Origin of the sequence: Mesorhizobium sp. WSM4306, assembly GCF_007003975.1 — a bacterium.
In the GTDB taxonomy this organism is placed as follows: Bacteria; Pseudomonadota; Alphaproteobacteria; order Rhizobiales; family Rhizobiaceae; genus Mesorhizobium.
Genome location: NZ_VFTC01000026.1, coordinates 1 through 56,747 on the forward strand (window position 1 = coordinate 1; position 56,747 = coordinate 56,747).

At 63.5% G+C, this 56,747-nt stretch carries 49 protein-coding genes and 1 riboswitch (1 of these 50 running past the window's edge); of the genes, 26 read left to right on the forward strand and 23 right to left on the reverse strand.

Annotation, left to right across the window (positions count from 1 at the left end; all coding sequences use genetic code 11):
• Positions 1-72 precede the first annotated feature (72 nt).
• Positions 73-996, reverse strand: coding sequence for a DMT family transporter (locus FJV77_RS25005; RefSeq protein WP_142869265.1), 924 nt, complete (start codon positions 994-996; stop codon positions 73-75).
• Positions 997-1,207: 211 nt separating this feature from the next.
• Here FJV77_RS25005 and FJV77_RS25010 point away from each other — a divergent pair, with 211 nt between their 5' ends.
• The gene (locus tag FJV77_RS25010) at positions 1,208-2,506 is read left to right on the forward strand and encodes an adenylosuccinate synthase (RefSeq protein ID WP_142869266.1); all 1,299 of its coding nucleotides are present in this window, start codon (positions 1,208-1,210) and stop codon (positions 2,504-2,506) included.
• A gap of 76 nt (positions 2,507-2,582) precedes the next feature.
• On the forward strand, positions 2,583-4,247 hold the full coding sequence (locus tag FJV77_RS25015; protein ID WP_142869267.1) for a hypothetical protein: 1,665 nt from the start codon (positions 2,583-2,585) through the stop codon (positions 4,245-4,247).
• A gap of 29 nt (positions 4,248-4,276) precedes the next feature.
• On the opposite strand, the gene FJV77_RS25020 is transcribed toward FJV77_RS25015, so the two are convergent.
• The 4 genes from FJV77_RS25020 to FJV77_RS25035 all read right to left on the reverse strand — a co-directional run bounded on the left by FJV77_RS25020 (position 4,277) and on the right by FJV77_RS25035 (position 7,463).
• On the reverse strand, positions 4,277-4,576 hold the full coding sequence (locus FJV77_RS25020; RefSeq protein WP_142869268.1) for a CcdB family protein: 300 nt from the start codon (positions 4,574-4,576) through the stop codon (positions 4,277-4,279).
• On the reverse strand, positions 4,576-4,818 hold the full coding sequence (locus tag FJV77_RS25025) for a type II toxin-antitoxin system CcdA family antitoxin (protein ID WP_142869269.1): 243 nt from the start codon (positions 4,816-4,818) through the stop codon (positions 4,576-4,578). Before FJV77_RS25025 ends, FJV77_RS25020 begins: the two co-directional genes overlap by 1 nt.
• Positions 4,819-4,981: 163 nt before the next feature.
• Entirely contained in the window at positions 4,982-6,802 is a 1,821-nt protein-coding gene (locus FJV77_RS25030) for an ABC-F family ATP-binding cassette domain-containing protein (protein WP_142869270.1), read from the reverse strand.
• A gap of 1 nt (position 6,803) precedes the next feature.
• Positions 6,804-7,463, reverse strand: coding sequence for a thiamine diphosphokinase (locus FJV77_RS25035; protein WP_142869271.1), 660 nt, complete (start codon positions 7,461-7,463; stop codon positions 6,804-6,806).
• Positions 7,464-7,625: 162 nt separating this feature from the next.
• Positions 7,626-7,740, forward strand: a riboswitch (TPP riboswitch).
• A gap of 49 nt (positions 7,741-7,789) precedes the next feature.
• Here FJV77_RS25035 and thiB point away from each other — a divergent pair.
• The 4 genes from thiB to FJV77_RS25060 all read left to right on the forward strand — a co-directional run bounded on the left by thiB (position 7,790) and on the right by FJV77_RS25060 (position 13,119).
• Positions 7,790-8,791 (forward strand): thiamine ABC transporter substrate binding subunit, encoded by a 1,002-nt coding sequence (gene thiB, locus FJV77_RS25040; RefSeq protein WP_142869272.1) that lies wholly within the window; start codon positions 7,790-7,792, stop codon positions 8,789-8,791.
• Between the two features lie 230 nt (positions 8,792-9,021).
• Positions 9,022-10,620 (forward strand): thiamine/thiamine pyrophosphate ABC transporter permease, encoded by a 1,599-nt coding sequence (thiP, locus tag FJV77_RS25050; protein ID WP_142869273.1) that lies wholly within the window; start codon positions 9,022-9,024, stop codon positions 10,618-10,620.
• The gene (gene thiQ, locus FJV77_RS25055) at positions 10,617-11,378 is read left to right on the forward strand and encodes a thiamine ABC transporter ATP-binding protein (protein ID WP_246691380.1); all 762 of its coding nucleotides are present in this window, start codon (positions 10,617-10,619) and stop codon (positions 11,376-11,378) included. The genes thiP and thiQ overlap by 4 nt, the downstream gene beginning before the upstream one ends.
• A 334-nt stretch (positions 11,379-11,712) precedes the next feature.
• Positions 11,713-13,119 carry a M48 family metalloprotease gene (locus FJV77_RS25060; RefSeq protein WP_348643834.1) on the forward strand — a complete coding sequence of 469 codons (1,407 nt, stop codon included), beginning with the start codon at positions 11,713-11,715 and terminating at the stop codon, positions 13,117-13,119.
• A gap of 61 nt (positions 13,120-13,180) precedes the next feature.
• On the opposite strand, the gene FJV77_RS25065 is transcribed toward FJV77_RS25060, so the two are convergent.
• The gene (locus tag FJV77_RS25065; RefSeq protein WP_142869275.1) at positions 13,181-15,559 is read right to left on the reverse strand and encodes a caspase family protein; all 2,379 of its coding nucleotides are present in this window, start codon (positions 15,557-15,559) and stop codon (positions 13,181-13,183) included.
• Between the two features lie 166 nt (positions 15,560-15,725).
• Positions 15,726-16,589 (reverse strand): RNA polymerase factor sigma-32, encoded by an 864-nt coding sequence (locus FJV77_RS25070; RefSeq protein WP_142869276.1) that lies wholly within the window; start codon positions 16,587-16,589, stop codon positions 15,726-15,728.
• Positions 16,590-16,991: 402 nt separating this feature from the next.
• Between FJV77_RS25070 and FJV77_RS25075 the strand changes: the two genes are divergently transcribed.
• The 3 genes from FJV77_RS25075 to FJV77_RS25085 all read left to right on the forward strand — a co-directional run bounded on the left by FJV77_RS25075 (position 16,992) and on the right by FJV77_RS25085 (position 19,357).
• Positions 16,992-17,765 (forward strand): amino acid ABC transporter substrate-binding protein, encoded by a 774-nt coding sequence (locus FJV77_RS25075; protein ID WP_142869277.1) that lies wholly within the window; start codon positions 16,992-16,994, stop codon positions 17,763-17,765.
• A gap of 144 nt (positions 17,766-17,909) precedes the next feature.
• Entirely contained in the window at positions 17,910-18,590 is a 681-nt protein-coding gene (locus FJV77_RS25080) for an ABC transporter permease subunit (RefSeq protein WP_142869278.1), read from the forward strand.
• Positions 18,587-19,357: an amino acid ABC transporter ATP-binding protein gene (locus FJV77_RS25085; RefSeq protein WP_142869279.1), complete on the forward strand. Its 771-nt coding sequence runs from the start codon at positions 18,587-18,589 to the stop codon at positions 19,355-19,357. The genes FJV77_RS25080 and FJV77_RS25085 overlap by 4 nt, the downstream gene beginning before the upstream one ends.
• A gap of 66 nt (positions 19,358-19,423) precedes the next feature.
• Here the strand turns inward: FJV77_RS25085 and FJV77_RS25090 are convergent, their stop codons facing one another.
• From FJV77_RS25090 to FJV77_RS25115, 6 genes are all read right to left on the reverse strand, one after another.
• Positions 19,424-20,005 (reverse strand): CarD family transcriptional regulator, encoded by a 582-nt coding sequence (locus tag FJV77_RS25090; RefSeq protein ID WP_112559634.1) that lies wholly within the window; start codon positions 20,003-20,005, stop codon positions 19,424-19,426.
• Positions 20,006-20,376: 371 nt separating this feature from the next.
• On the reverse strand, positions 20,377-20,715 hold the full coding sequence (gene fdxA / locus FJV77_RS25095; protein ID WP_142869280.1) for a ferredoxin FdxA: 339 nt from the start codon (positions 20,713-20,715) through the stop codon (positions 20,377-20,379).
• Between the two features lie 148 nt (positions 20,716-20,863).
• Positions 20,864-21,250, reverse strand: coding sequence for an RNA-binding S4 domain-containing protein (locus FJV77_RS25100; protein ID WP_142869281.1), 387 nt, complete (start codon positions 21,248-21,250; stop codon positions 20,864-20,866).
• 16 nt (positions 21,251-21,266) lie between these two features.
• Positions 21,267-24,710 carry a helicase-related protein gene (locus tag FJV77_RS25105; protein ID WP_142869282.1) on the reverse strand — a complete coding sequence of 1,148 codons (3,444 nt, stop codon included), beginning with the start codon at positions 24,708-24,710 and terminating at the stop codon, positions 21,267-21,269.
• A 707-nt stretch (positions 24,711-25,417) separates the two neighbouring features.
• Positions 25,418-26,143, reverse strand: a complete 726-nt coding sequence (phbB, locus tag FJV77_RS25110; RefSeq protein ID WP_142869283.1) for an acetoacetyl-CoA reductase — start codon at positions 26,141-26,143, stop codon at positions 25,418-25,420.
• Between the two features lie 123 nt (positions 26,144-26,266).
• Complete coding sequence (locus FJV77_RS25115) at positions 26,267-27,451, reverse strand: acetyl-CoA C-acetyltransferase (protein ID WP_142869284.1); 1,185 nt, start codon at positions 27,449-27,451, stop codon at positions 26,267-26,269.
• Between the two features lie 302 nt (positions 27,452-27,753).
• Here FJV77_RS25115 and phaR point away from each other — a divergent pair, with 302 nt between their 5' ends.
• Positions 27,754-28,353 (forward strand): polyhydroxyalkanoate synthesis repressor PhaR, encoded by a 600-nt coding sequence (gene phaR, locus FJV77_RS25120; protein WP_142869285.1) that lies wholly within the window; start codon positions 27,754-27,756, stop codon positions 28,351-28,353.
• Between the two features lie 49 nt (positions 28,354-28,402).
• On the opposite strand, the gene FJV77_RS25125 is transcribed toward phaR, so the two are convergent.
• Positions 28,403-28,852, reverse strand: coding sequence for a GNAT family N-acetyltransferase (locus FJV77_RS25125; RefSeq protein ID WP_185973507.1), 450 nt, complete (start codon positions 28,850-28,852; stop codon positions 28,403-28,405).
• An 89-nt stretch (positions 28,853-28,941) separates the two neighbouring features.
• The gene (locus tag FJV77_RS25130) at positions 28,942-29,361 is read right to left on the reverse strand and encodes a rhodanese-like domain-containing protein (RefSeq protein WP_142869287.1); all 420 of its coding nucleotides are present in this window, start codon (positions 29,359-29,361) and stop codon (positions 28,942-28,944) included.
• 67 nt (positions 29,362-29,428) lie between these two features.
• Here FJV77_RS25130 and ftrA point away from each other — a divergent pair, with 67 nt between their 5' ends.
• Entirely contained in the window at positions 29,429-30,442 is a 1,014-nt protein-coding gene (gene ftrA, locus FJV77_RS25135) for a transcriptional regulator FtrA (protein ID WP_210246365.1), read from the forward strand.
• Positions 30,443-30,454: 12 nt separating this feature from the next.
• On the opposite strand, the gene FJV77_RS25140 is transcribed toward ftrA, so the two are convergent.
• Entirely contained in the window at positions 30,455-31,594 is a 1,140-nt protein-coding gene (locus FJV77_RS25140) for a citrate synthase (RefSeq protein WP_142869288.1), read from the reverse strand.
• Between the two features lie 91 nt (positions 31,595-31,685).
• Here FJV77_RS25140 and FJV77_RS25150 point away from each other — a divergent pair, with 91 nt between their 5' ends.
• The gene (locus FJV77_RS25150) at positions 31,686-32,774 is read left to right on the forward strand and encodes a citrate synthase/methylcitrate synthase (protein ID WP_142869289.1); all 1,089 of its coding nucleotides are present in this window, start codon (positions 31,686-31,688) and stop codon (positions 32,772-32,774) included.
• Between the two features lie 217 nt (positions 32,775-32,991).
• Positions 32,992-34,122, forward strand: a complete 1,131-nt coding sequence (locus FJV77_RS25155; protein WP_142869290.1) for a patatin-like phospholipase family protein — start codon at positions 32,992-32,994, stop codon at positions 34,120-34,122.
• On the opposite strand, the gene FJV77_RS25160 is transcribed toward FJV77_RS25155, so the two are convergent.
• Positions 34,113-34,709: a TetR/AcrR family transcriptional regulator gene (locus FJV77_RS25160; protein ID WP_142869291.1), complete on the reverse strand. Its 597-nt coding sequence runs from the start codon at positions 34,707-34,709 to the stop codon at positions 34,113-34,115. The genes FJV77_RS25155 and FJV77_RS25160 overlap by 10 nt on opposite strands.
• Positions 34,710-34,827: 118 nt before the next feature.
• Between FJV77_RS25160 and FJV77_RS25165 the strand changes: the two genes are divergently transcribed.
• From FJV77_RS25165 to FJV77_RS25195, 7 genes are all read left to right on the forward strand, one after another.
• Positions 34,828-35,289, forward strand: a complete 462-nt coding sequence (locus FJV77_RS25165; RefSeq protein WP_142869292.1) for a (2Fe-2S)-binding protein — start codon at positions 34,828-34,830, stop codon at positions 35,287-35,289.
• 2 nt (positions 35,290-35,291) lie between these two features.
• Entirely contained in the window at positions 35,292-37,565 is a 2,274-nt protein-coding gene (locus FJV77_RS25170) for a molybdopterin cofactor-binding domain-containing protein (RefSeq protein ID WP_142869293.1), read from the forward strand.
• Positions 37,562-38,170 carry a hypothetical protein gene (locus tag FJV77_RS25175; protein ID WP_142869294.1) on the forward strand — a complete coding sequence of 203 codons (609 nt, stop codon included), beginning with the start codon at positions 37,562-37,564 and terminating at the stop codon, positions 38,168-38,170. Before FJV77_RS25170 ends, FJV77_RS25175 begins: the two co-directional genes overlap by 4 nt.
• A 193-nt stretch (positions 38,171-38,363) precedes the next feature.
• On the forward strand, positions 38,364-39,566 hold the full coding sequence (locus FJV77_RS25180) for an efflux RND transporter periplasmic adaptor subunit (protein WP_142869352.1): 1,203 nt from the start codon (positions 38,364-38,366) through the stop codon (positions 39,564-39,566).
• Positions 39,567-39,639: 73 nt separating this feature from the next.
• Complete coding sequence (locus tag FJV77_RS25185; RefSeq protein ID WP_142869295.1) at positions 39,640-42,810, forward strand: efflux RND transporter permease subunit; 3,171 nt, start codon at positions 39,640-39,642, stop codon at positions 42,808-42,810.
• 97 nt (positions 42,811-42,907) lie between these two features.
• Complete coding sequence (locus FJV77_RS25190) at positions 42,908-43,066, forward strand: DUF3309 family protein (protein WP_142869296.1); 159 nt, start codon at positions 42,908-42,910, stop codon at positions 43,064-43,066.
• Positions 43,067-43,233: 167 nt separating this feature from the next.
• The gene (locus FJV77_RS25195) at positions 43,234-43,656 is read left to right on the forward strand and encodes a DOPA 4,5-dioxygenase family protein (protein WP_142869297.1); all 423 of its coding nucleotides are present in this window, start codon (positions 43,234-43,236) and stop codon (positions 43,654-43,656) included.
• A gap of 67 nt (positions 43,657-43,723) precedes the next feature.
• Here the strand turns inward: FJV77_RS25195 and FJV77_RS25200 are convergent, their stop codons facing one another.
• Positions 43,724-44,791 (reverse strand): cyclic nucleotide-gated potassium channel, encoded by a 1,068-nt coding sequence (locus FJV77_RS25200; protein ID WP_142869353.1) that lies wholly within the window; start codon positions 44,789-44,791, stop codon positions 43,724-43,726.
• A 179-nt stretch (positions 44,792-44,970) separates the two neighbouring features.
• Between FJV77_RS25200 and FJV77_RS25205 the strand changes: the two genes are divergently transcribed.
• From FJV77_RS25205 to FJV77_RS25230, 6 genes are all read left to right on the forward strand, one after another.
• Complete coding sequence (locus tag FJV77_RS25205) at positions 44,971-45,852, forward strand: metal-dependent phosphohydrolase (protein WP_142869298.1); 882 nt, start codon at positions 44,971-44,973, stop codon at positions 45,850-45,852.
• Positions 45,853-46,289: 437 nt separating this feature from the next.
• The gene (locus FJV77_RS25210) at positions 46,290-47,216 is read left to right on the forward strand and encodes a transcriptional regulator (protein WP_142869299.1); all 927 of its coding nucleotides are present in this window, start codon (positions 46,290-46,292) and stop codon (positions 47,214-47,216) included.
• Positions 47,217-47,320: 104 nt separating this feature from the next.
• Entirely contained in the window at positions 47,321-48,826 is a 1,506-nt protein-coding gene (locus tag FJV77_RS25215) for an alpha-N-arabinofuranosidase (RefSeq protein ID WP_142869300.1), read from the forward strand.
• Positions 48,827-48,940: 114 nt separating this feature from the next.
• Entirely contained in the window at positions 48,941-50,215 is a 1,275-nt protein-coding gene (locus tag FJV77_RS25220) for an extracellular solute-binding protein (RefSeq protein WP_142869301.1), read from the forward strand.
• A 59-nt stretch (positions 50,216-50,274) separates the two neighbouring features.
• On the forward strand, positions 50,275-51,159 hold the full coding sequence (locus FJV77_RS25225; RefSeq protein WP_142869302.1) for a sugar ABC transporter permease: 885 nt from the start codon (positions 50,275-50,277) through the stop codon (positions 51,157-51,159).
• Positions 51,156-51,998 carry a carbohydrate ABC transporter permease gene (locus tag FJV77_RS25230; protein WP_142869303.1) on the forward strand — a complete coding sequence of 281 codons (843 nt, stop codon included), beginning with the start codon at positions 51,156-51,158 and terminating at the stop codon, positions 51,996-51,998. The genes FJV77_RS25225 and FJV77_RS25230 overlap by 4 nt, the downstream gene beginning before the upstream one ends.
• A 168-nt stretch (positions 51,999-52,166) precedes the next feature.
• On the opposite strand, the gene FJV77_RS25235 is transcribed toward FJV77_RS25230, so the two are convergent.
• The 5 genes from FJV77_RS25235 to FJV77_RS25255 all read right to left on the reverse strand — a co-directional run.
• Positions 52,167-53,240, reverse strand: coding sequence for an ABC transporter ATP-binding protein (locus FJV77_RS25235; RefSeq protein WP_142869304.1), 1,074 nt, complete (start codon positions 53,238-53,240; stop codon positions 52,167-52,169).
• A 173-nt stretch (positions 53,241-53,413) separates the two neighbouring features.
• Complete coding sequence (locus tag FJV77_RS25240) at positions 53,414-53,659, reverse strand: MoaD/ThiS family protein (RefSeq protein WP_023712829.1); 246 nt, start codon at positions 53,657-53,659, stop codon at positions 53,414-53,416.
• 66 nt (positions 53,660-53,725) lie between these two features.
• Positions 53,726-55,996, reverse strand: a complete 2,271-nt coding sequence (locus FJV77_RS25245; protein WP_142869305.1) for a xanthine dehydrogenase family protein molybdopterin-binding subunit — start codon at positions 55,994-55,996, stop codon at positions 53,726-53,728.
• A 3-nt stretch (positions 55,997-55,999) separates the two neighbouring features.
• The gene (locus tag FJV77_RS25250; protein ID WP_142869306.1) at positions 56,000-56,476 is read right to left on the reverse strand and encodes a (2Fe-2S)-binding protein; all 477 of its coding nucleotides are present in this window, start codon (positions 56,474-56,476) and stop codon (positions 56,000-56,002) included.
• Positions 56,476-56,747: the 3' end of a xanthine dehydrogenase family protein subunit M gene (locus FJV77_RS25255; protein ID WP_142869307.1), read on the reverse strand. It continues 589 nt past the right edge of the window; 272 of the gene's 861 nt are visible here — the last part of the coding sequence; its start codon lies off the right edge, out of view — the gene reads right to left on this strand; its stop codon occupies positions 56,476-56,478. Before FJV77_RS25255 ends, FJV77_RS25250 begins: the two co-directional genes overlap by 1 nt.

The following is a 56,747-nucleotide window of genomic DNA, read 5'->3' on the forward strand; positions in this document are numbered from 1 at the left end:
CTGTTCGAGCCAGCCGAATGCAGAAACTTCTTCAAGGCTGCCGGATATGAGGCCAATTAATAGCGACACGCTTTAGTCCGCGCCTTCTTCGTTTAAGACCAGCGGCAGGTTCGCCATCTTTCGCCCGCTATGTTCGGCGAGCGAGATGCCGCCCAGCACCAGGACGAGCGCCAGCGCCTGGTAGATTTGGAATGTCTCACCGACGATCAGCACCGACAGCAGCGTGCCGAAGATCGGCACCAGGTTGATGAACAGCCCGGCCCGGTTGGCACCGATCAGTTCGTTGCCCCTGATGTAGAGGATCTGCGAAATGACCGAGGCGCCGACCGCGGTGTAGACGATGATCACCCAGCCGCTGATATCGGGGACGATGACCTTGCCGGCCGCGGCTTCCCACAGGACAAAAGGCAGCGAGGTGATGAGCGCTGCGATCGACAGCGCCAGCATCAGGCTTTGCCAGCGCATCTCCGGTTTCAGCCGCAGCCCGACCGAATAGCCGCTGTAGAGTATGACGGCGATCAGCATGATGGCGTCGCCGAAATTGAGTTCCAGCGTCAGCAGCCCGCGCGGGTCGCCGTGGCAGGCGGTCAGCACCACGCCCGCAATGGTCAGTACGACGCCGGCGATCTGCGCCCAGTTCACCCCCAAGCGGAAAAAGATGAAATTGGCGACGATGATCAGGATCGGCATCGCCGCCTGTTCGATCGAGACGTTGATCGCGGTTGTATAGTTGAGCGCGGTGTAGAAGATGGTGTTGAACAAAGTGAAGCCGCAGGCGCCAAGCACGCCGAGCAGCAGCCAGTGTTTTCGCACCACCGGCCAGTCTTCACGGATCGTGTGCCAGCCGATCGGCAACATGATCGCCACCGCCAGCACCCAGCGCAGGAAGACCAGCATCATCGGCGAGACATGGTCGACCGCCAGCTTGCCGGCGACGGAATTGCCGCCCCACAGCAAGGTGGTGACAGCCAAGAACAGGTAGGCGCGTCGATGCATTGGGGGATTCCGGCCGCCGCAGAAGCTGTGGTGTTGCCGGCCTATTGCCATCGCCGGCCCAAGTAAATGATGTCAAAGCCGAAAATTGTTGTGCCTCAGGGCATTTTCGGCGGCAAAGAAAGGTCGCGCTTGCGAGGTCTTGACGCTATAGAGGCCTGTCGTTTCGAACCATATCCAGGCCGCCAGGGCGGCATCTCAAGGGAAAAGAAACATGGCCAATGTGGTGGTCGTCGGCTCGCAATGGGGCGACGAAGGCAAGGGCAAGATCGTCGACTGGTTGTCGGAGCGCGCCGACGTGGTCGTGCGCTTCCAGGGTGGCCACAATGCCGGCCACACGCTGGTCGTCGACGGCAAGGTCTACAAACTGTCGCTGCTGCCGTCGGGCGTGGTGCGGCAAGGCAAGCTGTCGATCATCGGCAATGGCGTCGTCTTCGACCCGCACGCCTTTGTCGCTGAAGTGGCCAAACTCAAGGCGCAAGGCGTCGAGGTGACGCCGGACCGCCTGAAAATAGCCGAAAACACCGCGCTTATCCTGTCGCTGCACCGGGAACTGGACGGATTTCGCGAGGACGCCGCCTCAAATTCCGGAACGAAAATTGGCACGACCCGTCGTGGCATCGGCCCCGCCTATGAGGACAAGGTGGGCCGGCGAGCGGTTCGGGTGATGGATCTGGCGGATTTGGAAACGCTGCCCCTCAAGGTCGACAGGCTGCTGACGCATCACAATGCGCTGCGTCGCGGGCTTGGCCATGGCGAGGTTACCCACGAGGCGATCATGACCGAGCTGACTTCGGTCGCCGATGAGATCCTGCCCTATATGGACCGCGTCTGGAAAATCCTCGACGACAAGCGCCGCGCCGGCGAGCGCATCCTGTTCGAGGGCGCGCAAGGCACGCTGCTCGACATCGACCACGGCACTTATCCGTTCGTCACCTCGTCCAACACCGTCGCCGGTCAGGCCGCGGCCGGTTCGGGCGTCGGCCCGGGCGCCATCGGCTATGTGCTGGGCATCACCAAGGCCTATACGACGCGTGTCGGCGAGGGCCCGTTCCCGACCGAGCAGAAGAACGAAATCGGCGAGTTCCTCGGCACGCGCGGCCACGAATTCGGCGTCGTCACCGGGCGCAAGCGCCGCTGCGGCTGGTTCGACGCCGTGCTGGTGCGCCAGGCCGTCGCCGTCAACGGCATCAAGGGCATCGCGCTGACCAAGCTCGACGTGCTCGATGGTCTGGACGAGATCAAGGTCTGCACCGGCTACCGGCTCGACGGCGAGATGATCGACTATCTGCCGGCCAGTCAGGGCGCGCAGGCGCGCGTCGAACCGGTCTACGAGACGCTCGAGGGTTGGAAAGGCACCACCGCCGGCGCGCGCAGCTGGAACGACCTTCCGGCGCAGGCCGTCAAATATGTCCGTTACATCGAGGAGCTCATCGGCGCACCCGTCGCGCTCCTTTCCACCAGCCCGGAACGGGACGACACAATACTTGTGACCGATCCGTTTCAAGACTAGTTTTCTGAAGCCTTTCCGGGCATCGCGGCCGATTTGCGGGGGCCGGCGCGGAAATAAAATACAGGTCGACTGAAGCATGGCAGATTTCGTTGCTGTTCTGAAAAAGGCGCTCGACAAATATGGCGAGCCGGCGCTCGACGTGCGTACGAGGACCTACGACGGCGCCCGTGCCGCGCTGGTCAAGAAGCTTGCGGATTTTTCGCCGCCGCTGTCCGCCGAAGTCATTGCCAAGCAGAAACGCTCCCTGGAAGACGCAATTTCAAGTGTCGAGCGGGACTATGCCAAACCGGCGCCGGCATCCGATCCGCTGGCTGAGCTCGAGCACATCTTCTCCTCCATTGACCGCAACAAGAACCAGCCCAGTCATGTCAAGCCGCCAGTCACGCCCGCGCCCGCGCCGGCATGGCAGCCGGCGAAACCCGTGCAGCCGGCGCCGGTTGCCCGGACGGAGCCGAGCTGGCAGAGGCCCGCACCGACACCGCCGCCTGCCGCGCGTGCAGAAACCGTCAACGAGCAAGCCGCGGAGCTGGACGCCGACGACGATAGCGCCGATGTGTTTGCCAATGACAAGCAGCCGGCCGCGGACACGTTCCAGCGCCTGCGCCCGGCCGAGCGCAAGCGCAGCTATGGCGGGCTGATCGCCGCTGTCGTCGCGCTGCTGGTAGTCGCCGGCGGCGGCTATGGCATCTGGCTGAACAAGGATGCGTTTGGCTCGATGCTCGGCTTTGGCGACACCAAGACGGTCTCGACCGAACCGCTGGTCAAGCCGGCGCCGGCAAAGCCCGCGGTCGAGGCGCCCGCACCGGCTGCTGGCGGCGAGGGAACGAAATTCACGCAGCGCCTGACGCCCGAAGGCGGTGAGACCGACCCCGGTCCCGCGGCCGGTCAAAGCGGCATTGGCGAGGGCGAGTCCGTCGCCGCGCTGACCACGCCACCGCCTCCGGCTCCGGCCCCTGCGGCGGCGCAAGCGCCCGCGACCCCGGCGCCCGGCGACACCGCAGCCACGACGGCGCCCGCCACGCCGGCGCCTGACGCTTCCGCCACGCCGCCGGCAACGCCGCCCGCCGATGGCGCCGCTCCGCCGGCCACTGGGGCAGCACCGGCTGATGCCGCTGCCACGCCGCCGGCGCCCGCAACCGGCACGCCGCCCGCAGCACCGACGGCCGCAACTCCCGAGCCGACCGTTGCGGTCGGCCAGAAGGCGATCTTCTACGAGGAACGCACCTCGACCGCGCAGGGGTCGGCCGAACCCGGCAGCATCGTCTGGTCGCTGGTGCAGGAATCGCCCGGCGGCGACCTGCCGCCCGAGCCGGCGATCCGCGCCGAGGCGACCATTCCCGGCAAGGACATCCAGCTGCGCATGACCATCCGCCGCAACACCGACCAGACGCTGCCGGCCAGCCATATCATCGAGATGATCTTCCTGACGCCCCAGGGGTTCGACGGCGGCGGCGTCGACAACATCCTGCGCGTTGCCATGAAGAGCTCCGAGCAGGATGCCGGCAGTCCGCTGATCGGCATCCCGGCCAAGATCGCCGACGGCTTCTTCCTGGTGGCGCTCAACGACACCAAGGCCGACGAGGACGCCAATCTGACCTTGCTCAGAGGCCAGGACTGGATCGACGTGCCGGTGGTCTACAAGACCGGACGCCGCGCGCTGCTGACCATGGAAAAGGGCATTCCCGGCGAGAAGGTGTTCGACGAGGCGCTGAAGGCCTGGCAGGCGAAGACGGCCGGCTGAGGGACGGGGGCAGCACCGCCAGCCTTCGTTCAGAAGCCCTGGAACAGCATGTCCAGCGCGGCGACGATGTCGTCGTGATGCTTCGTCAGATTCAGCCGGCTTTCACCCAGTTCGCTCGCCGGAACGGTGGCGATCAGGTGCGTGGCCATAACCAGCTTGCGGCCGTTGATCTCGAAGATCGGATGAAGCTTGCGCATCGGCGGCGGGACTGATGCGACCGGCAGGAGCGGGACGACAATCCGCGTTTTGAAATTGTCGAGCAGGTCGGATTGAACGTCGAGCACATAGTTGCCTTCGGTACGGCCGGCGAAGACATCATAGCGGGGCATCAGAACTGCCGGTACTCTTCCAAGGGAATGCCATTCTTGTCGATGTAGCTGTTCCACGCATCCATCGTGGCGCGATTCTCAAGCTTCCAAAGGCGCGTCTTTTCGGCAGCCACAGCCTCCGCGATGCCTGCCTCCGCAGCACGCGAGACATTCACATCAAGCCCCTTGGCTTCTCTCATGAGGTTCGAGTCGATCGACAGATTTGCTGGCTGACGGATCGCATTCAAGGCAATCTTACGCATACTAGCCTCCGCAACATGCGCATAATGTATGCGCATTTTGGTACAGAGGCAATAATCAAGCACGTTGGTGCAGGTGCCCGGCCCTCCGCTACGGCTCCGGGCGTTTCGTCCCTTCAATCGACAAGTTTGTTGTCGATTGATCGGCCCTACGGCCGAACGCTCCTCACCCCTCCATCTCCTCGCGCAACATCTCCAGTTCCAGCCACTCTTCCTCCAGCGCGGCCAGCGTGACACGTTCCTTGTCGAGGGCGGCGATGGTCTTCTGGAACGAAGCCGGGTCACGTTCGTAATAAGCGGGGTCGGCGATGTTGCTTTCCAGCCGCGAGATCGAGGCCGTCACCGCCTCGATTTTCTTGGGCAGCGATTCCAGTGCGAATTTCTGCTTGAACGACAGTTTCTTCGCTGGTCCTTTCGGTATAGCCGTCTCGCTTTTGCCCGCTGCGGGCGTGTCGCCGACCTCAGTCTTGGTCCGCGCCTTGCGGTCGTCGAGCCGGGTGCCGCCGCGCTGCGCCAGCATGTCGGAATAGCCACCAGCATATTCGATCCACCGGCCGCCACCGTCCGGCGCGATGATGCTTGTGACCGTACGGTCGAGAAAATCGCGGTCGTGGCTGACCAGGATGACAGTGCCGGCAAAACCGGCGACGAGTTCCTGCAGCAGCTCCAGCGTTTCCATGTCGAGATCGTTGGTCGGCTCATCAAGCACCAGAAGGTTGGCCGGCCGGGCCAGGACGCGGGCCAAAAGCAGCCGCGCCCGCTCGCCGCCGGACAGCTCGCGCACCGGAGTACGCGCCTGTTCCGGCTTGAACAGGAAATCCTTCATGTAGGAAACGACATGGCGCTGCTCGCCATTGATGACGAGGTTTTCGCCGCGCCCGTCGGTGAGGTATTGCGCCAGCGTCTCGGCTGGGTCGACCGACTCGCGCTTCTGGTCGAGCGTGGCGATTTCCAGATTGGTGCCGAGCCGCACCGAGCCGGCATCCGGCTTCATCTCGCCGGTCAGCATCTTCAACAGCGTCGTCTTGCCGGCGCCGTTGGGTCCGACGAGGCCGACGCGGTCGCCGCGCTGGATCCGGGTCGAGAAGCCTTTGACCACGGTGAGGTCGCCAAAACTCTTCTCGATGTTCTTGGCCTCGATCACCAGCTTGCCGGATTCGGCGGCGTCGCTGGCCACCATGGTGGCCGAGCCTTCGGCGCCGCGATGGCCGCGAAAGCGCTGACGCATGGTCTGCAATTCGCCGAGCCGGCGCATGTTGCGCTTGCGCCGCGCCGTCACGCCATAGCGCAGCCAGTGCTCCTCGCGCACGATCTGCCGGCCGAGCTTGTGCTGCTCACGCTCTTCCTCTTCCAGCACAAGGTCGCGCCATTCCTCGAAATGGCCAAAGCCCTTGTCAAGACGGCGGGTCTGGCCGCGATCCAGCCAGACGGTGGCGCGCGAGACGCGTTCGAGGAAGCGACGATCATGCGAGATGACGATCAGCGCCGAAGAGGTGCGAACCAGCTCCTCTTCCAGCCACTCGATGACCTGGAGATCGAGATGGTTGGTCGGCTCATCAAGCAGCAAAATGTCGGGCTCCGGCGCCATGACGCGGGCAAGCGCAGCGCGCCGCGCCTCGCCGCCGGAGAGGTCGTTGGGGTTTTCCGTGCCGGTGAGGCCGAGATGCTCCATCAGATAGGTGGCGCGGTAGGGATCGTCAGCCGGCCCGAGTCCCGCCTCGACATAGGCACGCACATTGGCAAAGCCGTCCATGTCGGGCATTTGCGGGAGATAGCGCACCGTCGCAGAAGGCTGGCGGAAGACTTCGCCGTCCTGCGGTTCGATCAGCCCTGCGGCGATCTTGAGCAGCGTCGACTTGCCGGAGCCGTTGCGGCCGACGAGCGCGATCTTGTCGCCGGCGGATGCGGTGAGTTCGGCGCCGTCGAGCAGCGGCGTGCCGCCGAAGGTCAGTCTTATCCCGTCGAGGTTGAGAAGGGGCGGGGCCATGTCAGCTTTCAGGCAAGGGATAGGGATGAGCGAGCAGCAGCGCGCGGCCATGGCCGAGCGCGATTTCGAGGCCGCCCCCGGTCTTGTTGGACTTGACCTCGTTGGAGATGGTCAGCGACGAGCCGAAGGCGACCTCGACATGGTCGAGCGGCCATTTGGCGCCGGAAACGGTCAGGCCTGAGAGATCGGAAAAGCCGAGCACCGAAAACAGGGTGCCGTCGGCATAGTCGAAGCCGGCCTTGCCCGGCAGCAAGGGGATGCCTTCCTGTGCGCCGCTGGTCAACAACACTTTCGTGCCGGCCTCGGCCAGCCGCAGGCTGAGCGCCAGATGCAGGTAGGCATGGTCGGCGCGTTTGCCGCCGAAAGCGCCGGCCAGCACAAGGCTGGTGGCGCCGCGTTCCAGTGCGGCGGCGATGGCCAGCTCGCCATCGGTCTTGTCCTTTTCGGGCGGAAATACCTGGCGCGGCACGGCGGCGAGATCGGCGGGCAGGTCCGCCGGCACGGAATCGAAATCGCCCACCCATAGCTCCGGCTTCAGGCCGAGCAGGCGGGCATGGCCGATGCCGGCGTCGGCGGCGATGATGCGCGTGCCTTCGACCTGGCGGTCGAGCCGCGGCGTGCGGATGAGATCGCCGCCAAGCAGGATGGTGAATGTGCTCATATCCGGTGGCCCTTACCAGCCCCGCCGGCGAAACGAAAGGCCGGGCCTCGCCGTCGCTCTTTGTTGGAGCACGATCTTTTTCCGGAAACCGTTCCCACTTTTCGGGATCATGCTCTGGCAAACTTCCACTTGCATGGCACCTTGGCCGGGCCTATGTGTCGAAGCGCTCTAACGGGGTGCCGGACGCGATCTTCGCGGACCGGCTGAGAGGCAGTCTCGCCAACCCGCTGAACCTGATCCGGTTTGTACCGGCGGAGGGATTAGATGCTTCGGACAGCCCGACGCCTCAATTCCTTTCAACACGAATGAAGGAGGCGCCGATGTGCATGTTTTTATCCCGTCTTGCCCCAGCCCTGGGTCTTGCTGTTTCGCTTTTGGCAAGCCCTGCGTCCGCGCAGGACAAACTCACCGTCTACACCTACGAGAGCTTCACCGCCGACTGGGGCCCGGGTCCTGCGGTGAAGAAGGAATTCGAGGCCGAATGCGGCTGCAGCGTCGACTTCGTCTCGGTCGCCGACGGCGTCGCGCTGCTCAACCGCGTCAAGCTTGAGGGGGCCTCGACCAAGGCCGACATCGTGCTTGGCCTCGACACCAACTTGACCGCCGAGGCCAAGGCCTCCGGCCTGTTTGTCCCGCACGGCCCGGTGTCTGAAAACAGCGTGCCGGGCGGCTGGAGCGACGATACTTTCGTCCCCTACGACTACGGCTATTTCGCTTTCGTTTACGACACCGAGAAGCTGAAGAACCCGCCCAAGAGCCTGAAGGAACTGGTCGAAGGCGATGCCGCCGACAAGATCGTCATCCAGGATCCGCGCACCTCGACGCCGGGCCTTGGCCTGCTGCTCTGGGTCAAGTCGGTCTATGGCGACAAGGCGCCGGAGGCATGGGCGAAGCTCAAGCCAAAAGTGCTGACGGTGACACCGGGCTGGAGCGAGGCCTACGGCCTGTTCACCAAGGGCGAGGCGCCGATGGTGCTGTCCTACACGACATCGCCGGCCTACCACATGGTGGCCGAAAACACCGAGCGCTATCAGGCGGCGTCCTTCGAGGAAGGCGAATACCTGCAGATCGAGGTCGCCGGCATCACTACCACGGGTGCGAAAAACCCGCTGGCGGCAAAGTTTTTGGCCTTCATGACCGGGCCGAAATTCCAGGATGTCATTCCCGAGACCAACTGGATGTTCCCGGCCGGGAAAACCGACAAGCCGCTCAACCCGGCCTTCGACAAACTGGTCAAGCCGGCGAAGACGCTGCTGTTCAGCCCGGAAGAGGTTGCGGCTAACCGCAAGGCCTGGGTGGATGAGTGGCTGGCGGTGATGAGCAAGTAGCTTGCTATATGATCGCAAGATGAGTGCTCTACGGCACCCCCCTCTGTCCTGCCGGACATCTCCCCCACGAGGGGGGAGATTGGGTGTCGCCTCGGCTTTCGCCAACCTCCAACGTTTTGAGCGGATTGCGGAAACTGCTGATCTCCCCCCTCGTGGGGGAGATGTCCGGCAGGACAGAGGGGGGCGCGAAGGAACGCAACGCCCGCTAAAGATCTTTTGGGCGGTCCGGCGTGCAACGCTCTGACCCCCGCATCACCGCCGGCATTGTCGCGCTTGCGGCAATCGCGCTGCTGATCGGCGGCGCCTTCGCGGGCCTCATCCTAGAAGGCGCGCACGACCTCCGCGGTGCTGCGTCCGCCTTCGATCTCTATCTCCTGCGCGTCACCCGCTTCACCCTGTGGCAGGCGGTACTCTCGACGCTGCTTTCGGTCGTACCGGCGCTCTTCGTCGCCCGCGCTCTGTCGCGGCACCCGCGCTTCTTGGGCCGCGGCTTCATTCTGCAACTGTTCACCGTGCCGCTGGCCCTGCCGGCGATTGTCGCGGCGCTCGGCATACTGGCGCTCTATGGCCGGGCCGCCTACTTCGCCGGGATCGCCGGCCAAAGCTGGCCCGATATCTACGGCCTGTCAGGCATCCTTGTCGCCCATGTCTTCTTCAACCTGCCACTGGCGACGCGGTTGTTCCTCGAGGCGCTAGGCACGGTGCCTGCCGATCAATGGCGGCTGGCAAGCCAGCTCGGCATGGGGGCCAGGCCGGCCTTCCGGCTGATCGAATGGCCGGTGCTGCGGTCGGCTTTGCCGGGCGTCGCTGGCCTTGTCTTCATGCTTTGCATCACCTCATTCACCATCGTCCTCATCCTCGGCGGCGGGCCGGCGGCGACGACGCTGGAGGTCGCCATCTACCAAGCGCTGCGCTTCGACTTCGATCCCGCGCGTGCTGTGACGCTGACGGTGCTGCAGATCGCGCTGACCTTCGCCGTTGTGCTGGCGCTGACGCGGCTTGGCGCCAATGTGACCGGCGACGCCAACCTTCCCGTGGCGCCGCGCCGCTATCTCTCGGCCGGCACAACCGAAACGGCGCTCAACGCCACCCTGATCGTGCTCGCCTTGCTGTTCGTCGCCGGGCCGATGGCGGCAACCGTCGCATCCGGCCTTGGCGCCGATCTCGGCCGGCTGGCCGGCGAGAGCGCGGTGCGCCAGGCGACGCTGACCAGCGCCTGTCTCAGCCTGCTGGCGGCGCTGCTTTCGGTGTCGCTATCGCTGTCGCTGATCATGGCGCGCCGGGCGCTGTCCCTACACCGCCGTGACGGCGCCCGCTCGCTGCTCGAACATGCCACCGACACCGGCGCCGGTTTTGTCCTCGTCGTGCCGCCCATCGTCATCGGCGCCGGCTGGTTTCTCCTGCTGCGCACGGTCGCCGATGTCTTTGCCATCGCGCCGGTCATGGTCGTCACCGTCAACGCGGTGATGGCGATGCCCTTCGCCATCCGCGCGATGCGTCCGGCCTATGATGCAGCTAGCGAACGCCACGAAAAGCTGTGCGCACAGCTCGGCATTTCGGGCTGGAGCCGGCTGCGGCTGGTCGACTGGCCGTCGCTGCGGCGGCCGCTGGCCACGGGCTTTGCCTTCGCCATGGCGCTGTCGCTTGGCGATCTCGGCGTCATCGCGCTGTTCGGCAGCGATTCGGTGCAGACATTGCCCTATCTCCTGCTGGCACGCATGGGCAGCTACCGCACGGCCGACGCCGCCGGACTGGCCTTGCTGCTTGGACTGGTCTGCCTCGCACTGGTGGTCGCCGCGGACTGGCTGGGACGAGGAGAAAGATCGTGAATTCCGCCAACAAGAGCGCGGTCGTGCGGCTGGACAAGGTCGCGTTCAGCTATGGCGAGGCGCCGTTCCTGTTCGATGTCGAGTTCACTGCCTCGAAAATCACCGCCATCATGGGGGCGAGCGGTTCGGGAAAGTCGACCCTGCTCAACCTGGTGGCCGGCTTCGAGACGCGGCAATCCGGCCGCGTTCTGATCGGCGGCGCCGATGTCAGCACCGTGCCGCCGTCGGCGCGGCCGGTGTCGATGGTGTTCCAGGAAAACAATCTGTTTGCCCACCTCTCGGTCGAGAAGAATGTCGGCCTCGGCCGCTCGCCATCGCTTAGCCTGGCGCAAACCGACCGCGCCGCAATCGCCGAGGCACTGAGCCGTGTCGGCCTTGCCGGCAAGGAAAAGCGCCTGCCGCGAGAACTCTCCGGCGGCGAAAGGCAGCGTGTGGCGCTCGCCCGCGTGCTGGTGCGCGACCGGCCGGTGCTGTTGCTCGACGAGCCGTTCGCCTCGCTTGGGCCCGCACTGCGCGACGACATGCTCGACCTCGTGGCCGGCGTCCATGCCGAGCGGGCGATGACGGTGTTGTTCGTCACGCATCAGCCGGAAGACGCGCGACGCATCGGCGAGGACATGGTTTTTCTGGACAATGGTCGGGTTGCCGCAACGGGAGCTGCCGCCGATTTTTTCGACGGCACTGGTCATGAAGCGTTTCGGCGCTATATCGGCGCAAGTTCGGGCGGATCACGCGATATTGCCCGGAAGCGGACATAATTTACGACCAAACCGCCTACAGGTGATGTGGCGCTTGCTTGCCATGGTCCAGCTGATGTGGCTAGGTCCGCCCAGTACTGGTCCGGCACGAGCCGTGATTTGCCCCCTACAGCGCCGCATCCATCCGGATGCGTAAAACGCTGTAGGTTTTTTGATTTGTGCAGGATTGCCACCGAAAATTCGATTTTCGCTGGCGCGGACCCCTGGGTCCAGGTCATGCGCCGAGAGCTGAAGGGACGCCGTGCTGTCGACCGGCACTGACACTTGGAGACGCAGACCGCTGGCGCGCTTCCTCGCGCTGGCCGGCCTTGCCGTGGCACTGGCCAGTTGCCAGATGTTCACGCCTCCGGAAGTGCAGGAATCCGGCTTCCAGCCTTCCGACAAGCCGATCACGGTCGACAATGTCGCCGCCAACAGCAAGCTTGCCGAACTGGCGAAGGCGCAGCATCCGCGCATTCTCGCCACCTATGGCGGCGAATATTCCGATCCCAAGCTCGAGCGGATGGTGGCCAAGGTTGTCGGCAGCCTGACCGTGGTGTCGGCCAATCCGACCCAGACCTATCGCATCACCATCCTCAATTCGCCCAACGTCAACGCCTTCGCGCTGCCGGGCGGATATCTCTATGTCACCCGCGGCCTGTTGGCGCTGGCCAATGATTCGGCCGAACTCGCCGCCGTCATCGCGCATGAGATGGGCCACGTCACCGCCAATCACGGCCTGCAGCGCCAGCAGCTCGAGGCCGAGGAAGGCCTGGCGACCAAGGTGGTTTCCGATGTGCTCGGCGACAGCCCGACCGCCAAGGCGGCATTGATCCGCGGCAAGCTCAGACTGGCGCAGTTCTCGCGCAACCAGGAGCTGGAGGCCGACGCCATCGGCATCAAGTCGATCGGCGAAGCCGGCTACGATCCCTATGCCGCCGGCCGCTTCCTGCAGTCGATGTCGGCCTATACCGATTTCCGCTCGATATCAGGCGCCACCGATGCCAGCCTCGACTTCCTGGCCACGCACCCCAACACGCCGCAGCGCATCGATCTGGCTCAGCGCCACGCCCGCCAGTTCGGCGCGCCGGGCGTCGGCACGCGCGACCGCGATTCCTTCCTGGCTGGCATTGACGGCCTGCTCTACGGCGACACGCCGGAAGAAGGCTATGTGCGCGGCCAGACATTCCTGCATCCGGGGCTCGGCGTATCGTTCACCGTGCCGAACGGTTTCATCATCGACAATACGGCTGCGGCGGTGACGGCGACCGGGCCGGGCGACATGGCGATCCGCTTCGACGGCGTGTCGATCGACAAGGATCGTGCGCTCACCGACTATATCAGAAGCGGCTGGGTGGCCGGTCTCGACGAGACCAGCGTGCGGCAGGAGACGATCAACGGCAACGAGGCAGCGACCGCGCATGCCGGCGCCGACGGTTGGCAGTTCGACATTGCGGTGATCCGTGCCGGCGGCCAGGTCTACCGGCTGTTGACGGCGGCCCCCTCGGCCAGCGCAACGCTCGACCCGGTTGCGCGCTCGGTCAGCGGCTCGTTCCGCATCCTGAGTGCGGCCGAAAAGGCGGCGCTGAAGCCACTACACATCCGCGTCGTCACCGTTCAGGCCGGCCAGACCATGGGCTCGCTTTCGGCGCAAATGGTCGGCGTCGACCGCAAGCTCGATCTGTTCAGGGTGCTCAACGCGATGTCGCCGGGCGCCTCGGTTTCGGCCGGCGACAAGGTCAAGATCGTCACGGACAAGTAGCAGCGCAGTCCGGTTCGATAGGGCTTGCCCGCACGATGTATGGCTGTGGGCACTGCCACTCTCAGAAGTTGCTGTTAGTGTCGGTATCGGTACCGCTGTCGATATCGGTACCGCTGTCGCCATCGGTGCCTTCACTAGTGGTGTTCTCGCCACCACCGCGATTTGCAGAACGGTGCTCGGAACCATCACCGTTGTTGCCGCTCCAGGCCATTCGGCCGGTTTGCGGCACGGGTTTGGTCGGGATTGCTGCGGCTGTCCGCTTGCCTGGTTTCGGGGCCTTCGGTCTTGGCGCGGGTATGGGAACTACCTTTATTTTCGTGATGATTTTCGGGGGCCGTACCTTGCACGCCGGAATCGCCAAGGCGACCCGCTTTGGGGTGCTGAGAACACCCAGGGAATACATCTCTTGCCGCTCCATCCCGGCTCTGAAGAAGGCGAGCGCACGGTCCGGATCAGCCGGAACACCATTGCGACCTTCCATGAATATCGACGCGAGATCGTTCATGGCATCGATATGCCCCATTGCCGCAGATTTGAGCAGCAAGTCCAATCCCTTGGCGGCATCGCGCTGGACGCCGCGGCCATTGAACAGGGTGCGTCCCCACGCGGTCATGGCGTAGGGGTCACCCTTTTCGGATGCGTCCGAATAGAAGCGGTTGGCCTGTTCGGGATCCGGGGCCGTCCCGATTCCCGACGAGACGATGGAGCCGAGGGCGAAAACCGCGCGGACGTATCCCTTGTCGGCGGCCTGCTGGATTGCCTGCCTGGCCTCGTTGACCTTGCCCGAGGCCAGCAACGCCCGTCCGAGTTGGTAACGGAAGCGGGCAATCTCCGGATAGGCCTTCACCGAGGCCTGGCAGAGCTCAACCGCGTCGTCGCCAATCTCGTTCGCCAGCCGGCCCGGGACAATGCCTTGTAGGTCGAGAGGTTCGCCCGCCGCTCGATCGCAGGGATCGACGCTCGGCGACAGTTTCAGCGTCGCCGTCTTCGATGTGTTGTCGGCGCGGATCTGAAGGCCGATCTCGACCGGCGTCGCGGAGCCGATCTGCGCCTCGTAGCGCAATTTGTCGACATCGTCGGCCATCAGGCTCGATTGAGGCGACAGGATGCGGTCCGGCAGGGACAGCGTCCCCGTTGCCGGATAGGTTGCAAGCTTCAGGCTGATCGACGGGTCCTTGGCCGGGAAATCCAACTTGAGCGGAATAGGGCCGACGCCGACGGGAATTTCGATGTCGCGGTTTTCGATCGCCTCGGCGGCGTCGGCGATACGAATGCCGCGTTCAACCACCGCCTGCTTTTGCTCGGCGGCGATTGAGGCCATGAGTTGCTTGCTATCGGCGCCCGCGCCGTTTCTGATCCGCAACAACAGAACGCCTTGGGACTCGCCACCCCACTCGTTGTGCGTGGTGTAGGCCAGCGTATCCACCTGTTCCTGCCCACCCGCCAATTCGGGGGCGTCCATGCGCAGACGCGGCAGGTCGGTACCCTCGATCCTTTCGCCCATGGCCAAGGGCTTGCCATCAAGCGTCAGCTGTCCGAGTGCCGGCAGGCTTTCGATGCTGACGCTGACTGCGCCACCGTCGACGTCAACTGGCGCCGGCAGATCCAGCGCGACTGGCCCGATACCGGACGGCACGATCTTCTCCAGCACCGGCGGCAGCGCCGGGCGGTTGGCGCGGGGCATCAGAAACACATCATCGAGAAGCGAGGAATTTTCCCATGGAACCTGCTTGCCATCGGTTGCCTTGACGACGTCGCGGCGCACGGCGGCCATGACTGCCCTGATCTCCTGGTTCGGCGCCAACGCACGACGGGAGAAGGCGGAGGAAAATGGGCTGAGATTGCCGCCCCCGTCATAGGCAACGGCTCCCGGCTCGGTGGCAAAGGCGATCAGCGCGTTCTCAGAACCCTTCACCTGCGCCAACCCACTACCGCTGGCGACGATCAGCTGGTCGCGAAGCCAATAGTTCTTACGCGGAAAAGGATTGTTGCGGCAGGCGTCGAGGATGATCACCTGGATTTTCGATTTCGAGCGCAACTGCTGCAACATGTCGTCGAGCTTGATTGCCTGGACTTCCACGTCGGCCGGATCCTTAAGCGTGGCGTCGACCGGGATAAGAAAGTTCTCGCCGCCGATCTGGAAGCCGTGGCCCGAATAATAGACCACCGCAAGATCAGCACCGTCGGCCGCCGCGAGATAGGTGCGGAAGCGGTCCTCGAACTGAAGTCTGGTCAAATCCTTGGCGACGAAAACGTCGAAGCCGGCCATCCGGAACGTGCTTGCGATGTCTCCGGCGTCCTTGTCCGGGTTCTTGAGCGCCGGAAGCTCCCGGTATTCGGAATTGCCGATCACGAAAGCAACCCTTCGATCGGCACTAGCCTCGAAAGTCGTCAGGGTCACAAGGATCAAAGCTGCAAGAAACACGCAGAGTCGCGACATGGCAAAATCCTCATCCGCTATGATCTGGTGAACCCCAGCAGACACCCTGCAGCTCAGCGGGTCTGTTAAAGAATTCACAATCTGCGAATGAGGAGCGACGAAATCTGGCGTGCTGATCTTATATGCTGACTGGAAAATATCTTAATACTGCTGCCAACCAGGAATTTCAGGCTGCCTGCGTCTGAAATTCCGGGTTCTGCTTGACCAGCGCGACCTTCAGCTTTTCCATGGCGCGGGCCTCGATCTGGCGGACACGCTCCTTGGAAATGCCGAGCGTCTCGCCGAGCGCTTCCAGCGTAGCGCCCTCGTCGGTCAGCCGGCGTTCCTCGATGATCCTGAGTTCGCGGGCATTGAGCGCGCCAAGCGCTGCTTTCAACCAGAGCAGGCGACGTTCGAAATCGATGGTGTCGCTGGCGACTTCGTCCGGCAGCGGATCGTCCGAGACCAGGAAGTCCATGCGCTCGGTGGTGCCGGTATCGTCGGCGAGCGGCGCGTTGAGCGAGGAGTCGGGTGCCGAAAGCCTGGAATCCATCATCGCCACATCGGCCTCGGAGACGCCGAGCGCTACCGAGACTTCGCGATAGAGCGTGGCGTTGGAGATCGGCTCGGTGCCATTGGCCAGCCGGGCGCGCAAGCGCCGCAGATTGAAGAACAGCGCCTTTTGTGCCGAAGAGGTGCCGCCGCGCACGATCGACCAGTTGCGCAGGATGTAGTCCTGCATCGAGGCGCGGATCCACCAGGTCGCGTAGGTCGAGAAGCGCACCTGGCGCTCCGGCTCGAAGCGCGCCGCCGCCTCCAGCAGCCCGACATGGCCCTCCTGGACCAGATCGCCGAGCGGCAGACCGTAGTGGCGGAATTTCGAAGCCATGGAGATAACCAGCCGCATATGCGCGACGGTGATCTGGTGCAGCGCCTGCTGGTCCTGGTCTTCCTTCCAGCGCAAGGCGAGAACATGTTCCTCGTCGCGCTCGAGATAGGGGGCCTTCATCGCCGCGCGGACCATGGTCCGTCCTGCCGTGTCTTCGATCATGCCGCGCTCCTGCTCCCGGACATTTTCGGACGGCCTGGCGGCCGCTGGCTCTATCCTGATGCAATTTCGGACGGAAAACCGGTTTCCCACTTTTCCTGGAATTGCTTTGGGTCTGGCGCAGCTAGGGGTTCTTGAAATGGAACCGCAGCGCCCTACAACAGGGCATGAACGTGCCACACCGGGGATTGGTTCCGCCGCCGATGGCGGTTGTTTTGTGCCATCCGACAGCGCGCGCCGACAGCACAAAACGAGGGCAATCGGCACCCATCTGAGTTACTTTGAGAATCTGATTTCTGGATCGCCATTTTTTTGAAATCTGGTTCCTTATTTTGCGGCTCTCTATCTGTCAGTTTCCGGCTCTCACAAGCGCCGGACACCGGCCAAGGACGGGATCACAGAAAAATGAAATGGCTCAATTCGCTCATCGTCGCCGGAACGCTGCAGGTTCTGGCTGTCACATCCGGCCACGCCGGCGCCAACCTCGACCAGATCAAGCAGGCCGGCACCATCAAGGTCGGCACCGAAGGCACCTATGCGCCCTTCACCTATCACAATGATGCCGGCGCGCTGGTCGGCTTCGACGTCGAGATCGCCAAGGCGATCGGCGACAAGCTCGGCGTGAAAGTCGAGTTCCTCGAAGGCAAATGGGACGGGCTGATCGCCGGTCTCGATGCCAACCGCTATGACGCCGTCATCAACGAGGTCGGCATCACCGACGCGCGCAAGGCCAAGTACGACTTCTCCGATCCCTACATCGCCTCCAAGGCGGTGCTGATCGTGCGCGGCGACGATACCGCCATCAAGACCTTCGCCGATCTCAAGGGCAAGAAGGCGGCGCAGTCGCTGACCTCGAATTTCGGCAAGCTCGCCGAGACAAACGGCGCCGAACTCGTCGGCACCGACGGCTTCGACCAGTCGATCCAGCTTTTGCTCACCGGCCGCGCCGACGCCACCATCAATGACAGCCTGTCCTTCCTCGACTTCAAGAAGCACAAGCCGGACGCCAATGTGAAGATCGCGGCGCAGGAAGAAAACGCCGACTATTCCGGCGTCATCGTGCGCAAGGGCGATCCGGAACTGGTGGCCGCGATCAACAAGGCGCTGGCCGACATCAAGGCCGACGGCACCTACAAGAAGATCGCCGACACCTATTTCGGCCAGGACGTTTCGCAGTAACGAAGGTCTCCCGGCGGTTTGCCGGCAACGACACAATAGCGGCGGGCCGTCTTTGACGGCTCGCCGTTTTTCGCATGATATGACAACCGCAAAATCGCACTGCCGGACCGGTCTAGACGGCATTTACAAGGAGAGGAGCCGCTCGTGCCGCACTGGCTGCAACTGATGCTGGACTCGTTGCCGACGCTGTTGTGGGCGGCGCTGATCTTCACCGTGCCGCTGACTCTGCTGTCGTTTGCGCTCGGCCTGTTCGTCGGCCTGGTTGTCGCTCTGGTGCGGCTGTTCGGGCCGAAGCTGCTGGTCGCCGTGGTCCGCTTCTATGTCTGGATCTTTCGCGGCACGCCGCTTCTGGTGCAGCTGTTCCTGATCTTTTACGGCCTGCCCTCGGTCGGCATATTGCTCGACGCCTTTCCGGCCGCGCTGATCGGCTTCACCCTCAACATCGGCGCCTACAGTTCCGAAATCATTCGCGCCGTGATCGGCTCTGTGCCGAAGGGGCAGTGGGAGGCGGCCTATTCGATCGGGATGACCTGGAGCCAGTCGATGCGGCGCACCATCCTGCCGCAAGCCGGTCGGGTTGCTGTGCCACCGCTGTCCAACACCTTCATCTCGCTGGTCAAGGATACGTCGCTGGCTGCGGCCATCACTGTGCCGGAAATGTTCCAGGCAGCGCAGCGCATCGTCGCCACCACCTATGAGCCGCTGATCCTGTATGTCGAGGCGGCGATCCTTTATCTGGCAATGAGCTCGGTGCTGTCTGCCCTGCAGACGCGGCTGGAGGAAAGGCTCAACCGTTACGGCGGCTTCCTGGAGGCGCGCTCATGATCGGCCTCACCGACATCGAAAAGCGCTTCGGCGACAATCTCGTGCTGAAGGGCGTAACGGTCACCATTGCCGAAGGCAGCGTCACCGCGCTGGTTGGCCCGTCCGGCGGGGGGAAGAGCACGCTGCTGCGCTGCATCAACCTGCTGGAGATCCCGACCTCGGGCACGGTGCGCATCGGCGACGAGACATTGGAATTCCGCCCCGGCATCAAAATCCCCAGCCGGGACATCCAGCGCCTGCGGCTGCAGACCGGCATGGTGTTCCAGAATTTCCAGCTGTTCCCGCACCGCACCGCCATCGAGAACGTCATGGAGGGGCTGGTGACGGTGCTGAAATGGCCAACGGCGAAGGCACGGGAGCGGGCGCTGGCGCTGCTCGAGAAAGTCGGCATGGCGCACAAGGCCGATGCATGGCCTGCGACTCTGTCGGGCGGCCAACAGCAGCGCGTAGCGATTGCCCGCGCGCTGGCGCCGTCGCCCAAGGTGCTGCTCTGCGACGAGCCGACCTCGGCGCTCGATCCTGAACTGGCACAGGAAGTCGTCGACGTGCTGGGAAAACTCGCCAGCGAAGGCACGACAATGGTGATGGCGACGCATGACCTGCGCCTCGCCTCGAAGATCGCTCAAGAAGTGGTGTTTCTCGACGCTGGCGTGGTCGTCGAGAAGGGGCCGTCCGCCGTGGTGTTCAGCAATCCGGAGCGTGAGCGGACGAAGCGTTTTATCGCGACGCTGAAGCAGGAAGCGGCGAAGGAAGGCGGCGCGGCATAGGCCGCGCCTCAGCCCAAACAAAAAACCCGGCGCGAGGCCGGGTTTTTCATGAAAATGTGAAAGCGATCAGGCAGCTTCTTCCTGTTCGGATTCCTCGTTGTCGGCCTTGGCGCCGCGCTTAGGGCCCTTGTTGAGGTTGACCTCGATCAGGCGCACGGCTTCGGTTTCCGACATGCGGTTGACCGCAGCGATCTCACGGGCCATGCGGTCGAGTGCCGCCTCATAGAGCTGACGCTCGGAATAGGACTGCTCCGGCTGGTTGTCGGCGCGGTAGAGGTCGCGCACGACTTCCGAGATCGAGATCAGGTCGCCCGAATTGATCTTGGCATCATATTCCTGGGCGCGGCGCGACCACATAGTGCGCTTGACGCGGGCGCGGCCCTGCACAACCTTCAGCGCGCGCTCGACATAATCCTCTTCCGACAGCTTGCGCATGCCGATGGAGGTCGCCTTGGCGACCGGCACCTTCAACCGCATCTTGTCCTTCTGGAAGTCGATGACGAACAGTTCCAGCTTGTGGCCCGCAACTTCCTGCTCGTCGATCGAGACGATCTGGCCGACGCCGTGGGCCGGATAGACGATGTACTCGCCGGTCTTGAAACCGTGACGTGCCGCGGTGGACTTCTTCTGCGGGGTGATCGTTGCCATTACGCCCTGAACTCCTTGTTGTGGTACCGGCGGCCTGCCGGTCCGAACGCGTGCGACCGGGGACACCGATCGTTTGCCGCACAACAGATGAACCCATCGGAAAAAGCCGAGACCGGCAAACCGCATACATAGCGACTGCCTGGCCCAGATCGCTCTGGTCCGATTGGGGATTTCACCTTTCAGTGATTTGGGGCGCTTGCGCCATAAATCGACGTTGTGTCACCGGCATGTTTCAGCAGATGTAGCACAAAAAGTAGGAAGAATCAAGGTTTTGCTGCAAACGCGAAGGTCGAGCGACATCGCCGCCTGTCAAGGCAGTTAATCTATGATGCGCGTTACGCAGCGTTATGACAGCCAAGTCGGCCGCAGCATCAGTCGCCTTCGCCGGGCTCAGCGGAGAAATATTTCTCGAACTTGCCGGTCTCACCATCGAAGGTCTTGGCGTCGGCCGGAGGCTCCTTCTTGGCGGTGATGTTGGGCCATTTCTCGGCGTATTCGGTGTTGACCTGCAGCCATTTGTCGAGACCCGGCTCGGTGTCGGGCTTGATCGCATCGGCGGGGCATTCCGGTTCGCAGACGCCGCAGTCAATGCACTCGTCGGGATGTATGACGAGCATGTTCTCGCCTTCGTAGAAACAGTCGACCGGACAGACCTCGATGCAGTCCATGTACTTGCATTTGATGCAGTTGTCGGTCACGACATAGGTCATTGGTCGGCTCCGGGACGTCCCGTTTTTGCTAGGCTTTTTGGTGAGGTAACGCCTTTGCCTGCCGCTTGCAAGGGCGGCCATGCCTGGCGGGACCGGCGCTTCCGAAATGGAATTCCAGATGGCGGGCATGGTGAGGAGCGCCAAGGCTTCAGTCTTCGCTGAACAGCCGGTCGGTTTGCCTGCGCTCTTTCTTGGTCGGCCGGCCGCTGCCGGCCTCGCGCAGCGCGGGAATGGCATCGGCAACAGCCTCGCCTTTCGGCGCCGGCGGCGGTGACATATCCTCATAGAGCGTGCGCGCTTCCTCGGCGGGGCCGCGCCGCGTGCCGGTGCCGAGCACCTTCCAGACGAAGATGCGGCGCTCGTGCGTGATGGTCAAAACATCGCCGGGCTTGACCAGATCCGACGCCTGCGCTGCTTTGTCGCTGTTGATGCGGACGCGTCCGGCGACCACCAGCTTGGCCGCCAGCGAGCGCGATTTGACCGCGCGCGAGAAGAACAGCCATTTGTCGATGCGCTGACGACCTTCTGCAACCATCGCAGCGCGCCTGAGCCTACTTCTTCAGCTGATCGCGCAAGGCGGCGAGCTTAGCGAAGGGCGAATCCGGATCGAAACGCACCGGCCGTTCCTCGCGCGGCTTGGCCTGGAAGGCCGGCTTGCCGCCTTGCGGGCCGCCCTTGCCTTCGGGCCTGCCGCCCTTCCAGTCGGGCCGGCCTTCGCGGGGACGCTCGCCTTGCGGCTTGCCGTCGCGGCGCTGTTCGCCCTCGGCCTGCGGCTTGGGCTTGAACTTCGAGCGGTCGAAGCGTGGCTTGGCAGCACCGTCGCGCTGGTCGCGCCGGCCCTGATAGGCCGGCCGTTCGCCCGTTGCCGGCTGTCCGCCGGCGGCATCGGCAGGCGAGTCGGTGCGGGCAGCCTGGCCGTTGCGCGGGCGATTGCGGTTTTCGTGGCGATGACGCGGGCGCTGCTCGAAACGGCCCTGCCGCCACAACAGGATTGGTTTTGGTTCTTCAGCCTCTGGCGCGGCTTCGCCAGTTCCACCCTCCCCCTCGTGGGGAGGGTCGGCGCGCAGCGCCGGGGTGGGGGCAGCGCCGGCGTCGTCAGTTGCATCTTCAGCGTCGGCGGCGTCAGCACGACCTGCTTCGTCAGCGCCGTCACCCCCACCCGCGTCGCTTCGCGCCGCGACCTCCCCCATCGAGGGGGAGGTAAGGGCGTCGGCGCTTTCGGTGACAGTGACGTCGGCGACAGCTTCTGTAACGGGCGGGACTTCTTCCGCGATTTCTGCGGGAGCTTCGATTTGATCTTCAGAAACAGCCTCCGCTGCCTGTTCGGCAACGGCCTCTGGGGTATCCTCTGACGTAACTTCTGCGGCGGTGGCTTCAACAGCCGCATCCGGCTCTGAAGCCTCTACCGGCGCCTCGGTGACAGCATCCGCTGCGGCGGCTTCCGCCGCAGCCTTGGCAGCCGCTTCCGCCAGCTTGGCTGCCGCGGCTTCCCGCGCGGCATTGTCCTGCGCTTCCAGCCGTGCCTTCACCTCTGCGGGCGGCTTCGGCTCGGCGCGGTAGCCGAGACCCTTCAGGATCTCTTCCATATCGTCGGCGGTGGCGCCGAGGATCGACATCATCGGCGGTGTCACCATGAAGGACTGGCCGTCATAGGCGCCGTCCGGGCGCTGGCCGAGGCCGGGCTTCCAGTTGGTCGCGGGGCGGATCAGGTCGGCCAGCCGTTCCAGAATGTCGATGCGCACGGCGCGGCGGCCGAGATTGCGGTAGCCGGCGAGCTTGTAGAAGGCCTTGTCGAAAGCCGGGTCGATGACCACCGAGGTGCGGCCGGAGGCCAGCGCGTGCACCACGTCGCCGAAGCCGGGCTTGTCCTTGCCGTCATTCTTCAGCGCCCACAAAAGCGTGATCAGGCCGGCGGGTGCGGGCTTGATCAGCGCCGGCACGAAGACGTGGTAGGCGCCAAAACGCACACCGAGCCGGCGCAGGGCAGCGCGTCCCTCCTGGTCGAGTGACTTCATCTCTTCGGCGATGTCGCGGCGGTTGATGAGGCCGAAATGCTCGACGAGCTGGAAGGCGATGCCACGGCCGATGCCGGTGATCTGCTCGGCGTTCTTGAGGTCGACCAGCGGCTTCAGCAGCGACTCGATCTGGAAATTGACGAAACGCTCGGCGCGCGCGGCGACCTTGTCGCGGGCGGGGCCGGTCAGCTGCTCGTCGGCCAGCAGCACCAGGCGCGGCTTCAGCGCGTCCTCGCCGGCAACCAGCGTGCCGATCGGTGCGCCGATCCAGCGCAGCGTGCCGTCGGAGCCCAGCGCCAGGTCGCCATTGGCGCAGGCGCCGAAGCGTTCGGCGCGCGCCTCGAACTCGGCGGCCAGCGCCTTTTGCGCTGCCGTGCGCACGGCCTTGGCGTCTTCGCCGCCGGCGCTCTGGTCGGCGGTGAAGCGGAACCCTTGCAACTCGCCGACATGGTGGCCTTCGACAAGGACGGTTCCGGTAGGGCTGATTTCGGCTTCAGGCATTGTATTTTCTCTAAGGCGCCGCATGAGGACGGAAGTCCTGCGGTCTACAAACCGTTTCGTCAACCGCTCATGCAGCGCATCCGACAATCTGTCTTCGATTTCGCGCGTCTTTTCCTGCCAGTGTGCCTGATCGGCCAGCCAGCCGGGCCGGTTGGACACGAATGTCCAGGTGCGGATCTGGGCAATGCGGTGCGACAGCGTGTCGATATCGCCCTCGGTCGTGTCGGCCCTGCGCACCTGCTCGGCCATGTAGTTCTCGTCGACATGGCCGTGTTTGGCGAGGTCCGTATAGATCGAGGCGATGAGGTCGGAGTGCTGGGCCGGCGCGATCTTGCGGTAGTCGGGGAGCGCGCAAGCCTCCCACAACAGCGCCACGCGCTTGGCGTTGGTGGCGAGCGCGCGGATGTCCTCGTCGCGGGAGAGATGTTCGAGCGCCTGCGCATCGACCGCCGGCAGCGCCCGCGTCAGCCCTTCGACCGGGGCGTTGGTCTCGATCGAGCGCTTCAGCGCGTCGAGGCTGGCGAAATCGAAATGCGCGGTACGCCATTGCAGCACCTTCACCGGGTCGAACTCATGGCCTTCGATGCGCTTGACCAGTTCCTCATCCAGCGGATCGACCTGGCCGGTGACGCCGAAAGTGCCGTCGCGCAGATGGCGGCCGGCGCGGCCGGCAATCTGGCCGAGCTCAGCCGCCGTCAGATTGCGGTACTGGTAGCCGTCGAATTTGCGGTTCTGGGCAAAGGCGACATGATCGAGATCGAGGTTGAGACCCATGCCGATGGCGTCGGTGGCAACGAGATAGTCGACGTCGCCGGCCTGGAACATCGCCACCTGGGCGTTGCGGGTGCGTGGGCTGAGCGCGCCGAGCACGACGGCGGCGCCACCCTGCTGGCGGCGGATCAGTTCGCCGATGGCATAGACCTCGTCGGCGGAGAAGGCGACGATGGCGGTGCGACGCGGCAAACGGGTCAGCTTCTTCGAGCCGGCATAGGCGAGATGCGACAGCCGCGGCCGCGTCACCACGGAGACGCCCTTCAGCAGGCGCTGCAGAATGCCATGCATGGTGGCGGCACCGAGCAGCAGGGTTTCCTGGCGGCCGCGAAGATGCAGGATGCGGTCGGTAAAGATGTGGCCGCGCTCGAGGTCGCCGGCAAGCTGCACCTCGTCGATGGCTACGAAGGCGGCGTCGGTCTCGCGCGGCATGGCTTCGACAGTACAGACCGAATATTTCGCGCCGGGCGGCTGGATCTTTTCCTCGCCGGTGATCAGCGCCACTTTGTGGGCGCCGACCTTTTCGCAAACGCGGGCGTAGACTTCGCGGGCCAGAAGGCGGAGCGGCAGGCCGATGATACCGCTCTCATGCGCCACCATGCGCTCGATGGCGAGATGGGTCTTGCCGGTGTTGGTTGGCCCCAGCACAGCAGTCACGTCGCGGCCCGACAGGATCAGCGGCTCGGTGTGTTTCGGCTGGATGTTCATCGGCCCTGAAATGAGGCTTTCTGCATCGTGTTGTCGGGAGCGCACCCTTAAATGGCGCGTATGACAGGCGACACATAGGGATTTCAGGCGCGAAGCGAAAGCGGAATGTTCGGCCCGGCGTCCAGAGGTCCTCCTTCGAGGTCGGGATTCGCTGCTGCTTAACAGTTGGAACGAGTCTGGAACGAATCGGAGACGAATCAGTGACTCCTGCAGATTCAGCTTTTGTTCACGGCTATATGTGGATCTCTCAGCAGCTGAACTCACCACATGCTGAATCGTCGGAACTGGCCCGATTCATGCAGGGCGAGCTTTGCCATTAACCTTTGCCGGTGAAGCATGGTCACCGTGCAAGGGCCGTTGGCCAAGATTATGAAATTATTGACTTTTCTTAACCGGCCTTGACCATTTGGCAGAGCTTTTCGGCCTTCGCCATTAACGTTTCGGTCAAAGCAGGAACGAATCGGCGACGAATCAGCGATGAGCGGGTTTTCCCGATTTGTTCACCCCAATATGTTGTGTTATCCACAGCTTGCCCACCGAGAATTCACAGCTTGTGAAGCGGGTTTCGCACAGCCTGAGCCGGCGCCGTTAATCTTTGCGTGCCGGAACGGGGCAGTGCCGACATGGAAGCCTGAGAGCGTTGCCTGTCGACGACAAAAAACGGGCGCGAGCCGGCCCGTTTTTTCTCTCAGGCGAAATGCTGTCGCTCAGGCGAAATACTGGCCGCCATTGGCGGTGATGGTTGAGCCGGTGATGAAGCCGGCATCCTCGGAGGCGAGGAAGACGACGCAGCGCGCGATCTCTTCCGGCTCGCCGAGGCGGCCGACCGGGATCTGCGGGATGATGCGTTCGTTGAGCACCTTCTCGTCGATTGCCCTGACCATCTCGGTGGCGATGTAGCCGGGGCAGATGACATTGACGGTGATGCCCGCGCGAGCCCCTTCCTGGGCAAGCGCCTTGGAGAAGCCGATGTCGCCGGCCTTGGCGGCGGAATAGTTGACCTGGCCGGCCTGGCCCTTCTGGCCGTTGATCGAAGAGATGGTGATGACGCGGCCGAACTTGCGGTCGCGCATGCCGCCCCACAGCGGATGCGTCATGTTGAAGACGCCGGAGAGGTTGGTGTCGATGACTTCTTTCCACTGCTCGCGCGTCAGCTTGTGGAACATGGCGTCGCGGGTGATGCCGGCATTGTTGACCAGCACCGAGACCGGGCCGAGATCGGCCTCGACCTGTTTGATCCCGACGGCGCAGGCGTCATAGTCGGCAACCGACCATTTGTAGGTCTTGATGCCGGTCTGCGCCGTGAACTTCGCCGCTGCCTCGTCATTGCCGGCATAGTTGGCGGCAACCGTATAGCCCGCATTCTTCAGGCCGATCGAAATGGCGGCGCCGATGCCGCGCGATCCACCGGTGACGAGCGCTGTTTTGGTCATGAACTTCCTCCCTGTTGGTGGAGGAGCGAGTAGCGAATAGCGAGTAGCGAGCAGGGACTAGAGATCCTGCCGCGCCAACGCCATTCTTCCCTATTCGCTACTCCCTATTCGCTACTCACTTCCTTAAAGCGCTTCCACGCACAGAGCGACGCCCATGCCGCCGCCGATGCACAACGTGGCGAGTCCCTTCTTGGCGCCGCGGCGGCGCATCTCGAAGACCAGTGTGTTGAAGACGCGCGCGCCGGAGGCGCCGATCGGATGGCCGATGGCAATCGCCCCGCCATTGACGTTGACGATCGAGGTATCCCAGCCCATGCCCTTGTTGACGGCGCAGGCCTGTGCGGCGAAGGCCTCATTGGCCTCGACGAGGTCGAGGTCCTTGACCGACCAGCCGGCCTTCTCCAGCGCCCGCTTCGAAGCGGGAATAGGTCCGGTACCCATGATCGCCGGATCGACGCCGGCGGTCGCCCAGGACGCGATGCGCACCAGCGGGGTGATGCCGCGCCGCGTGGCTTCAGCCTCGGTCATCAGCAACGCGCCGGCAGCGCCGTCATTGATGCCGGAAGCGTTGGCAGCGGTCACCGTGCCGTCCTTGTCGAACGCCGGCTTAAGCTTGGTCATGGCATCGATCGTGGCGCCATGGCGGATGTACTCATCCTGGTCGACAACGGTGTCGCCCTTCCTTCCCTTGATGGTGACGGCGACGATCTCGTCGTTGAACTTGCCGGCCTTCTGGGCGGCCTCGGCCTTGTTCTGCGAGGCCAGCGCGAATTGGTCCTGGTCGTCGCGGGTGATCTGGAACTGGCGGGCGACGTTCTCGGCTGTGTTGCCCATGTGGTAGCCGTTGAAGGCGTCCCACAGGCCATCCTTGATCATGGTGTCGATCATCTTGTAGTCGCCCATCTTGACGCCGGCGCGCAGGTGCTCGGCGTGCGGCGACAGCGACATCGACTCCTGGCCGCCGGCGATGATCACCTTGGCGTCGCCGGTGGCGATCTGCTGCATGCCGAGCGCGATGGCGCGCAGGCCCGAGCCGCAAACCTGGTTGAGGCCCCAGGCGGTGGTCTCCTTGGGCAGGCCGGCATTGATCGACGCCTGGCGGGCAGGGTTCTGGCCTTGTGCCGCCGTCAGCACCTGGCCGAGAATGACCTCATCGACTTCGCCCGGCTCGACACCGGCGCGCGACAAAAGCTCCTTGATGACGACGGCGCCAAGCTCATGCGCCGGTGTGGCGGCGAAGGCGCCGTTGAAGGAGCCGACGGCGGTGCGTGCGGCGCTGGCAACGACGATTGAATTGGAAGCGGACATTTTTCTCTCCAGACTTCGAGGTGTCGTGTTCTTGGGTGTTGTTGAGGACTTTTCTTGCCCGTTCCACACCCCAAGTCAAACCGGAAATGGGCATGCCGGCCATGCGCCGCAAGCAGGGCACGGGCAGCCGGCGCGATCGCCCGGGCTTTGCTGCGCAGCATATTTAGCCCGCCATGCAGCATTAAATGATGCCGCACTGCACAAAGCGCTTGGAATTATGGAGCTTTTGCGCTTATCCTTCAAAATGGCGCAATCGTTACCGGCGGCTTACTCAGGCACGCCGGTGTCCCCGGAGGATGCTGATGGCCGCGAAAGACGACCCAATCATTATCAAGAAATATGCCAATCGCCGTCTCTACAACACCGGTACCAGCACCTATGTGACGCTCGAGGATCTGGCCGAGATGGTCAAGAAGGGCGAGGAGTTCACCGTCCAGGATGCCAAGACAGGCGACGACATCACCCATCCGGTTCTGACCCAGATCATCTTCGAGCTGGAGAACAAGGATGGGCAGAACATGCTGCCGATCCCGTTCCTGCGCCAGCTGATCGCCTTCTATGGCGACCAGATGCAGATGATCGTGCCGAGCTTCCTCGAACAGTCGATGATCGCCTTTTCCAAGGAGCAGGAGCGCTTCCGCGAACAGATGAAGGGCGCGATCGGCAAGTCGCCGCTCGACGTGATGAAGATCGCCACGCCGATCAAGGCGCTGGAAGAGCAGACGCGGCGCAATATGGAAATGTTCCAGAACGCCATGCGACTGTTCACGCCGTTCCCAAGCGCTGCCGCGGCTGCACCCGAGCCGGCGCGCAAGGAAGCGCCGGAAAAGAGCGGCGACGACCTTCAGGAGTTGAAAGAACAGATCGCCGCCATGCAGCGCAAGCTCGACACGATGTCGTAAGCGACCGCCGCATGGTCGACCGCCTCGATTGGTTGAGGCGGCCTTGCCGTCACGGGTCGATTTTCAGCTTCCACGGTTCCCAGATCTCGTCGGGCTGCCCATCGAGTGAGCGGTAGAAGGCCTTCGCCGGCAGATTGGATTTCAGCACCGTCCATTTGATGGCGGACGCGCCGATGCCGATGGCGTATTGGCGAAGCTGTTCAACAAGCGCATGGCCGACCGTCATGCCGCGCGCTGCCTCGGCGACGTAGAGTTCCTTGAGCCAGACGACCGGCTGCAGGTCGTAAGTCCAGGGGATGATGTAGTGGACGGCGATGCCGACGATGACGTCCTCTTGCTCCGCCACGAGCACGCCGAACCGGGGCGATGGCCCCAGCCCGTGTTCGACAAGGTCCGCTTCGGTGAGGCGGAACTTGTCGTCATAGCCCTCGAAGACGGCCAGCGCCCGCATAAGCGCGAGCACCGCGCCGACATCCTGCCGTCCGAACGGACGGACCATAATTGCCGCCATCTGCCTGCTTTCGCTTGTCTGCAAGGTCGACCATATAGCGAACACGCTCCCGCGCCAGCCTAGTGCTGAACCAAGGCTCATGCGTGCAAGACGCCGGGCTCCTTGCCGGAAGTGAAGGGGAGTTCCTCGTCCTGCCAGCCGGTAATGCCGCCGATCATGACCTTCACGGGACGACCGAGGCCGGCCAGCTTGTACGCCGCCCGATCCGCGCCATTGCAATGCGGTCCCGCGCAATAGACGACGAACAGCGTCTCTCCCGGCCACTTTGCCATCCGTTCGGCCGATATTTCGCGATGCGGCAGATGCAGCGCGCCCGGCACATGGCGGCGTTCATAGGCTTCCGGCGAACCGACCACATGCAAAAGGACAAAATCCTGATCGCCGCTGCGCAGCGCCGCGGCGACGTCGGAACAGTCGGTCTCGACGGAAAGCCGGCGCAGGAAATGGTCGCGGGCGATTTCCGGCGATGCCGCCGGAATGTCTGTCACGTAGCTCATCGATGACCTCCATTGCTGATGCGACGGAGAGATAAAGCACCAGGACGAGCGATTGCGGCTGGCAGCTTTGCCATATATCGTCAAGATCATGCCAAATGTGCCTTCCGCCAATCCGCGCCCTGCCAACCCTCTCGTCGTTGCCGTTGCCTATGACGGACTTTGCACGTTCGAGTTTGGCGTGGCGGTCGAAGTCTTCGCCTTGCCCAGGCCGGAAATGGGCAAGGACTGGTACCGCTTTGCCGTTGCCGGGATCGACGCCGGCGAAATGCGCGCGCTGGGCGGCGTGCGCATCGTTGCCGATGGCGGGGTCGATCTGATCCGCCAGGCCGGCACGGTGATCGTGCCTGGATGGCGCGGATCGGAGGCGCCGGTGCCGCCGGGGCTGATCGAGGCGCTTCAAAAGGCACACGAGCGCGGCGCACGAATTCTTTCGATCTGTTCGGGCGTGTTCGTGCTTGCCGCCGCAGGCCTGCTAGCAGGCAAACGGGCGACGACGCATTGGCGCTATAGCGAGAAGCTGACGGAGCTGTACCCTGATATCACCGTGGTTCCTGACGTCTTGTACATCGATGAGGGAAACGTCCTGACATCGGCCGGGAGTGCCGCGGGCATCGATCTTTGCCTGCATCTGGTGCGGCGCGACTTCGGTACCAAAGCGGCAAACATGGTCGCGCGTCGTCTGGTGGTGCCGCCGCACCGCGACGGCGGTCAGGCGCAATATGTCGAGAGTTCCGTTCCCGAGCCGCATGAGCGCAGCCGGCTCGGGCCTTTGATCGACAGAATGCGCGCGGATATTTCGGCCGACTATCCCGTCGCCCTCCTGGCCGAACTAGCCGGGATGAGCGAGCGGACATTTCTGCGCCGGTTCGCGGCCGCAACCGGGGTCACACCCGCGCGCTGGCTGCTGTCGGAACGGCTTTCGCGGGCGCGCACGCTGCTGGAAGACACCGCCATGCCGATCGAGCGGATTGCCGAGACCGCCGGGTTCGGCGCGGCAGGCACGTTGCGGCATCATTTTCGTCAGCAGTTCGCCACGACGCCCGTCGCCTACCGTGCGCGGTTTGGGGCGAAGTCAGCCTGAGAGTTGGAACGATCAGGTCAACGCTCCCTCATAGCGGCCGCGCGGCCTGATGATGCTGCCGCTCAAGATCTGCTCGACCATATGCGAGGCCCAGCCGACGCTGCGCCCAAGCGCAAACAAATGAAATGGCGCATCGCGCGGCAAGCCAAAACTACGTGTCAGTGCAGCCAGGGCAAAGTCGATGTTCGGTTGCGTGCCGGTCGCAGCGATGGCAGCTTTTTGCAACTGTTGCAGCGTCTCGTCGACGGGAATAACTGCAAGAAGTGCGGTGGCACGGGGGTCGCCATCGGGATAGAGCGGATGGCCGAATGCCGGCAAGGGCCGGTCATGGCCAAGCCAGCGCCGGATCGCCGCCTCGGCGCCGTGCCGAGCCGCATCCTCCGCCAGCTGCATCACCGCTTCGCCGGCGCCGCCATGGCGCGGGCCGGTTAGCGTCGCCAGGCCCGCCAGCAGGCATGCGGCGGGCGAGGCTCCGGTCGAGGCGGCGACGCGGGCGGTGAAGGTCGATGCGTTGAGTTCATGATCGGCAAGCAGGACAAGGGCGCAGCGGATCGCCTCCGCGCCGGTATCCTCCGCCGACCAGCCCCGCGCCAGACGCCGATGCATAGGCGCCGTGCCGCCCGCGGCGCCCAGCGATTGCGCCAGCGCCCCTATTGTGTGCGCAGCCTCGGTGCACAGCGAGGCGGCGCTGCGTCCAAGCGAAGGCCGCCCCTGGCTGGCAAGCATGGCAAGCTGTGCAAAAGCCGAAGCGCGACCGGCTGCATGAGGCGCCTCAGACGACGGTGCCTTGAAAGCCACCGGTTCGGCCGAAGCCCAAAGCACGGCGGCGGTTTCCTCCAGCGTGGCGGATTTGGACAGCGCGACGGCATCCTGCCCCCGGTAGATGAGGCGACCGTGCACAACGGTAGAAATTGCGGTCACTATCGAAGGCTCGCCCCAGGCGATCGCGCTCTCGGCGATGGCCGAGGGACTGCGGCCGCGCGCCCGGCGGGTGGCAAGTGCGGCGATGTCGTCAAGGCGATACTGGCTGCGGCGCGGGTCGGTCTCATCGGGCCGCATGCCGATGCGGCCACGGCTGACATAGGCGTAGAGCGTCTGCGGCCGGACCTTGAGCCTTTCCAGCGCCTCTTCTCGCGACAGCCATTCGGACATTTTGACCCTGATATTGATTATATTGATCAAGATTGATGAATGTGTGGTCAACCCTTATCTTCTGCGGAGAAGAGCTGCAAGGAGATGAGACATGGCAAACGGGCTCGATGATGTGGTGGCGGCGGAGACGGTGCTCTCCGATGTCGATGGTCTCGGCGGCCATCTGACGATCCGAGGTTATGCCTTGCCGAAGCTGGCCGGCCGCTGGCGCTACGCGCAGGTGGTTCGCCTGCTGCTGGACGGTTTCTTCGACGATCTGCCCAGCGATGCGGAACTGGCGGCAAGACTGGGCGACGCTCGCGTCGAGGTGTTCGAGCGGCTCAAGCCTTCGCTGCCGCTTCTGGCGCCGCTTGACGTCTACAGCGCCATGCGCGCCGGCATGGCGCAACTGCCGGACGGCGAGACGCTGGCGGACGCGTTGCGGCTGATCGCAGCGCCGGCGGTGCTGACGCCAGCCCTGCTGCGCTTCAAGCGCGGCGAGCAGCCGATCGCACCGGACGCCAAGGTCGATCATGCTGCCGACATATTGCGAATGCTCAAGGGGGCGGTCCCGTCGCCGGCTTTGGCAAAAGCGCTCGACACTTATCTGGTGACCGTCTGCGACCACGGCCTCAATGCCTCGACTTTTGCTACCCGCGTCGTCGCTTCGACGCAGGCCGGGCTGACATCTTCTGTTTTGGCCGGGCTAGGCGCGCTCAAAGGGCCGCTGCATGGCGGCGCGCCCGGCCCGGTGATCGAGATGCTCGACGAGATCCAGGCGCATGGCGATGCCGCCGCCTGGCTGCGCGACGAAGTCCAGCATGGCGAGCGCATTATGGGCTTCGGCCATCGCATCTACCGCGTGCGCGATCCGCGCGCCGATGTGCTGAAAGCGGTGGTGCGGCAACTCGGCGGTGAAGGCGATACCGGTCGCCGGCTGGCCTTTGCCGAAAAGGTCGAGCAGACCGCGCTCGAGGTGCTTCGCATCGCCAAGCCGCAGCGCTCGCTGCAGACCAATGTCGAGTTCTACACCGCGCTGGTGCTGGAGGCGGCGGGCTTTCCGCCAGCGGCGTTCAGCAATGTCTTTGCCGCCGGGCGCGTCGCCGGCTGGATCGCGCATGCGCGCGAACAGCAGACCACGGGCCGGCTGATCCGGCCGCAATCGCGCTATGTCGGGCCAGTGCCGAAGCTTGTGGCCTGAGGCTCCAGGTCTATTTCGGAAGAACATGGCCTCTCCGCCTCACGGCGGAGAGGCTTTTTCTTTATGACCAAAATTTCATGTGATCACGCGACCGTGTTCGTGTTCTTGCCTCGGTCATCCCTTATATGCTGCACTGCAACATAAGTCCGCTGCAGTCGAACCCGCCCGATTCCCGGGCGGGATAAGGCAGCAGCGACCAAACCGATACAGGAACGCCATGACGAAGAACGGCAAGGCGGAGGAAACCAAGAAGATCAACATCGCGCTGCAGGGCGGCGGCTCGCATGGGGCTTTCTCCTGGGGCGTGCTCGACCGGCTGCTGGAGGATGGCAGGCTCGACATTGCAGCGGTGTCCGGCACCAGCGCCGGCGCCATGAACGCGGTCGCGCTGGCCGACGGCTTCGTGCGCGGCGGCGTCGATGGTGCGCGGCAGAAGCTCGACGATTTCTGGCGTGCGGTGGCGGCGAAGGGCCGCTTCAGCCCGGTGCAGCGCATGCCGTGGGACGTCGCCTGGGGCAACTGGTCAATCGAAAACACGCCCGGCTATTTCTTCTTCGACACCATGTCGCGGGTGTTTTCGCCCTATGTCGCCAATCCGCTTGGGCTGAACCCGCTGCGCGACGTGGTCGAACAGGAGATCGATTTCGCCAATGTCCACGCCTGCAAGTCGATGGAACTGTTCATCTCGGCGACCAATGTCGAGACCGGACAGTTGCGGGTCTTTTCCGACGGTGAGATCGATCTCGACACGGTGATGGCCTCGGCCTGCCTGCCGCAATTGTTCCGCGCTGTCGAGATCAAGGGTGTGCCCTATTGGGATGGCGGTTATGGCGGCAATCCGGCGCTGTACCCGTTCTTCAAGACGGCGGCGACCGAGGACGTGCTGCTGGTACAGATCAATCCGGTGGTGCGTGAGGGCACGCCGAGAAGCGCCAACGAGATCCAGAACCGCATCGACGAGATCACCTTCAATGCCGGGCTTTTGCGTGAATTCCGTTCGATCGCCTTCGTCAAGGAACTGATCGCCGCCGGCCGTCTGCCGCGCGGCGAATACCGTGACATCCGCATGCATCGCATCGATGCCGACGAGGCGTTCAAGGATCTGTCGGCGTCGTCGAAGGTCAATGCCGAATGGGCCTTCCTGACCTATCTGCGCGATCTCGGCCGCATAGCGGCCAGCGACTGGCTGGAAGAGAACTACGACGCTGTCGGCAAGCGCCCGACGCTCGATCTCTCCGGCGAGTTGGACGACGGCTTCAAGCCGGTGCGCGGGCCGTCGCCGGGACGGCGGGTCAAGGAATTCCTCGCGGCGCGCAAGAAGCCTGAGGCAGAGCGCCGTCAGGCCTGAAGTGCGAGGTCGATCACCTTGACCAGCGCGGCCACGGCCGTGCGCTGTTCGTCCGGGTCGCTGATGCGCGCCTTCATGCCTTCCAGCCCGTCAAGCAGCATGTCGGCGAGCAGCCGCGCCGACAGGCCCTTGGCCGCCAGGTCGACACCGTTGCGCCTGGCTTCGCTCTCGATCGCTGTGGCGATATGGGCGCCGAGGCCATCGCGCCAGCAGCCGACTAGGTCGGCAAGGCTCGACTTCATGTCGAGCAGCTCGGCGCCGTGCGGTGAGGCAATGACGGTGCGCATCATCGAGATCAGCGCTTCGTCGATGGCTTGCGTCATCCGCTCGGCGAAGGCGCGATCGCCGGCCAGCGCCACTTTTGCCGCCTCGACCGAGCGCGACAAAATCATCATCGCTATGGCGCGAAAAATGTCGGTCTTGTTCTTGAACAGCAGATAGAGCGCCGGCCGCGACATGTCGGCGGCACGCGCAATGTCGTCCATGGTGGTGCGCGAAAAACCATAGGCCAGGAACACCTTCAAGGCGCCGTCCAGAATGCGGGTGCGCCTGGGGTCTGTGGTGGTGATGTCTTCGATCTGATTCACGGCTGCGACACTATCTGCGGAACCTCTATTGACAAAATTACGAAATTTGTCAACTTGTAAGAGCGAGATGGCAGTCGACCATTTCGCCCGGGCTATGACGACAACGAAGGGTATCCCCATGCGCCTCACAGTCGACGGCCAGTCGTTCGACATCGATGCCGATCCCGAAATGCCGCTGCTGTGGGCGCTGCGCGATCTCATCGGCAAGACCGGGCCGAAATTCGGCTGCGGTATCGCCGCCTGCGGCGCCTGCACGGTGCATGTCGACGGCCAGCCGGTGCGTTCCTGCTCACTGCCGGTTGGCCAGGCGACAGGCGCGATCACCACCATCGAGGGCATTGGCACGCCCGGCAAGCTGCATCCGGTGCAGCAGGCCTGGCTGGAGGAGCAGGTCGCGCAATGCGGCTATTGCCAGGCCGGCCAGATCATGAGCGCGGTGGCGTTGCTCGACGAAGTTGCCGATCCGACGGACGCCGACATCGACAACGCCATGGGCGGCAATCTCTGCCGCTGCGGCACCTATCCGAAGATCCGCGCCGCCATCAAGAAGGCGGCCGTCCTCAAGACGGCGGGGCTCTGATCATGGCCAGTGTCGGAAAGATCGCGCGGCGCAGCTTCCTCATCGGCGCGGCTGCCATCGCCGGTGGCGTCGCCGTCGGCTATTATTATTACCGCAAGCCCTACCCGAATCCGCTGGAAAGCGATCTCGCCACCGGCGAGGCGACTTTCAATCCCTACGTGAAAATCGGCGCCGACAACACGATCACCATCGTCGCGCCGCGCGCCGAGATGGGACAAGGTATTTCGACGACGCTTGCCGTCATGGTCGCCGAAGAGCTCGATGTCGGTCTCGACCAGGTCAAGGTCGAACACGGCCCGGCCTCCTACGCCTATTACAATGCGGCGATCCTGGAAGAGGGCGGCCCGTTCGCTTTCTTCGACGAGAGCATGACCGCGGAGGCGGTGCGCTCTGGTCTGGGCGTGGTCGGCAAATTCCTCGCTTTGCAAGGCACTGGCGGCTCGGCCTCGACGCGCGATGGTTTCAACAAGATGCGGCAGGCGGGCGCTGCCGCGCGGCAGATGCTGATCGCGGCGGCGGCGCAGAAGCTTGGCGTCGCTGCTGCCGATCTGGAAACGGCCAACGGTTCAATCCTGCACAAGGCCTCAGGCAAGTCGTTGACCTATGGCAAAGTGGCGGCAAACGCTGCCGCGATGGCGCCACCGGCCGAAGTCCGGCTCAAGGACAAAGCCGACTGGAAGCTTCTGGGCAAGCCGCAAAAGCGGATCGACATGCTTGCCAAGGTTACCGGCGCGCCGATCTTCGGCATCGACGTCAGGTTGCCGGACATGCTCTACGGCACGGTGAAGATGAGCCCACGCTTTTGGTCGAAGCCGGTCAGCGCGGACCTTGCCAAGGCGGAAAAGATGCCCGGCGTGATCAGGATCGTGCCGCTCGAAACCAACTATGGCCATGGCTTCGGTATCATTGCCGAAAACACCTGGGCGGCATTCAAGGCGGCGGAAGCGATCGACGCCCAATGGGCCGAGCCAGAATATCCGCCGGACAGCGCAGCGATTGCCGGGGTGCTGAAGCAGGCGCTAGGCGCCGAGGACTCGGCGATGCGCGACAATGGTGACGTCGCCAAGGCCTTTGCCGGCGCGCCGCGTGAAAAAATCATCGAAGCCAATTATGCCGTGCCCTATCTGGCGCATGCGACAATGGAGCCGATGAATGCCACGGCGCGGCTGAAGGACGGCCTGCTCGACATCTGGTGCGGCAACCAGGCGCCGACCCTGGTGCGTCAGCTCTGCGCCAACGTGCTCGGCATCGAACAGGACAGAGTGACGGTTCACACCACCTTCATGGGCGGCGGCTTCGGACGCCGTGTCGAGATGGACTATGCGCTGTGCGCGGCGCTGATGGCGAAAGCGGCGGAGGGACGCCCTGTCAAGGTGACGTGGACGCGTGAAGAAGACATGCGTCATGACGCCTACCGGCCGGCGGCCGTCGGCAAATTCCGGGCGCGGCTCGGCGATGACGGCCTGCCGGTCGCCGTCGACATGACGATCGCCTCGCCATCGGTGATCGCCGGCACCTTGCGCCGGCTGTTCCCTTCGATATCGCCAATCGGACCCGACAAGACCATCGTCGACGGCGCCTACGACCAGCCCTACACCATCCCGAATTACCGGGTGAGCGCCATTGCCGCCCCGGTCACCATCCCGGTCGGCTCATGGCGCTCGGTCGGCAGTTCGATCAACGGCTTCTTCCACGAAGGATTTCTGGACGAAATCGCGGTGGCCGGAAAAACCGACCCGATCGCGTTGCGCAAGACATTGATGGCCGCCTATCCGGCGGCGGTTGCGGTGGTGGAGAAGGTCGCCGCGATGGCGAAGTGGGATGAGGCGCTGCCGCCCGGCAAGGCCAGGGGCATGGCCTTCTCGCTGTCCTTCGGCAGTTGGGTCGGCGAGATCGTCCAGGTCGCCGACACGCCCGCCGGCATCCGCATCGAGAAGGTGTGGATCGCCGCCGATGTCGGTACCGCGCTCGACCCAGGCATCATCGAGGCGCAGCTGATCTCGGCCGCCATTTACGGGCTGTCGGCGGCCATGGGTCAGGAAATCACCTTCGCCGACGGCATGGTCGAACAGTCGAATTTTCACGACTTCGATGCCATGCGCATTTTTCAGTGCCCGGCCTTCGAAGTCGCGATATTGGAGAATTTCCACAAGATGGGCGGTGTCGGCGAGATCGGCACCCCGCCGGCGGCGCCGGCGCTGGCCAACGCCATTTTCGCGCTCACCGGGAAACGCATACGGACGCTGCCGCTGTCGAAAGCGGTGGCCTTCGCATGAAAAAGCTCCTCATCATCCTGACGTCTGTTGCCACCTTGTTTTCAGTGGCGCCCTTCGCAGCCGCACAAGAGAGCCAGACACCGGCGCCGGTGGCGGTCGACCTCGCCAAAGGCTTGCCTGAATGGGACAAGATCTACGCCGTGTTCTCGCATCCGCGCTGCGCCGACTGTCATGTCGCCGACGACCGGCCGCGCTGGTCCGGCGCTCATTACGGCGGCACGCGTGTTCATGCCTTCAACGTCCAGCGTGGCGCCGACGGCTCCGGCTTCGGTAATCCTGGCCTGCGCTGCACCACATGTCATTTCGCCAGCAATTCCAGTGCATTGCACGGACCGCCCGGTGCCGAGAGCTGGCATCTAGCGCCCGCCGAGATGGTCTGGTTTGGCAAGTCGTCGGCGGAAATCTGTGTCCAGATCAAGGATCGCAACCGCAATGGCGACCGCAGCCTGGACGATGTTGCGCTGCATGTGCGCGACGACAAACTGGTCGCCTGGGGCTGGGCGCCAGGTGCCGGTCGTGAGCCGGCGCCCGGCTCGGCCGAAGCGACCTATCAAGCAATCGAGAACTGGATGGCGGCAGGCGCGCCGTGTCCCGTGACGCAATGATCGCGCAACTTTTGTGACTATATTGCGCTGCAACTTTGATGTAGAAGCGCGGGTCGCCGTTCACGGCAAATTGAACACGGCCCAGCGCGCACCCATATCGGCGACGCGCCCGAGTTGAAAGACGCGGAAGCTCCTACAAGACGGCCCTCTGTTAGAAAACGATTTGGCCGAACCCCGCAGTGGAAGAATAATGATGCCGAAAATCAGGTTTCACAAACTTGCCGCTATAGTCGTGCTCATCGGTTTCGCCGCCTGGATGGGAACAGGTGCGTTCTCGTCCGTCGGCAGCGCCGCTGTCGAAGGCGCGGCCAAGACAGGCGATCAGGCGAAGCCAGGCGATCAGGCGACGCCGGGCGATCAGGCCAAGGCGCCGGATGCAGCCAAGGCCAAGGCCGCAGAGGCCGAGCCGAAGGCGCCGCTGCGCACCGTCGCGGTGGTGACGCCGCCGCGCAAGACCTATGCCCGCGCCATCCGCATTTCCGGTCTGACCGAGGCCGACAAGCGCGCCGTGCTCGCCACGCGCGTCGCCGGTGTCATCGAAAAGCTGCCGGTCAAACAGGGCGATCACGTCAAGACCGGTGATCTGGTGCTCATGCTGGCGGCGGAAGAAAAGATCTCGATGGTCGACAACGCCAGGCAGCTTGTGGTGCAGCGCCAGGCCGAACTCGACGCATCGCTGCGGCTAATGAAATCCGGCAACCTGCCCAAGCTGCAGCTCGATACGGCGCGTTCGAACCTGACTGCGGCGCAGTCCCAGCTGGAGACGGCGCAGGCGGAGCTCGACCGCAATCTGGTCAAGGCGCCCTTCGACGGCGTCATCGACCGGGTGCCGGTGGAACTTGGCAGTTCCGTCATGCAGGGCGGCGAGGTGGCGACCATCCTCAAGCTCGATCCGGTGATCGCGCGCGGCGAAATCAGCGAGCGCGACCTTGGCTACCTCAAGCTCGGCGACAAGGCCGCTGTCCGGCTGGTTAGCGGCCAGACCGTCGAAGGCACCGTGCGCTACATCAGCCGCGACGCCTCGTCGGCAACCCGCACCTTCCGCGTCGAAATCGCCGTCCCCAATGCCGACGGGTCGGTGCCGGCCGGCATGACGGCCGAGATTGCGCTCAGCGCGCAGCCGGCCGATGCCGTCATGTTGCCGCGCTCGGTGGTGACGCTGGGCGACAAGGGCGATCTCGGCATCCGCGCCGTCGACAAGGACAACAAGGTGGTGTTCTTCCCGATCGATCTCGTCGACGACTCGCCGAAAGGCTTGGTGCTTGGCGGCATTCCGGCCGATGCCCGCGTCATCGTCGCCGGCCAGGAGCTGGTCAAGGAAGGCGATGTGGTCAAGCCCGTGGAGGCCGACCAGGCGACCATCCAGAAACTGTTGGGCGAGGCGACAACGCAGTAGCGCCGGGATGGCCCCCGGGCGGGGACAAGCGGCTGCAATGCGGTTCCTGAAATCTTGAGAACAGGCGTTAGCCATGGATATCGTCAAACTCGCGATCAACAATGCCCGGTTGACCATTTCGGTCCTGGTGTTCCTGCTGCTGGCGGGCTGGGTCGCCTATTCGTCGACACCGAAGGAAGCGGAACCCGACGTTCCTACCCCTTATGTTTACATAAATGTTGCCTATCAAGGCATTGCGCCCGAGGACGCTGAAAGACTTCTGCTTAGGCCCCTGGAGGCAAAGCTTAAGAGTCTCAAAGGGTTAAAGGAGATGAAATCATCCGCCTATCAGGGCGGCGCCTTTGTCTTTCTTGAGTTTCTGCCGTCTATAAAAGTCGACACCGCGGTGACTGATACACGCTCGAAAGTTCAGGACGCGAAGGCCGACCTGCCCCAGGCGGCAGAAGAACCGGTTGTTACCGAGGTCAACATTTCCGAGTTTCCCGTCCTAGTCGTGACGCTGTCCGGCGATTTGCCCGAGCGTGTGCTGACGGCGGCGGCGCGCGAACTGCGCGACCGCATCGAGGAAGTGCCAGGCGTTCTTGAGGGCACTATACAAGGCGCGCGCGACGACCTCGTCGAAGTCGTCATCGACCCGATGAAGCTGTCGTCCTACGGGCTGCAGCTCGATCAGGTGATGCAAGGGGTCGGGGCTTCGAACAGCCTGGTCGCTGCCGGCAACCTCGAGGGTTCCGAAGGCAAATACGCGGTCAAGGTGCCGTCGCTGATCGAGACGCCGGAAGACGTCGCCAACCTGCCGGTCGTCGCTACGCCCAACGCCGTAGTGCAGGCCAAGGATATCGCCACCGTCCGTTCGACATTCAAGGACGCCGAGACGATCACCCGCCTCAACGGCAAGCCGGCCATCGCCATCGAAGTCAAGAAGCGCATCGGCGCCAATCTGATCGATACGCTGGCCAAGGTGCGGGAAGTGTCCGACGCCTACGTCAAGACCATGCCGGAAGGCATGAACATCACCTACACGCAGGACAAGTCGGTCTTCGTCAACCAGCTGCTGGGCGACCTGCAGAACCACGTGATGATTGCGGTCATCCTGGTGTTCATCGTCATCCTCTATGCGTTGTCCGGCCGCGCCTCGCTGCTGATCGGGCTTGCCATTCCGTCATCCTTCCTGATCGGCATCCTGCTGCTGGCGATGATGGGCTACACGATCAACATGATCGTGCTGTTCAGCCTCATCCTGGCGGTCGGCATGCTGGTCGACGACGCCATCATCGTCACCGAATTCGCCGAACGGCGCATGGGTGAAGGCATGCCGAAGGCGGAAGCCTTCGCGCTCGCCGCCAAGCGCATGGCCGGTCCGGTCATCGCCGCGACGATGACGCGCATCGCGGCGTTTTCACCGCTGCTGTTCTGGCCCGGCATCATCGGCGACTTCATGAAATACATGCCGATCACGCTGATCGTGACGCTGTCGGCCTCGATGCTCTACGCGCTGGTGTTCGCGCCGACGCTTGGCGCGATCTTCGCCAAGGCTCCGGAGCATCATGAGGGCGACAATCGCGACGGCTGGTACATGGCGCTGGTCAAGCAAGCGGTGCGCTTCCCCATCACCGTGCTGGTGCTCACCGCCGTGCTTTTGACCGGCGTCGGCTTCGCCTATTGGAAATATGGCGCCGGCGTCGAGTTCTTCCCCAGCGTCGAACCCGATTACGGCCTGCTCTATGTGCATGCCCGCGGCAATCTCTCGCTAGCCGAAATGGATACGGCAACCAAGATTGCCGAAAACCGCCTGCTCGGCTGGCCCGGCGTCAAATCGGTCTACACCCGCGTCGGCAAGACGCAGGGCGGCGGCCAGGACGTGCCCGAAGATGTCGTCGGCGTCATCCAGTATGAATTCATCGACTGGCGCGAGCGCAAGTCGGCGAACCAGATCCTGGACGAGTTGCGCGCCGTCATGGCCGGCATTCCCGGCGTCGATGTCGAGGTGCGCGTGCCGGAGGCTGGCCCGCCGACAGGCAAGGCGATCCAGCTCCGGCTTTCGGCCATCGATCCCAAGGGCCTCGACGACCAGGCCCGCGCCGTCGCGGCGCGCATCGCCAAGGTGCCCGGCGTCATCGACATCTCCGACGGCCTGCCGCCGCCCGGCGTCGACTGGGCGCTCGAGGTCGACCGCGCGAAGGCGGCGCAATACGGCATCAGCCCGACCGCGGTCGGAACGGTGGTGCAATTGGTGACCAACGGCTTGAAGCTTTCGGAATACCGGCCCGCAGGCGCCGACGACGCCGTCGACATCAGGCTTCGCCTGCCCGAAGACCGGCGCACGCTGTCGACGCTGGACGAGCTCAGGGTGCAGACCGCGCAAGGATCGGTGCCGATCTCGAACTTCGTCGTGCGCAAGCCCGAGCCGACGGTCGGCATCCTCAACCGCATCGACGGCGCGCGCACCGTGGTGGTGCAGGCCAACGTCGCCGCCGGCACGCAGGTTGCGGCGGTGCAGGCGGAGGTGGCCAAGGCGGTCACCGACATGAAGCTCGACAGCGGCATACGCTGGAAGCTCGCCGGCTCGAACGAGGACAGCGCGGAAGCCAGCGCCTTCCTCGGCAAGGCCTTCGGTGCGGCGATCTTCCTGATCTTCCTGGTGCTGTTGATGCAGTTCAACAAGTTCACCAGCGTGCTTCTGGTGCTGTCCTGCGTGGTTATGGCGACGATCGGCGTGTTCCTCGGCCTGCTTTTGACGGGCGAGGCGTTCGGCATCGTCATGTCGGGCATTGGCGTCATCGCACTCGCCGGCGTGGTGGTGAACAACAACATTGTTTTGATCGACACCTATGACCGGCTGCGTGAAGAGGGCTGGGACAAGATGGAGGCGGTGCTGCAGACCTGCCGCGAACGCGCCCGGCCAGTCGTGCTGACGGCTGTGTCGGCGATCCTCGGCGTGCTGCCGATCGCCTTCGGCCTCGGGCTCGAAATCTTCCATCACGAGACGACGATCAACGCGCCGTCGACGCAATGGTGGATTTCGCTGTCCTCGGCGATCGTGTTCGGCCTGTCCTTCGCCACTCTTCTGACGCTTGTAGTGACGCCGTCCATGCTGATGATCTTCACGCGCAGCAAGAACAGCCGCTTCTATGCGTTTTTCCGTAGGATATCGGGCCGCGACAAGAAGCCCGGCGCGCCCGAGGGGCCGAGACCGGGCCCGCTCGACGAACCGGCAATCGCCTACCCGAAAGCCGCCGAATAGCTGCATTCGGCCAGTCAGGCAGAAAGGCCGTCCGGAACAACCGGGCGGCCTTTTGCATTGTCCCGTCATATCCGCATTTCGCGGCGAGGGATTCCTAATGACCGTTAGCACCATCCTCATCATTGTTTTGATCCTGATCCTGATCGGCGCCGTGCCGGCCTGGCCACATTCGCGCTCCTGGGGCTACGGCCCGTCAGGCATAGCCGGCGTCGTGCTGGTGGTGCTGTTGATCTTGCTGCTGTTGGGCAGGATTTGAGCGGGGTTCAGCGATCCCTGCGACTAGCGTTCCTCACCCATGAATGCAGGTCTATCTCATAGGGGGTCGGCGCTGCCGTATGCGATTGCCCTGCAATGGAGCGTAGATGACGACCCGCTCCCTTGCGTATACGCTGCCCGCAGAACAATCATCGAGGGACCATCGAGGTGAACGCAGACATCGCCAGCCCGCCCAGGCCTCTCGCGGAGATCGCCAGCTATCACGCCCATATCTACTATGACGGGCAGGCCGAGCGGCAGCATGCCGAATGGCTGCGCCTGCGCATCGGCGAACGTTTCCGCGTGCGGCTGGGCAATTGGCGCGACGAGCCGGTCGGCCCGCACGAGCAGGCCATGTATCAGGTCTCTTTCGCCACCGAGATTTTCGCCACGCTGGTTCCGTGGCTGATGCTGAACCATGGGGGCTTAAGCATCCTCATCCACCCCAACACCACAAACCCCAAACGCGACCATCTGGTCGACCCGATCTGGATAGGCAGCCCGCTTGGGGTGCATGGCGAGGTTCTCGGCGAGGAGGATGAGGCGGAAGAGGCGCTGGAGGTGAATACCGAGCCGACGCTGGGGGCTTAGGGGTGGATGCTGACTGTCATTCACGCCGTGCCCATATTGGCCGCACTCGCTCCGGGATGCAGTACGGTCAAGCCGTTGGTGCCGCGCTGCGCCGCTCGAGCGCGGTCTTGCGGATGATTTCCGCAATCTCCGGGCTGCTGCTGCACAGCATCTGGAAATCCACCGCGTGCAGCGACAGGAGTGAGACCGCCGTTGCGGCGCTGACGGTCGCCATACGCGGTTCGCCGCTGATCAGCGCCATCTCGCCGAAGAAGGCGCCAGGGCCAAGCTCCACCGGCTTCGGCGTCGCGACGGTGACGCGGCCCTCCACGACGAAGAACATCCGATCACCGGGCTCGCCAACGCGGCAGATCACGGCGCCCGCCGGCACCGTGCGAGGTCTTAACGCGGCCACGATCTCGACCAGCACGGCCGGGCCGAGCTTCTGAAACAACGGTACGCCGGCGACCAATTGCCAATTGCGGACGAATTCCCCGCGACGAACTTCCTGATAGAAGCCCGTGGCAAGAATGCCGGCCCAGAGCGCGAAGATGCCGATGCCGCTCATCATGACCGCCCCGGCTAGGACGCGGCCGGCGAAGCTTTGCGGAATTTCGTCGCCATAGCCGGTGGTGGACAACGTGACCACCGCCCACCACATCGACTGGGGGATGCTGCCGAACTTTTCCGGTTGGATGTCGCGCTCGATGACATAGCCCGCGAGCGCGACACCGAACAGAACGACGCCGAACAGCGTGGTGACACCGATCAGGTTGCGCGCTTCGTTGGCCAGCACCCTGCCCAGCACCGGGAAGAAGGTCGAGTCGCGCAGCGGCTTCAGCAGCCAGACAGCACAGTAGAGGCTCCAGTCGGGCGTGCCGACGAGCAGAAATGCGGCAAGTGGAACCAGGACCGCGAGTACATCGATGGCGATTGCTGGCGTCCTGTCCTGAAGGTCTCCCGCCCGGCGCTTGAGCAGCGTCGCGGCCATTTGCACGAGATAGGTGCCCCAAATGACAGCCAGCACGGCAACCATGGCCAGCCTGGTTCGTCCGGAAATGTTTGGTGATGTGAGCGCAGCCACCGCCAGAAGCCCGGGCGCAGCCAGCACCGCGTTGAGCGGCGCGTAAATTCTCAGGAATGGCAGTACCGACATTTTATGCCCACAAGCGGCGACTACCCTGCAGAATAGGATGGCTTCAAGGCAAGCGCAAAGGTGCCTGCTTCGGCTGCGATGCGCATTACCAATGCTGTGATAAAATCCACGCCGGAACCGTGCTAGGATGCCTGCCGCACGCGATCTGTCGTGCTTCAAATTGGCCAGGAACGATTGTCATGCTCAATCCGATTTCCATCATGGCCGACCGGCTCGGCGACCATCTGTCGGAACTCTATCTGCAGTATTTCTCGCATCGCAATTCGGAGTATGCGGCCTACATAGGCGGCGCGGCCCGCCTTGTCCTGGAGCGCATCGGCAATTCGAACGCCCTCTATCACAACATCGAGCACACGCTGATGGTTACGCTCGCCGGCCAGCAGATCATCCGCGGCCGGCTGCTTTCGGAATCCCTGACACCCGATGACTGGCTGCATTATACCTGCGCGCTGCTTGTCCACGACATTGGCATGGTGCACGGCATATGCCCGGGCGACACCGACGACAGCTTCGTCATCAACGAGGCCGGCGAGCGCCATACGCCACCGCGCGGCGCCTCCGACGCGGTGCTTGCGCCCTATCATATCGAGCGCGCCAAGATCTATGCGCGCCAACGCTTTGGATCCTCGAAGTTCATCGACGAGGAGCGCATTATCGCGGCGATCGAAATGACGCGGTTTCCGGTGCCGGACGATCCGGCCTACCAGGCCACCAACACCGAGCCGGCGCTGGTCAGGGCCGCGGATCTGATCGGCCAACTCGCCGATCCCTTCTACCACCGCAAGCTGCCGGCGCTGTTTGCCGAGTTCTCCGAAACCGGGATGGCGGAAAAGCTCGGCTGCAAGACCGCCGCTGATCTCGGCGCCATCTTCACCGATTTCTTCACGCTGAAGGTCGAGCCCTATATTGGCGACGCGATCCGCTATCTGGAGCTGACGACCGAAGGCAAGCAGTGGGTCGCCAACCTCCACAGCAACCTGTTCCAGTCCGGGCATCGCCCGGCCAGGATCGGGCCATTCCCCGGCGTGTTGCAGCCGGCGAGCCTGTCGGTGGTGACTTAAGCGCCGGGGGTTGTTTCCTTTCCGCCGGTTCCGGCTGGCAGAACGCCGGCCCAGAAGCAGACGTCATAATTCCTTCGAATTGTCCGAGAGCCTCGGGCAGAAGCGCTTGATAGACGTCAGACTCGTTTCTCCCACGTGATGATCTGTGTTGGTGCCGGGGTGTGGGGCCGATGCAACGCCGGAAAGCGGCGTCACGATCACTCCCAAGTCAGAAATCTTCGACGGATGGGGTTTCGATGAATTCCATATCCTGCGTCGCCCTCGCCGCGGCAGTCCCGTTCGTGATCTTCCGCTGTTGGTGGAGATGTCGAGGATCAGACCGGCTGTCGATGAAAAATCTCGATCGGATGCTTCTACGCGGTTCAATGCAGAACTGTCACCGGCTTTATCTGTATCTGATCTGCTGATACATAACCCGTATGACGAGTGCGGGCCATATGTCGAATGAAATCATGGTTGTCGATCCGCTTGAGCGGCTCGACTTGTTGAAGAGCCTTGCGAGCGAGGTCCGGGTCCGGATTCTCGATCTGCTGCACCGCAAGGGGCCGAAAAACGTCAATCAGGTGGCCGAAGAACTGGGTCTTCCGCAATCGACAATTTCCGCAAACATCCAGGTTCTTGTCGATGTCGGTTTGATCGAGACGAAATCACAGAAGGCGCGCAAGGGAAGCCAGAAGGTCTGCTATTCGACCTTCTCCGAGTTGGTTGTCGTCTTTAAGGACCGCACCCCGGCGCAGGATCTCGGCGTCATAGAAGTGGCGATGCCGCTTGGACTCTACACAAGATGCGAAGTCTCCGCCCCCTGCGGCCTGTGTTCAAAGGACGGCGTCATCGGACTTCTCGATGTGCCCGACACCTTCCTCGATCCTGACCGTATGCGGGCTGGGCTGCTGTGGTTCACGCGCGGCTTCGTCGAATACCAGTTTCCCAACAATGCGACGCTTGCCAATGCCAAAGTCGGCGGGTTGGAGCTGGCGATGGAGCTTTCGTCCGAGGTGCCGGGCACCTCGAAGGATTGGCCATCGGACATCACGGTCGCGATTAACGGACACGAGATAGATACCTGGACGGCGCCGGCCGACTATGGCGACAAGCGCGGCAAGCATACGCCCGGCTGGTGGAAGCTAGCCGGATCGCAGTATGGCGACCTCGTACACTGGCGCGTCACGAATAACGGCACCTATCGCGGAGATCACCAGGTTTCCAAATGCTCGCTGGCTGATCTGGAACTCGAGCGGCACCGCTCGATCCGGATACGAATCGGCGTGAAGGAAGATGCGCGTCACCCCGGCGGCATAAACATCTTCGGCAGCGGCTTCGGCAATTACAGCAACGACATCGTTCTGCGCCTGCTCAAGGCTTGAGAGCATACTGGACCCTTGACGGGCGGATGAACTCCGCCCTTAACTGACCCGCGACCCGGATACAAACCGGAAAGTCGGATTGATAGTCCGCAGTGGGAGGGATCATGAAAGCCAGAGTCACGGCGAACGCGGCCTACGCCGTCGCGGATATCGACAAACGTCTTTACGGTTCGTTTCTCGAGCATCTTGGCCGGGCAGTCTATACGGGCATCTATGAGCCCGGACATCCGCAAGCGGACGCTGAGGGGATGCGCAAGGACGTGATCGAGTTGGTGCGTGCGCTCGACACTCCGATCTGCCGTTATCCGGGTGGCAACTTCGTGTCCGCCTACAATTGGGAAGACGGCATAGGCCCAAAGGAGAACCGCCCGCGGCGCCTCGATCTTGCGTGGCGCACCACGGAGCCGAACCTGGTTGGAATCCACGAATTCGCCGACTGGGCCGAAAAAGCCGGCACCGAGATGATGCTAGCTGTCAACCTCGGTTCCCGCGGCCTCGACGAGGCGCGGGCCTTCGTTGAATATGTCAACCACCCGGGCGGCAGCTACTGGTCCGACCTGAGGGCCAAGAACGGGCGCACGCAGCCCTGGAACTGCCGCCTCTGGTGTCTCGGCAATGAAATGGATGGTCCCTGGCAGGTCGGCCACAAGTCGGCGAGCGAATACGGCCATCTCGCCAACGAGACCGCCAAGGCGCTACGCGGCCTCGACCCGACAGTGGAACTGGTCGTCTGCGGCTCGTCGCATTCCAATATGCCGACCTATCCGCAGTGGGAAGCAACCGTGTTGGAGGCGACCTACGAGCAGGTCGATTACATCTCTCTCCACATGTATTTCGAGAATTACGAGAAGAATACGGCCGAATATTTGGCTCTTCCAGCCAAGCTCGACCGCTACATTGGCACAGTCGCGGGCATCATCGACTACGTGAAGGCCAAGACCCGCTCGAAGCGGGAGGTGAAGATCTCCTTCGACGAGTGGAACGTCTGGTACCATCAGCGCAAGCAGGACGCCGCGCGCATGCGCAGCTGGGACTGGCCGGAAGCACCCAGGCTTCTGGAGGACATCTACAATTTCGAGGACGTGCTGCAGGTTGGCTGCATCATCAACACCTTCATCCGCCGGTCGGATGTTGTTCGCATCGCCTGCATTGCGCAGCTGGTGAACGTTATCGCCCCGATCATGACCGATCCCGGCGGCGCCGCCTGGCGGCAGACGATCTACTGGCCTTTCATGCTGGCCTCCAGGCATGGCCGAGGCACCGCGCTGCAGCTCGCGGTCGAGGTGCCTACCTATGACGCGGCCGCGGCCGACAAGGTGCCATGGCTCGACATTGCAGGCGTGCATGATTCGAACGCCGGCACGCTGACCTTCTTCGCAATCAACCGGCATGGGTCCGAGACAATAGAGGCCGACGTCGCCCTCGAACGGTTCGCCGCCAAGTCCATCGAGCATACGATCATCCGTCATGACGATCTCGAGGCCTGTAACACCAAGGACGCGCCGGACAACGTGTCGCCGGTCAAAGGCAACGGGGCAGCGCTCAGCAGCAAGGGAATGACGCTGAACTTGCCGCCGCACTCTTACTCGATGGTGCGTGTGAGACTCTGAGTTAATATCCGACTATCAGATATATACCGTAAAATCCGTTGCAGGGGGTTTGGTTTGGTGTAGCATTGAAACGTTCAAGGCGGACCTAACCGCCGTACTCGGGAGGAAGCTGAGATGAACTTTCGCAGGATAATGGCCATAGCGGTGGTTGCGGCAGGAGGATTTTGGGCCGTCGCGGCCCAGGCCGAAGAAACCGTCATGTGGTGGGATTTCCTCGGCGGCGGTGACGGTGTGCGCATGAAGCAGATGATCGCCGACTTCAACACCGCCCACGCTGGCAAGATCAAGATCGACGCCACGACGCTGGAGTGGGGCACGCCCTTCTACGCGAAGGTGCAGACCTCGGTCGCGGTCGGAGAGGCGCCAGACGTCATGACCTATCATGCCAGCCGCATCCCCTTGGCGGTGAGCCAGGATATTCTCGAAGAAATCACCCCCGACGACATGAGCAAGATGGGCCTCTCGGCCTCGGACTTTGCCCAGACGACGATGGGCGCCGTGACGGTCGACGGCAAGCAATACGCAGTGCCGCTCGATACCCATCCGATCGTCCTGTACTACAATCGCGTCCTCCTGAAGAAGGCAGGCGTGCTCGGCGACGACGGCCGTCCCATGGGCATGAAAAACAAGGAGGAATTCACCGCGACACTGCAGAAGTTGAAGGACGCCGGCGTCGAGTTCCCGCTGGGCAGCGTCACCGCCGACGGCAACTTCATGTACCGCACCATTTACTCGCTGGTGTGCCAGCAAGGCGGCGAGCTTCTGACGGGCAACGAGTTCCTCGCCGGCGACAACGGCAAGAAGCTGGCGAACGCGTTGGCGGTCCTGCAAGGGTGGACGAAGGCCGGGCTGCAGTCGACCTATACGGACTATCCCGCAACCGTCGCCCTGTTCACCTCGGGCAAGGCCGCAATGATGATCAACGGCGTCTGGGAAGTTCCCACGATGACCGACCTCGCCAAGCAAGGCAAGCTGTTCGACTGGGGTGCCGTCGAGATCCCGGTGATCTTCGACAAACCATGCACCTACGCGGACAGCCATTCGTTCGCGATCCCGAAGAACAAGGGCAAGGAGATCAGCCCGGAAAAGCGTGCCGCCGTTCTCGAGGTGATCTCATGGATGGATAAGCACTCGCTGTTCTGGGCCACGGCAGGCCACATCCCGGCATACAAGCCAGTCACCGAGACGGCCGAATACAAGGCAATGCAGCCCAATGCGACCTACTCGCCGCTGACGGCCAACATGATCTTCGATCCGAAGTCGCCCAAGGCTGGTGTCGCCGGACCGATCTTCGACATCATGTCCAATTACTTCGTGCCAACCCTCAACGGCGAGATGGACCCGGGCGAGGCGGTGAAATCCATCAAGGAGGAGCTGAACAGCATGTAGGGCTCAAAGGCTGGGACCGCCCTGCCCAGGGTGGTCCCAGCCATGTCCAAGGAAGAGCCATGCTTCGCAACTCCCGAACTGAACGTCTTGTCGCGCTGGTGCTGGTCGCTCCCTTCCTGGCGATCTACTTGCTGGCGTTCGTCTATCCGACGGTCCAGATGTTTCGCATCTCCTTCACCGATGCGCCGCTGATCGGCGCGGGTCAGTGGGTCGGTCTCGACAACTACCTGCGGCTCGACAACGACCCGATGTTCCGGCGCGCGGTCTGGAATACCGCCTACTTCGTGCTGATGACGGTCATTCCCGGGACGCTCATCGCCCTGTTGATCGCGCTTGGCGTGTCGCGTCTGAAGGGCCGGTTCCAGGCGACCGTGCTGGCGCTGTTCTTCCTGCCCTACATCCTGCCGGTGTCCGTGGTCTATTTGATCTGGGACTGGACGCTGAATTTCCAGTTCGGGATTGCGATGCATGTGCTGGACTGGCTGGGAATCCCGCGCGTACCGGTCTTTAAGTCGCGCGCCTGGTTCCTGCCGGCGGTGGCCGGGGTGACGATCTGGTGGACCGCGGGTTTCTCGATCCTCCTCTTCCTCGCCGGACTACGGTCCATACCAGTGGAGATCTACGAAGCCGCGGCGCTCGACAACTCGACGCGATGGACCACGTTCCGGCGTATCACCTGGCCACTGCTTTGGCCGATCACCTCGCTGGTATTGACCATCCAGCTCATCCTGCAGCTCAAGATTTTCGATCAGGTCTATCTGTTCTCGATCGGCGGCCGGCCGAACGACAATATGGTGCTCGTCTACTACGTCTTCCAGAAGGCCTTTCAGCAGAACCAGGGAGGCAGGGCTGCCGCTGTCGCCGTCACCCTCTTCGTGCTTGTGGTCGTCGTCTCGGTCCTGCAATTCCAACTGCTTCGGCTCGCCGAAAGGCGGCGCCGATGAACGCCATGGCTGCGCAGCGCTGGACCTTTTGGGGCGGGATAATCACGGCACTGACGCTCGTCTGGGCCATCCTATGGGCATTCCCGCTTTATTGGGGTGTGATCTCATCGCTCAAACCGGACGACGAAGTCATCCGGCCTTACATCGAACTCTGGCCGGAGACGCCGACGCTGGAGAACTATATTTCCGCCGTGACCACCACACAGATCGGCACCTGGTACGTCAATTCGGTGGCGGTCGCGATCGGCGTAACGGTCATCACCATCTTCATCTCGATGCTGTGCGGCTACGCGATCTCGCAGTTGCGGTTCCCGGGGCGGATCGCGCTATGGTGGCTGATCCTCGCCTCCTTCATGGTGCCAACTTCGGCGCTGATCATCAATCATTTCGTGCTGGTCGCCAACCTTGGCCTGCTCAACAGCTGGGCTGGAATCATGTTGCCGCAGCTCATCCACCCCGTCATCATCATCGTGTACAAGCAATTCTTCGATCAGGTCCCGAAGGACTTCCGTGAGGCCGCGGTCATGGACAATGCGTCTGAATTCGGGATCCTCTTCAAAATCTACGTGCCGATGAACTGGGGGGTAACGACGGCGCTGTCGATCGTCTGCTTCATCTGGACGTGGAACGCGTTCTTGTGGCCGTTCCTCTCTGTTACCCGCACCGAGATGATGACGATCACCGTCGGCATCACGCAGGTCAATGACGCCTTCGGCGTCTACTACGCGCGCCAGCTGTCGGCAGCTGTACTGGCCGGCCTTCCCGTGGCACTGGCCTACCTCTTCTTCCAGCGCCGAGTAACCGAAGCGATAACGCTCTCAGCAGGCATCAAGGGCTAAAGCGCGTCGCGCTGAAACGGATTCAAGCGACGCGCTTTAAGTCTTTGTTTTGATGCATGTCGTTGTCCCAGAACCGCAGCGCACTTCTGGGCGACATGCACTAGCCTCGGCCCGCAAGCAAAGCGCAATGCCAGCGGGCACGACCCCGGTCGGCGGATTCAGGCCCGGTCAGCGCGCGTGCCAGGTCGATCCGTCCGCGGCGAAAAGATGGAGGGCGGCGGTGTCGAACTTCAGCCGAACGGCGTCGCCCGGTTTGACGCTCGAGAGCCCGCGATCCTGTGCTGTAACCTGCGTCCCATCAGCGAGCCGCGCATAGACGAGCGTTCGCTCGCCAAGGCGCTCGACAACCGTGGCCGTGGCGGATGTTTCACTGCCCTCGGAGACGACAGTCAGCGATTCCGGCCGCACTCCCAGTTCGCGCCAATCCATGTTGACCGGCGCGCCGGGAAGTTCGACGAGCGATCCATCCGTCAAGCGCGCCTTGAGCCTGTCGCCTGAGCCTGAAACCGTAACAGGTAGAATGTTCATCGCTGGAGACCCGACGAAGGTCGCGACGAATCGCGATGCCGGACGCGCATAGACCTCGTCGGGTCTTCCCATCTGCTCTATCCGGCAATCGTTGAGGATCACAATACGGTCGGCGAGGGTCATCGCTTCCACCTGGTCGTGGGTGACGTAGATCATCGTCGACTTCAAACGCTGATGTAGCTCGGCAAGCTCGACGCGTGTACGAGCTCGAAGCGCCGCGTCCAGATTGGAGAGTGGCTCGTCAAACAGGAATGCCTTGGGCTCCTTGACGATCGCACGCCCGATGGCCACGCGCTGGCGCTGCCCGCCGGAGAGCTGCGACGGCCGCCGGTGGAGCAACGCTTCGATCTCCAAGATACGCGCAGCCTCAGCGATCCGTTGGCGTATAACATCCGGCGCGACCCGAATGTTCCTCAGGCCAAAGGCCATGTTCTCCGCGACTGTCATATGTGGGTAAAGGGCATAGTTCTGAAAGACCATCGCAACGTTGCGCCTGCCCGGCGCCAGGTTCTCCGAGCGCACCCCGTCGATCGTCAGCGTGCCCTCGTCAATGCTTTCGAGACCGGCGATCATCCGCAGCAGCGTCGTCTTGCCAGAACCGGACGGGCCGAGAAACACGACCAGCTCTCCTGGCTCAATGTCCAGGCTAACCTCGCGGATCACTTCGACTGCGCCAAAGTGCTTTGATACGCCCGACAGCGCGATTCCCGTCATGCCTGCGATCCTTCTTTCCTCCATAATTTCGGATAAATACCCGATGTCAAGGAACGTTGGGAGCTACGGCACAAGGTTTCCAAGCTATCTTGCCAAAAGCCGACCGTCTGCAGTCGGTCCCATCCAAGACGTTCGAGGCCTTGATGCTAGGCGATGGCGGAAGCAACTCCCCATCACCCCCCAGCCAGCCGCGGCAGCAGAAAAATCTCCGCCCCCTGCGGCAGTTCCTTCGACCAGGTATCGCGATAGATCGTGCCGTCGATGGCCACCGCGATGCCCTTCTCGATCCAGGGCTCGATGCCGGGATACTGTTCAGCCAGCTTCCTGAACAGCTCCCTGATGTCCTTGGCCTCGACCTCGACCTTGCTCTGGCCGCCGGCGAGCTGGCCGAGGGCGCCCCAGAGGGTGACTTCGACCATTTGCCAGACCTCGCTATTCTTGACCGAGCATGATGTTATCCGAAAACCGCTGCGCACTTTTCGGCATCATGCCCTGCCTTCCCGTTCCGCCTCGATCGCGGCGAGGACGCGGGGCGGCGACATCGGGATGTGGGTCATGCGCACGCCGGCGGCGTTCGACATCGCATTGGCGATCGCCGCCAGCGGCGGCACTATCGAGGTTTCGCCGACGCCGCGCACGCCATAGGGGTGGTTGGGGTTGGGTATTTCCAGGATCTGCGTGTCGATCATCGGCAGGTCCGAGCAGACCGGGATGCGGTAGTCGAGGAAGCCGGCGTTCTGGAGGCGTCCATCCTTGCCGTAAATATACTCCTCGTTGAGCGCCCAGCCGATGCCTTGCGCGGCGCCGCCCTGGTACTGGCCCTCGACATAGGTCGGGTGCACCGCCTTGCCGGCATCCTGGATCACCGTGTAGCGGATCACGCGCGCGGCACCCGTCTCAGGGTCGACCTCGATGTCACAGATGTGGGTGGCGAAGGAGACGCCGGCGCCGTCGGCGACGAGTTCGCTGTGGCCGGCGATCGGCCCGCCGGTCTTGCCGGACGCGGCCGCGATCTCCTTCAGCGACAGGGCTGCGAGGTTGCCGTACTTCTCGCCCTTGGCGATGGCGTGGCCGTTCTCCCAGATCACGTCATCGACCGGGATGTCCCACATCTGCGCGGCGCGGTCGCGCAGGATCTTGATCGCGTTGCGAGCGGCCGAGATGGTCGCCATCGAGGACGAGAAGGTGCCGCGGCTGCCGTCGGTCATGTCGTTGTAACCGAGGCTGGAGGTGTCGGCGACCACCGCTTTGAGCTGGGCATAGTCGATGCCGAGCTCTTCCGCCGCCACCAGCGACAGCGACGCACGTGAACCACCTACGTCCACCGTGCCGACAGCGAGCGACACCGAGCCATCCATGCCGATGTTCAGGTCCACGCAGGTCTGGCCGCCGAAGTTGAACCAGAAGCCGCAGGCCATGCCGCGGCCCTGGTTTTTGCCCAGCGGCGCCTTCATGTGCGGATGGGTCTTCGCCGCTTCCAGCGTCGGGCCGATGCCGATCGGGCCATAGACCGGGCCATAGGAGGAGCGGGTGCCTTCCTGCGCGGCGTTCTTGATGCGGAACTCGACCGGATCCATGCCGAGCTCCTTGGCCAGCTCATCGACCGCACTTTCCACCGCGAACGCCGCCATGGGTGCGGAGGGCGCGCGATAGGCCGCGGTCTTCGGCCGGTTGACCAGCACTTCGTAGCCGACGGTCTTGACGTTATCGAGCTTGTAGCAGGCGAACGCCGTCATGGCGCCGATCTCGGCCCAGGTGCCGGCATAGGGGCCGCTGGAATAGCGCAGCGTCGCCTCGGCGGCGGTGATGGTGCCGTCCTTGCGGGCGCCGATCTTCACGTCGATCGAGGTCGCGCTGGTCGGGCCCGAGGCGCGGAACACCTCGTCGCGCGTCATGACCAGCTTCACCGGCCGGCCGGCCTTGCGTGACAGCGCGAGCGCCACCGGCTCGGCCCAGACATGGGTCTTGCCGCCAAAGCCGCCGCCGATTTCCGACGAGGTGACGCGCAGCTTGGAGGCTTCCAGCCCGAGCAGTTGCGCGCAATGCTGGCGGTAGACGAAATGCCCTTGCGTGCAGACCCAGAGGTCGGCGGTGCCGTCGGAGCTGACGTTCGCCACGCAGGCATGCGGCTCGATATAACCCTGATGCGTCTGCTCAGTCTTGAAGGAGCGCTCGACGATGAAGTCGGCGTGGCCGAAACCCTGATGGACATCGCCATGGCCGAACTGGCTGCGCTTGGTGACGTTGGAGGGCTTTACCGGCTTCTCCTCGAGGCCTTCGGTGAAGATGGTGTCGTTGATCAAGGGGGCAGTGTGCTTCATCGCCTCATCGACATCGGTGACATGCGGCAACAGCTCGTAGTCGACCTCGATCAGCTTCAGCGCCTGTCGCGCCGTGCGGGCATCGACGGCGGCGACCGCGGCCACGGCATGGCCGTCATAGAGCGCCTTGCTGCGCGCCATGCAATTGTCGAGGACGTCGTACATGGCGGCATCGCCATCGGTCAGATCGGGCAAGTCGGCTGCGGTGATCACCGCTTTCACGCCGGCCAGCTTTTCCGCCTTCGAGGTGTCGATCTTCAGGATCTTTGCGTGGGCATGCGGGCTTCTGAGGACACGCCCGACCAGCTGTCCGGCCATGTTGAAGTCGGCGCCATAGCGGGCGCGTCCCGTCACCTTGTCGACACCGTCGGGGCGGATGGGGCGGGTGCCGACGGATGCAAATTTGCGGCCCGAAAAGCGCGGATCGAAATTCATGGCTTAGGCTCCCTTCATCACGTTGGCAGCGTCCTGGACGGCGCGCACGATCTTGTCGTAGCCCGTGCAGCGGCAGAGATTGCCGGCGAGGCCGAAGCGGATTTCTTCCTCGGACGGGTCGGGGTTTTTCGCCAGCAGGTCCTTCGCCGCGATCAAAAACCCCGGCGTGCAGATGCCGCATTGCAGGGCGGCGTGTTCGAGGAATTTCTGCTGCAGCGTGTGCAGCTTCTCGCCGTGCGCCATGCCCTCGACGGTCTCGACCTGCCGGCCCTCGGCTTCGGCGCCCAGCACCAGGCACGAGCAGACCAGCCGATCGTCGAGGATGATCGAGCAGGCGCCGCAGTCGCCGGTGCCGCAACCTTCCTTGGCGCCGGTCAGCCCAAGCCGATCGCGCAGGACGTCGAGCAACGTCTCGTCGGGTTGGCAAAGGTACTCGACGTGATCGCCGTTGATTGTCGTTGAAACTGCTACACCGGCCATCATTTGCCTCCTGCACGTGCGTAGGCGGTCGTCGCGGCACGTCTGGCCAGCACGCCCGCAACTTTTCGTCTGAATTCGATGGTGCCGCGCTTGTCGTCGATGGGCCGGCAGGCCCCGGCGCAGACCTTGGCAAGCCGCTCAAGCGCTGCTTCGTCGAGCTTCCTGCCGATCAGAGCCTCGGCGGCCTCTTCGACCAAAAGCACCGTCGGTGCCGCGGCGCCCAGCGCGACGCGGGCGGCTGTGACGACGCCGTGCTCGTCAAGCGTCAGGT

What these genes read in the sequence shown, in the direction of transcription:
- FJV77_RS25005 (WP_142869265.1), bottom strand. Translation starts at nt 996, where the DNA reads ATGCATCGACGCGCCTACCTGTTCTTGGCTGTCACCACCTTGCTGTGG.
- FJV77_RS25010 (WP_142869266.1), top strand. Translation starts at nt 1,208, where the DNA reads ATGGCCAATGTGGTGGTCGTCGGCTCGCAATGGGGCGACGAAGGCAAG.
- FJV77_RS25015 (WP_142869267.1), top strand. Translation starts at nt 2,583, where the DNA reads ATGGCAGATTTCGTTGCTGTTCTGAAAAAGGCGCTCGACAAATATGGC.
- FJV77_RS25020 (WP_142869268.1), bottom strand. Translation starts at nt 4,576, where the DNA reads ATGCCCCGCTATGATGTCTTCGCCGGCCGTACCGAAGGCAACTATGTG.
- FJV77_RS25025 (WP_142869269.1), bottom strand. Translation starts at nt 4,818, where the DNA reads ATGCGTAAGATTGCCTTGAATGCGATCCGTCAGCCAGCAAATCTGTCG.
- FJV77_RS25030 (WP_142869270.1), bottom strand. Translation starts at nt 6,802, where the DNA reads ATGGCCCCGCCCCTTCTCAACCTCGACGGGATAAGACTGACCTTCGGC.
- FJV77_RS25035 (WP_142869271.1), bottom strand. Translation starts at nt 7,463, where the DNA reads ATGAGCACATTCACCATCCTGCTTGGCGGCGATCTCATCCGCACGCCG.
- thiB (WP_142869272.1), top strand. Translation starts at nt 7,790, where the DNA reads ATGTTTTTATCCCGTCTTGCCCCAGCCCTGGGTCTTGCTGTTTCGCTT.
- FJV77_RS25060 (WP_348643834.1), top strand. Translation starts at nt 11,713, where the DNA reads ATGTTCACGCCTCCGGAAGTGCAGGAATCCGGCTTCCAGCCTTCCGAC.
- FJV77_RS25065 (WP_142869275.1), bottom strand. Translation starts at nt 15,559, where the DNA reads ATGTCGCGACTCTGCGTGTTTCTTGCAGCTTTGATCCTTGTGACCCTG.
- FJV77_RS25070 (WP_142869276.1), bottom strand. Translation starts at nt 16,589, where the DNA reads ATGATCGAAGACACGGCAGGACGGACCATGGTCCGCGCGGCGATGAAG.
- FJV77_RS25075 (WP_142869277.1), top strand. Translation starts at nt 16,992, where the DNA reads ATGAAATGGCTCAATTCGCTCATCGTCGCCGGAACGCTGCAGGTTCTG.
- FJV77_RS25085 (WP_142869279.1), top strand. Translation starts at nt 18,587, where the DNA reads ATGATCGGCCTCACCGACATCGAAAAGCGCTTCGGCGACAATCTCGTG.
- FJV77_RS25090 (WP_112559634.1), bottom strand. Translation starts at nt 20,005, where the DNA reads ATGGCAACGATCACCCCGCAGAAGAAGTCCACCGCGGCACGTCACGGT.
- fdxA (WP_142869280.1), bottom strand. Translation starts at nt 20,715, where the DNA reads ATGACCTATGTCGTGACCGACAACTGCATCAAATGCAAGTACATGGAC.
- FJV77_RS25100 (WP_142869281.1), bottom strand. Translation starts at nt 21,250, where the DNA reads ATGGTTGCAGAAGGTCGTCAGCGCATCGACAAATGGCTGTTCTTCTCG.
- FJV77_RS25105 (WP_142869282.1), bottom strand. Translation starts at nt 24,710, where the DNA reads ATGAACATCCAGCCGAAACACACCGAGCCGCTGATCCTGTCGGGCCGC.
- phbB (WP_142869283.1), bottom strand. Translation starts at nt 26,143, where the DNA reads ATGACCAAAACAGCGCTCGTCACCGGTGGATCGCGCGGCATCGGCGCC.
- FJV77_RS25115 (WP_142869284.1), bottom strand. Translation starts at nt 27,451, where the DNA reads ATGTCCGCTTCCAATTCAATCGTCGTTGCCAGCGCCGCACGCACCGCC.
- phaR (WP_142869285.1), top strand. Translation starts at nt 27,754, where the DNA reads ATGGCCGCGAAAGACGACCCAATCATTATCAAGAAATATGCCAATCGC.
- FJV77_RS25125 (WP_185973507.1), bottom strand. Translation starts at nt 28,852, where the DNA reads ATGGTCCGTCCGTTCGGACGGCAGGATGTCGGCGCGGTGCTCGCGCTT.
- FJV77_RS25130 (WP_142869287.1), bottom strand. Translation starts at nt 29,361, where the DNA reads ATGAGCTACGTGACAGACATTCCGGCGGCATCGCCGGAAATCGCCCGC.
- FJV77_RS25140 (WP_142869288.1), bottom strand. Translation starts at nt 31,594, where the DNA reads ATGTCCGAATGGCTGTCGCGAGAAGAGGCGCTGGAAAGGCTCAAGGTC.
- FJV77_RS25150 (WP_142869289.1), top strand. Translation starts at nt 31,686, where the DNA reads ATGGCAAACGGGCTCGATGATGTGGTGGCGGCGGAGACGGTGCTCTCC.
- FJV77_RS25155 (WP_142869290.1), top strand. Translation starts at nt 32,992, where the DNA reads ATGACGAAGAACGGCAAGGCGGAGGAAACCAAGAAGATCAACATCGCG.
- FJV77_RS25165 (WP_142869292.1), top strand. Translation starts at nt 34,828, where the DNA reads ATGCGCCTCACAGTCGACGGCCAGTCGTTCGACATCGATGCCGATCCC.
- FJV77_RS25170 (WP_142869293.1), top strand. Translation starts at nt 35,292, where the DNA reads ATGGCCAGTGTCGGAAAGATCGCGCGGCGCAGCTTCCTCATCGGCGCG.
- FJV77_RS25175 (WP_142869294.1), top strand. Translation starts at nt 37,562, where the DNA reads ATGAAAAAGCTCCTCATCATCCTGACGTCTGTTGCCACCTTGTTTTCA.
- FJV77_RS25180 (WP_142869352.1), top strand. Translation starts at nt 38,364, where the DNA reads ATGCCGAAAATCAGGTTTCACAAACTTGCCGCTATAGTCGTGCTCATC.
- FJV77_RS25185 (WP_142869295.1), top strand. Translation starts at nt 39,640, where the DNA reads ATGGATATCGTCAAACTCGCGATCAACAATGCCCGGTTGACCATTTCG.
- FJV77_RS25190 (WP_142869296.1), top strand. Translation starts at nt 42,908, where the DNA reads ATGACCGTTAGCACCATCCTCATCATTGTTTTGATCCTGATCCTGATC.
- FJV77_RS25200 (WP_142869353.1), bottom strand. Translation starts at nt 44,791, where the DNA reads ATGTCGGTACTGCCATTCCTGAGAATTTACGCGCCGCTCAACGCGGTG.
- FJV77_RS25205 (WP_142869298.1), top strand. Translation starts at nt 44,971, where the DNA reads ATGCTCAATCCGATTTCCATCATGGCCGACCGGCTCGGCGACCATCTG.
- FJV77_RS25210 (WP_142869299.1), top strand. Translation starts at nt 46,290, where the DNA reads ATGTCGAATGAAATCATGGTTGTCGATCCGCTTGAGCGGCTCGACTTG.
- FJV77_RS25215 (WP_142869300.1), top strand. Translation starts at nt 47,321, where the DNA reads ATGAAAGCCAGAGTCACGGCGAACGCGGCCTACGCCGTCGCGGATATC.
- FJV77_RS25220 (WP_142869301.1), top strand. Translation starts at nt 48,941, where the DNA reads ATGAACTTTCGCAGGATAATGGCCATAGCGGTGGTTGCGGCAGGAGGA.
- FJV77_RS25225 (WP_142869302.1), top strand. Translation starts at nt 50,275, where the DNA reads ATGCTTCGCAACTCCCGAACTGAACGTCTTGTCGCGCTGGTGCTGGTC.
- FJV77_RS25230 (WP_142869303.1), top strand. Translation starts at nt 51,156, where the DNA reads ATGAACGCCATGGCTGCGCAGCGCTGGACCTTTTGGGGCGGGATAATC.
- FJV77_RS25235 (WP_142869304.1), bottom strand. Translation starts at nt 53,240, where the DNA reads ATGACGGGAATCGCGCTGTCGGGCGTATCAAAGCACTTTGGCGCAGTC.
- FJV77_RS25240 (WP_023712829.1), bottom strand. Translation starts at nt 53,659, where the DNA reads ATGGTCGAAGTCACCCTCTGGGGCGCCCTCGGCCAGCTCGCCGGCGGC.
- FJV77_RS25245 (WP_142869305.1), bottom strand. Translation starts at nt 55,996, where the DNA reads ATGAATTTCGATCCGCGCTTTTCGGGCCGCAAATTTGCATCCGTCGGC.
- FJV77_RS25250 (WP_142869306.1), bottom strand. Translation starts at nt 56,476, where the DNA reads ATGGCCGGTGTAGCAGTTTCAACGACAATCAACGGCGATCACGTCGAG.